This window comes from Mannheimia bovis (assembly GCF_014541205.1).
GTDB classification, from domain to species: Bacteria; Pseudomonadota; Gammaproteobacteria; order Enterobacterales; family Pasteurellaceae; genus Mannheimia; species Mannheimia bovis.
This window is the reverse complement of the sequence record NZ_CP061280.1, coordinates 1,437,156-1,489,116: the sequence shown is the minus strand read 5'-3', so window position 1 is coordinate 1,489,116 and position 51,961 is coordinate 1,437,156. Positions and strand designations below refer to the sequence as shown.

The window sequence follows — 51,961 nt, the reverse complement described above, 5'->3', positions numbered from 1 at the left end:
AAAGCTATCTGCAATTTCGGTATCATCACCACCATCAAGCAGTTGAGAGCCATCGTAGTTTGTTGATGAAACCGTTGCACTATCAGAACCATTATGTCCCTTTAATCCGCCAATCTTTGAAGTGCCAGCCCAAGTGAATGTATCGTTACCATCTTCACCTAGTAGCTTACCTGTAACTTGAGCATTGCCACTTACGGTGAGAGTATCGTCCCCTTGCTGCCCATTCACATCTCCGCCGACTGTTGCATTCTCTGTAACTGTAATGGTATCGCCTTTATCGTCTTCTCCACTATTATCTATACCGTTATCGCCACCAAATACAGACTCAGTAATTTTGGCATCACCATTAATTAAAAGAGTGTCTGCACCACCGGCTCCCTCAACCTTAACAAGGTGAGCCCCAGCAGTTACTGTAATCTCATCATCAGAAATACAGCCTAAACCATCGTAGAGTGATGTTGCAAAAGCACTGCCTACAGAGTGAGAACCGTTACCACAACTGCTGCGTAAATACCAGTCTTTTTCGTCAATACTTGTGGTATCGACTCCAGCTGGAATACCATTTATCTTTGTTGAAGAATGAGCAGTTAAACCTTGATAGAGGCGATAAATGAAACTGTGTTTATTCTCTAAACCAACCGTTAAACTATCAGCAGAGGTTTTATTATCACCAATCAGAGAGAAACTGCCCACACCTGACACACCCTCTTCTACGTCAACAACTTTGATACCTTTTTCAGTCAATGCACCAAATCCACCTACATTGGTGACATTAATAGCTGTTGTGCCTGAGGTATTCCCTTTTACTACTAATAGATCGGTCTCTGAGGAGTCATCGCTTAAAAGCGTATCAAGTTTTAACTTGCTATTAGTTCCAGCGTAATTACCGTCAATCGTTAATTTATCGGTTGCACTAGCCATTTTGTTACTAAGATTAATAGTACCTTCTTGGCTATTAACCTCTCCTTTACTACCATCTGCTAATATTGCTTTAAGCGTATAATTATTATCTTTGTCAGCATAAGCAGCATCAATTACTGCTTGGTTGGAAATATTCGCATTATCAAAAGTTGCTGTCGTTTCATCTCCTTTCTTATTTAAATTCCACGTGAATTTATTGGAAAGATTGATGTTTAAGTCAGCTGGAGTGATATTGTTTCTTGGCTTATTCGTATCCTTAGTCATCAGCCCCGTCATTTTACCTGCTTCTTGAGCATTTAATGTTAAGCTGGAATTACTTTCAGTTTCAATTAACCAGCCATTATCAGCTGCCGTTAGATTTGTGGCATCACCTGATAACGCTAATTCCGAACCTGTAATATAACGTTGATTTTTCACTAACGATGCATCTGCTGATGTCGTCGTGATCACTGCATTTTTTAATGCAATTTTTTGTCCTTCTCTGGCTTGGGCATCACTTGCAAGTGTATTCGTATAATCTTGGTTACTAAATAATAAAGCTGTATTCGCAGATTTAATTTCCGAGCTACTATTACCAAAGTTTGCTAGCAGTTGCGAATTATTCCCAAGCATACGTACCGCAACGGCGGTTGCTTCTGCGGTAGTATCTAATGTCATTTTACCCTTAGATTCAATAGTGCCTGCACCACTACCAATAGTACGGTTTTTACCGAGTTTAAGGGCGGAAGAATATTGCCCAGATTTACCAATAGTAATCTCTGAATCATTTAGAATTGCTTTATTATCTTGACCTGAGACATAAATTCCAAGTATATACTTCCCTGTTTCTGAAGTGCTACTATCATAGGCATTGATAGTAACTTTACCTGTTGATTCGAAGGTTGCTTTTGATCCTAAATTATCATCAGCACGAATCACACGAATACCAGCTAACTGATATGGTGCCACTCCTGGAATAGAAAAAGAGCCAAACAGGTTTGCAGTATCGTGCGTCGCTGTAGTATTAGTAATCTTAATATTGGCATCTTTTACACTGATTTTAGACTCTCCTTCTGCAACACGATCTTCTCCTGTAATAGCTGTCCCAACCAAGAAGCCATAGCTCTCAAGTGAACCACGACTACCAACAATTTCATTCGCAAAGGTAAGATCAGCATTGAGTGTATTTGCAGTGATACTAGAATTACTATGAGCTTGAGCACCAATAACTTTCACTCGTTTATTTGATTGAGGCGTAATTGTGACATCTAAAGTATCCGCCTGAATAGAAGAATTCCTCACCGCACTAAAACCCGAAGAATCAAATTCCTGATATCTATTGCTTTCAGCTGATAAATTATATTTCAGCTTGCCATCCCCACTTACAGTAACTTTGCCTCTATCTCGAGAGATTACTTGAGCTGTCCACCCTACTGTTGTGGTTCTTTCTTGACCCGTAATTTCACAAATAGCACTTGTATTAACACTACCTGTTGCAGACGCTGGGCATTCCGCCGCCTCTACTGAAGAAGAAAAAATCGCGATTATTGCTGCCAGCAAACTTACGCCAACGGCTGTTTTACCTGCACGACGAGTTAACTCTGAGCAAGCAACGTAACTTTGCGATGCTATATTCCATTTAGATTTAAAGATTCTATTCATATGGGATCCCTTAAGTGAAAGAAAAAAATAAGGCTTAATCTTGAGAGAACCAAGAACTAAGCCTTAATGTTGAATAAAATTATGCTGCGAAAAAAATAAAAATTCGTTATACCATATACAGGTGCGGTGCGTCATTATTAAATATACCTACAGTGAGTTCAATTATTACTTCAGTTGATTGAAAATGCCTATAGAATAATATAATGGATAAACTTATTCCAAATAACTTACTATTCTTTACATAGTTGTTGAGCCTTAAACAATTATTAAAACGAACAAAGCCCCGAAATACGGGGCTTTGAGATGATATTGAATATTATGAAACATCAGTTTTTTTATTCCCACTCAATTGTATCAATAATGCAAAATTAATTGATAAACAAAGAAAAAAATAGAACAAAAATATAAATACCGTCAAATATACCGCCTTTAAAATCTCTCCAGTAATATAGTTTTCTCACAAAATTAGTGTTTAATTTTTCATCATACAGAACAAAATAAATTGACAATGTACTTATTTAAGTACATAATACACACATAGCCGAAAGACATAGGGTCAGCGGTATTCTTTAGGAGAAACTAAAATGAAAACTTTAATTGAACAACGTAACGAATTAGAAGCTTTTTACCACATTGCTAATTACGATGGGAAACCTATAATAGGTAGCTTAATTTATGGAATTGATTGTTTGTTAGAAGGTCATACAAGAACGGTTGATGCTCATGATAGTAATAAAGAAGAATTAAAAGAGAGAATTAACCAATTTTACGAAAACTTAGAAAATTATTTATTTTCTAAAAATTAAAAGCCTCTTTCGAGGCTTTTTTACAAGGTTTAAATATGACAGGACTAGAATTGAAATTAGCTCGTGAATTATTGGGGCTGTCTCAATACGAAGCAGCCGAGCATATCGGCAAAGTACACCAGCGTAGCTGGGCTTTTTGGGAGGCTGGACGAACGCCTGTTAAGGCTGACGTTGCTGAGTTTATGAGAAAGTTAATACATCATCGTCACGAAGTTATCAAGCAGTTTTCTAATAGTAAAGCTGCAGGAGATTCTCAAAAAGTGGTAATTGTGTATTACAACACACCAGAACATTGTCAATCGTTTCTTGATTGGAAATTCAGTCAATCGCTGGCAAGAACGCTAGCCATTGACTTCGGAGCAGTGCTTGTAGATTTTGATAAAAAGTCATTTGATGAATTCTGCAAAGGATTCAATCTTAAAGATACACCAGCCACTCGCAGTGAATGGGCGGTGTATCAAAACTCAGCAAAAGAAAACGGCTAGAATTCTAGCCGTTTATTTCATATCTCCGTAAATTCCGATGGATATTGCTTTCTTTTTACCTCACTGTCATAAGCGGTCTTACAATGATTTTTGTCAAAGAATAAGCCATTCACAAACGCATACCAAAAACGCCAACGCTTTTTCGGGTTAGATTTTGATGCTCCTCGATAACAACGGCTAGAGAAAGTTTCATCCGCCGCACCGCCTGTTAAGGCGTTGAATAATTGGTCGATGGCGATTAAGACGTGGTAGCACCACGATTTGAATTTAGTCATTTTTTACTCCTCTTTGAATTAAATCCCAAACTTGCGTAACTGTCTCTAATACCGAAATTTGCTCATTGACTGTCCGAATAACTGCACCATTACTTTCCTTTTGCACAGATACAATACTACCTGTGTTAATAAGCACCGTATCACAACTGCCGTATTTGGTGAGTTTAATCATTGTCATCTATCCCTCCTTGCGGCAACTGATACACCGGCTTAATCGCCTGTATTTGCTCTAAACTTTCTGCCGCATTGAGGCGGTCTTCGTACGCCTGTCTTTGCCCTGCAACAATCGCTGCCACCGTTTGATACGCCATCGCCTTTTCATAGGCTTTTTGGCGTAACGTGTCGAGTGGTATGCCTCGCATTTGAGCAATCAAAGTAAGGGTTGGGGTTTGAGCGGTTGAGTCTTCAACCCACGCTTTTGCCTCTTTGGCTTGCTCTAACCACGTATCACGCTCAAATGAGGGCGTTTCGTCATATTTTGCCAAGTCATTCACAAACGCCTGTGCCTGTTGGTTGATTTCAGCTAATTTTGCAGATTTTTCGGCAGAAATGACCGCTTGTTGTTGGGATTTCGGTAATATCCATTTTTTGCCGTTCCATTCGTGATAAGGAGTAGGCTTTGCATCCACTATTACAGGTTTACCGTTTTGTTCAACAATCTGCTTACCACTTGCTTGACCTTCCAATAAGGCTAAATATTCAGTTTTAGTAAGTAGCGTTGCTCCCTCTGGAAGTTCACTGTCTTGTTCGAGCTGATAAAAGCCACCGTGTTTGTAATATATTCTCATTATTTCCATCTCCCAATGCCTAAAAATTGAATTCGACATAAACCTTGATTAGGATTGCCGTGTTCGTAGTAGTGATACAGTACTTTTGAATTGTTACTACTGCTTAATACATTTACACCACAATCGTGAGAATAATTAACAGATGTTGTGACACTCGTAAATATTTGAGGAGTTTCGGTAAAGCTGATCGCCCAAGTAAATTCTTTTTGTGTCCACACTTTTAAGTCATTCTCATCATACCAATAGGTTTGGTACATAGTGCCGTCAGGGTATTTGCGAATCTCAAAATTGCCGATTTTTTGGTAACTGAAATCCTCAATTAGTGCCATCGTACCGACTTTCTTCGGCACATAAATCACCGCCTCATTTGTGCCTACAGTATTGCGATAAATGAAAGAAGCAAAGTGAGATGCGTGGTCAGGATTGGTTTCAATGCGAAAGTATTTCCCTGAAAGATTATGCAAATTCACTCCGGACCAATCACTCGTGCGAATACTCAAATCGCCTCTCATCTCATCGCCGGATTTGCTGACTTTATTTGATAATCCTGCAAAGATTTCATCAAATTGTACCCTTAGTGGCTTCGGTACAAGTGTCGCATCATAAGCGTGGAGCATTGGAATATGCCAACGATATTCTCCTGATGCACCGTGATAATCACTTCGGCTGATTTCTACCCTCACATCCGGCTCGCAATAAAGACGGTATTTTGCACCGCCTCGCAGATAAACATACTCTTTACTTTCTTGATAGATTTGTCCTAAATTAAGCAAAGGTGATTGATTACAATGAATATATTCAAAATGCTTAACCAAACGCAAACCACTAGGATTCCAAGCTCCCCAACCAGAGGGCATCACCTCCCATTCACATCGCACGCCAAACCCTCCTTCGTGCAATCCCCAACCCGGACGACTTTCCTCATATAGTGCGTGATAGAGAGCGAAGCGATAGAGTTTGCGAGTTGATGGCATCTGCATTAACACAGGATACCATCTGTTTTGGTCTAGGCTTGTTAAGTCAATATTATGTTCAACCAGTGCATCTTCCTTGTTTAAGGCATCTATACGTTTCCAAGCCTGCCAAACAGTATCCAGCTTCCCTCGCACATACTTTTGATTGGTATAGTAGGTGGTATATTCTTGCTGAACACCGTAAGCGGATGGCGTAACTAATAACGTGCCTGCTTCTTGAATAGGATAGTTGCGGTTAAGCGTTGCACCTGCACTTACTCTTTGTCCATACAAGCCTGGCTTTGTTATGTGATTTAAGTCTGCCTCCATAACATCTGTTATATCAAAATCCAAAAAGCCATAATGATTAACGCTACTAGGACGACCTCTCACATCTGTCCAATCCGCACCGTCCAACCGCTTCCACGCCTGTGAATAATCATCACCATAACCACCTTTCGCCCAAACTTGTGAACCGGCGTGTGCAACATAAAGCAATGCTTTACCACCGTTTGTAGACATTGAAACACCAGCTCCCCACTTGTATGCAGTTGGTGGCAATCCCAGCAAATTGCCATCTGTTGTGCTAAAAACGGTATTCTCTTGCATTAATGCGGTAGCATTGCCGGCATAACCGGCTGATTTATTGACTTTATAGGCTATCCTGTCTAAATTGTCGACAGCAGTTTTAGCCTCAACGCCTTTGTCATAAGCGGTTTTAGCCGCGAAACTCGTCGCCACCGTATCCGCACTATTACTATCAACCGCATTTGATTTTTTGCTGTTAGGGATGTAGTTTCCTAGATTACGAGTAATGGCATCAATTAAGTCCTTGAGGGTTTTAATTGCCTTTGGTGTGGCTGCCATTGTTTCTAGCGTGCTATCCAATGCACTGCTTAATTGTGTAATGCCTGATTGAAATAATGTTGCACTTGTATTAATCGCTTTTAGTAGAGCTTTTGCATCCTCTTCCGTTATTGGGATATTTTTGTCATCGCATACCGATTTAATCTGGTTAAACAACCATTGGTCTTTTTCATCATTCAATTTTTGAACAATATTAAAATCTTCAACTGTTGGTGTATCATCTCCCAAGTGAGACCAGCCAGCCTCGTAGTTGGTTTGTGACATATCCGTTACATCACCGTTTTTAGCCCACTTGATAGATCTGAATAAATCCATTATTTTAAGTGCCATTTCCTACCTCTAATCTAAGTCAATAAAATTGACAGTAACAAAAACCCCTGCCGAAGCAGGGATTAATTTTTCTTTTACGCTATCAAGCGAATCTAAAATATCTTTTCGTTTTCTGGTAACATTAATAATAATCTCACAATTCCCCTCAATCACTTCAACTTTAGAGGCTAAGAACACTGCCTTACACGCTCTTATGATGTCCTCAACCGTACCATGCGAATTATTAGCTATGATCTTCCAATGTAGTAAACGACGATAACCGTGATCGCTCATATATTTGAAATTACCTGAACCAATAGATAGGCTATTTGAACGAATAACCGCTTGCGAAAATCCTAATGCTCGGCTTTGTCCAGTAAAGCCAAAGTAAAAAACACCATCTGAAGTTGTATAGGGACGTTCAATCCCCAAGATACTACCGATGCCATCTAACTGCTTACCTTTTGCAGTGTCCAAATGTCTTAAGGTTATCAATTGAGCTAACGAAGTTTGAATAGCGTTAAACGGTTCGAATAGAACTCGATACAACATTTCAATCTTTGGCTTTCGATTAAACTGGATCAGATTGTTTGAAATGGCTATTTCTGTATAGTTTTCCATTTTAAGATACCACTACAATTGATTTATCAAAGATAGCCTCCTCATCTGGTGCTATCTTAATATCTTGTTTACTATAAACAGGTTCGCTATCCGTTAAGGTGTTAGTTACACCGATTGATACATCTACACTATTTACGCCGTCAATCTTCACGCATTCCGCCATAATACGCTGTAAAATCACATCTGCCCCAACAGAAAGTGAATTTCCATAATTCATAATATTATTCGTGATGTTGACAATGTAACCTGATTTGGCTAATTCATTCTGATCGACAAAGGTTTGAGCAACAACTTTAATCCAAATATGCTTTTTCTTAGGTCTTGAAAACTTAACCACTTTATTGATATTTTGGCTGTCTGTAACTCGTATAGAGACATTACCGTGCGTGGGAATTCCAGCAGGTTTAAGAGCTAATATAGTTTCTGCAACTTCATTATCTAATCCACCTTTGACAATGCAATGGATACTGTTTGCAGGTGTGCCGTATTCATCAGGTGTTTTCTGATCGTTCTCATAGACTAGAGCTGAACTTACTCCTTTAACTTTCATCAGATTGGCATAAATACTTTCTGATGTACCAGCTCCTGTGTGATACACGCCTCGCGAATAACGAGCATAAAGCTCACTGTCAGTCTCTTCAAAACGACCTCTTGTGCCATCCGTTAAATTATTTACTAAATCAAGCCCTGTTACAGTAGAAACTATCTCTGAAACTTCTCCCTTTTCAGCATAATCAAGGCTTGCACCTTCTGTTAAACAATTATTCATTGTGCCTAACTTATCCAATTTAAGCCCTGAAACCAATTCAAGCTCAAAACTTTCAACCGTTGAGGCGGTAATTCGCATTTCTACGCCATTTGTAGATGTGCTGATGTAATTAATGTTTTTTAATATTTTACCAAGCTCCTCTATAGCGTAAGCAGCTGAAGAACGATTTGTCGTGTAGCGATAAGTGACGCCATCTATCATTAATGAAATAGTTTCGCCTGTATTGATTTTTGAGTTAGCAGGCGAAATTATCACATCGTACGCTTTAGACTTACTGATCGTGAACTCGCCATTGTTGAAATACAAAACTTGACTATCTAAATTGCGAACGGAAGCGTAATCTGGGATAACTGTCCCCTCTACACCATACCAAACCACATCAACCGATGATGGCTGCTCTTGTAATCTGGTAACCCCTGTAAAGGATACAGCACGATCTAAGTTAGACCCTGTTGCACTCATCGGATACATCTGAAGATAGACATTTTCCATTTCTTCCCAGATGGCTGAAAAACGCTCAGCTGTAATATTGGCAAGCACGCCTAAAACCGTGTCAGGCTCTAATGAAATGTCATTGCCAAAACCTGATTTCATTTCTGAATAGATTTCTTGCAGTTGTTCCGGCAATCTTTTTCGCATAAAACCACTGTTCACTACACCATAATTAGCCATTATCTCGCTCCTACTTCTACCACATCTCGCAAAACGCCTTCACCTGTTTCAACCGAAAATTTAATTTGTAATAGCCGCTCTGTTCTATTTATCAATGTATCAATGGATATAATCTTGTTTACACCATTAACAGATAAAATTTTTTTACGGAAAATGTTTTCTAACTTTGTTTTATCCGCAGGTTTTACCAATATTTGCTCTAAGTAAGGAATACCGATTGTTGTGTCCATAAACCACTCACCTAAAAAAGTAAGGAGCGTTATCTTTACCCGTTGTGCAACCAAATTTACACCGCTAACCAACACTAATTTACCCTCTTTAACCATTAAATCGTGTTGGCTATCTAACTTCAAATCAATCATTCAGGCTCTCCAGTTATACCATTGCCGCCTTGAACGCCGGTATGTTTATGTGTAGAAAGTTTCTTACCTTTACCGCTTACTTCGCCTGTTGCAGTAACATCTCCGTCACAATTAATGTTACCTGTTACTGCCAGATTACCTTCAATCGTATTTTGTGGAGCAATAATACGTGTACTTGGTGCATTAATAGTTATATCCCCACTAGAAGCAATTTTAATGGTTCCTGCTCCGTACATCACGCATAAATTTTCAGGATCAGCAGATGGACTTCTAGCATTAACGCTAGGCATTGCGAAAGCATCTGACAAATCGAACATTCTCGGATCGTTAGGACTATCATTTGAACCGCTCAACCAGTTTTCGATGGAGCGATGAGAAAATACTAATAACACACCATCATTCGGTTTCAAAGGTAAAGTAATCATTGCCTTACCACCGTCCGCAACCGGAAAGCAAATCGGTACATTTACAATTTGAGGTGCTGGCAATGTTTCGCCATTACTTAACCTCTTGGGAATAGACGGTTTAACAGTCGCTCGCATATTACTTGCTGAATAACTGATAATCGTCGCTGGGATTGCAACATTAATTTCAGCTAAAAAATCGTTGATATCTTCCATAATTTACCCAATAAAAAGCCGTAACACTTGCTACGACTTGCTTTTTAATTCTGCTTTACGCTTTTTCCGATGTTTCGCTGATTTAGCAGCTTTATTATCTTTGGCATCATCAATTATTCTTTCGACTAGATGCAATTCGGTTATCCAGTCGCTAGAATGGCTATCGCCAATATGTTTTACTGTTTCGACCCTAAACCAGCCTGTAGCTGATAAGCTCTCTAACTTAACCTTATCAGCTGGATTGACTTGCGGTAATAACAGGCTTTTCACATTCCAGCCATCTTGAGCTTGGTTTGATAGCGTTATTTTCTGTTTTTTGGATTTTTTCTCATCTTCGCCATCAGCGGCCTTTGCCCTTGCTGCCTCTCTGGTTCGCTCGGGAAAACCAATTAAACCACTATCTTTCGCTAGCACAACTCCTTGTCTTTTGGTGGCTTTGCCTTTGTTTACAATCTGTAATTCACCATTCTGAACAGACCATTCAAGCCCTGTGCCCGCTACAATTTTATCTAAAGCCTTCCTTGCAGCACCGTAAAAACTAAATCCATTCTCCCACTTTCGCTCGCTTAATGAATTATCTGCAATAAGCTTTAATCCCATTTTAGCAGCAATATCATTGAGAATAACCGTAGAATTAACATTTGCAGCATAGCCTAGCGTAACAGCGGTATCTCGAATTTCAACTAAGCCATCTAAAAAGTAAATTTCAGTTACCCAATCCGCCCCGTCGTGGTATGAATAAGCGGTTGCAATATCGCCACTTGCTAACAGTGTTGTGTTTTGCTCTTCGACATATCCGGCATAAAGCACACACCGCAAATCTTGCTTTTCAATCGCTTTACGAGTGCTTTCGGCTAAGTTATAAATCTTTATCGTGTTTTCGTTTGGCTCTGATTTAACATCCTTTTGAATATCAAATGAAAGGCGAATAGGCGGCTCAATGGCAATCGCATTTTTGTCTTGCCCTTTCTTTCCTATGAGTAATTTATAACTACGATTAAATCTAAAACTCATCATCAATCCCTACATAAATGAGAGAGGCTTTTTCATTCGCAAAATCCTCTCGCCCTACGCTTTCTAAATTATCCTCTCGCACAACAACTAATTCGCCTAAAGGCAAATCAGCAGTTCGCACAAAAGGCAACAAAGGACGATTGGGCAACATTCGCAAACAACTAACTAATTCGTCGTTGTACGCATTTTCTATCGATAACGTCCAAAATTCGCCTGTTGAGTTCCACGAGAAATGCAAGAAAAATACTTCATCGTCAAGCTCAACTTCTAATAGCGAATCATTATGGTTTGGTACATTGATTTCTATCATTTTTTACAACACTGCTTTAGTTAGCCAACCACCCACAATTGAAGCTGGTTTCTTATCAACCGCATTACCATTAACAGAATCTTGTGCTTTTTCAGCCTTAACTTTACTAATAGTTCCTTTCTTAGCACCTTTACCCGCTTTTGTTTTGGTTTTTCCTGCTTTGCCAGTTGCTTTCCCTTTGGTTTTTTCAGGCGGAATTTCTTCGGTCCTTAGTGTAACCTTGTTGATTTTTTTCAATTCAAGATTTACGCTAAATTGCTCGCCGTCCTCATTGTTTCGGCTAATTTCACAACTCTCAATCGCAAAATCTTCATACACATCAATCCCTGTTACAACCGTGATGAGTTCTCGCTTTTTGTGCAGCTCTCGCAAGGCTTCTTTTGCAGCAATCAGCTTAGCCTTGCCGGCTGCAATATTGAAAAGCGTTCCTGCTCCGGTAATCACGCCCTCAATAGAGAGCGTTTCACTTTCTTGTGTGATATGGTCGGAAATAACCGAACCATCCTCAATCGGATATTCGGTAATCTGACTACGCAAAGAGGTACTTTCGGTTAAAAGTGCGTCCAACTCAAGCACGCCTATCACGGTGCGTGTTCCAATCAATGACGAATACAGTAAATTTACTAAACTCATTGCATGCTCTACATATGAAAAAACCGTCATAAATGACGGTTTTATTGTTATTCAACAACATCTTTTAGAAGAATGTTAGCTCCACCATAACCTTCTTTATAATCAACATTATCAGAGTATCCGAATATAGCGCTTGAAGCCACGTTAGATAATAATAAATTATTAATACTATCTCCTGATTTTAAATCAAACACACTTGTAACATTAATTATCGGATGTCCATCCAGAAAAGCTGGCATAAATTTAAACTTAATATCTTTACCAGTATTATTGGTTATTGTTACTGCTATTTTTATGTTTAAGTTATTAAGATTATTTGATTTAGTAAAATCATCGTACCTTTTTCTTAATGCCTCAGAAGCAAAAGCAGACAATACAGAATATTTTGTTTCTTTGAATAGAAGATCATATTTTTCAACATCACCCTTACCAAAATACACAGGAACAGTAAAATGCGCATAAGATTTCATTTCTTTTGAAAAGCATTCTACGTATTCAGCTTTTGGAAATACTTGTGGAAATTTATCCTTAACCTCCTTTAATCGTTTTGATTCAATCCTTGAATCCTCGTTGCTATGACAACTTGATATTTCTAAATAAATATCTGATTTTCCCTCAGTCACAACATCTGAACTAGTTTCTTTCAGACCAACAGAAGCTAACATTTCTAGATCACAGCCTGATAAGATGAAAGGAACAATAAGCGCGAATAAGTTTTTCTTCATGGGGCACCTCTTTTGAATAAAATAGCACCATAAATATATTATACTCACCCTGCTTGTTCAATTCCTTTCATAAAAGAACCATTCCGACCTAAAGATGTTGCTGCATTTTTAACTGAATTTGCAACAGAGTTAGGGTTATTTGCGGCATTGACTACAATATTATTTGTTTGCATATTACTGTAACTGCGGCTACCTGTAGGCTGCTGTAGAGCAGCCAAATTGCCATTTGCGTTCACATTTATATTCTTATCCGAATCAGCACCGAAGAAATCAGCTATTTCACTAAAAAAGTCTTTTACGCCTTTTGGAATCATTGATTCTAATAAACCTGTCACTTTTTTAACGACACTATCCCACAAGTTGCCAAAAGTAGAAGTTACATTCGTCCATAAGCTAGTAATGCCATCAGTTAAAGCTTTCCACTTTTCATCGGCGGTCGTTTTAATACTCTCCCACATCTCCTCCGCTTTAGTTTTGATAATCTCCCAAGTCGCACCTGCAACCGCCTTGATCTCTTCCCAATAGATAACAATAAAGGCTAATGCTGCAATAATCACGGCAATAGCGGCTAAAATAGGATTAGCCGCCATAGCGGCAAACATTGCCTTAGCGATAGCCCAAATTGCGGTTACTGCAACTTTTGACATCCACAAAAAGGCTTTTGCGATCCACCCAACCATTGATGACACAAGCGGAATTTTAGAAACCAATAAAGCTAAAGCCGCAATGCCAACCCAACTAAAATTCTCTACCGCATTTCCAGCCTCACGGAATGCACCAGAAATATCGCCTCGAACTAAAGAACGCATACCTCTAACAATGGAACGGAAGAAATTAAGCATTCTTTTTACTGAGTCGATCACATACTGCAATGCGGCTTTAGCACCCTCACGCCAAGAGTTGAAATCAATTCGAAAATCTGAGCCAGTTAAAACTAAAAGATCGTTAAATAACCCTCTAATACTTAGCCATAACATTTCGGCACTTTTGCCGATTTCAACAAATTGTCGTTTCCAATCAGTGAAATCACCAAACAATCTACCCGCTAGGGTATCCCCCCCCTGTGTCCAAACATAGAAGTCCTCAATCAGCAAGCCAATAGTGGTAAATAAGGCTATCCACGGCAACATTGGAGCCATAGCCTTCCAAATAGCAGTCCCTAACGCTTTTACCCCACCTTTAGCGGTACGAAGAGCCATCATCAACTTACCACCAATCGCAGAGGCAGCAAGAATTAACACCAGCTTGATATTCTCTTCAATCCAAGAGGTTACACGAGCAAACATATTGCCTAATTGCAATACATCATTAACCGCAAAAGAGATAAACCGACCAAACGCATTCTTGAGTTTAGTCATACTGGTTGAAAAGGTTTTAGGCATTTCATCAAATTCTTGTTGAATTTTGTCTGCCTGTTTCAGCAATCCTTGAGCTAATTCTTTCGCTGTCAGCTTGCCTTGTTTACCCATCTCTTTAAGCTGACCGACACCAATACCGAAAGAGTTTGCGATTGCCTCCGCTAATCGTGGTGTTTGTTCAATAATTGAGTTTAATTCATCGCCTGATAATTTCCCTGCTGCCAACGCCTGACCTAACTGCAATAAACCTGCGGAGTTTGCTGTTTCATCGCCACCACCAATAGTGAGTGTTTGCCCGATAATTTCGGTGAGTTTTAGCGTATCTTTCGTCTGTAAGCCCAAGTCTTTTTGATTTCGTGCGACTTTCTGGAATAAATCCCCTGTGGCATTCATTGCCTGCCCTGTACGCTGCGAAATATTATAAATTTCGTCCATTGCGTACTTATGCTCTTCGGCATCTTTCGTAGCGAGTTTTATTCGACCCGATACGTTCGCCCACTCATCGGCAATTTGCATTACAGAGCCACCAGCAATAGCCCCGATATAGCCCAACGCCATATTTTTGACTGAGAGTAAACTGCCAGCTACCCCCTCGCCTGTATCTTGCGGTTTAGGCTTAGCTTCAGGCTTCAGCTTAGCTTGTCTAATGGCGTTAATGTTTCTCGCACGGCTAACGACAATTTTTTGTCGTTGCCATTCAGCTGTTAAGCCACGAACTTTCGCACGCACGCCATCAAGCCCGGTACTCATTCCAGCGAACATTCCACGACCATTTGACCGTACATTTTGTGAGAATTGCCCCATACTCGCTTTGGCTTTGTTCACTTTTTGTTGAAATTGTGCGATACCAGAATTGTCGTAGATAAAACGGAGCTTCGTTACTAACTCTCGAACAACTGAATTACTCATAAAACACCCATAAAAAAACCGCCTCGTTAAAGGCGGTTAAAAATCTATTTAATTACTTCCATTTCTCAGCTTGCTTTTCTTCCATTGCATCAATAGCATCTAGCAAGCGGTTTATTTTCAGTAACTCCCCCATATCTGTGATACCCGGTGTATTCAGCTCGGATAGCGTTACTTTTCCAGCTAAAAACGGCCGCCACGCAATCATTTCACGCTCGATCGTTTCAGAATATTTACCCACAGGGGGGATATCGCTTTTTACTCTCGCACCGATCCAAGACGGGTGAGATATTTCGTAAAAAAACTGCTAAAGTTTAGCTTTAAGATGAAAATGACTAATTCAACAAGATCACCCATTTCATCAAAGGCATAATCAAATTTATCTTTTGATAATTTACTATCATTGCCGTTGTTGAAATCATCACGCACGAAAGCTACATAGTCAGGCAGAATTAATTGGTTAGCTAATGCAATTAAACTTTTGCCGTCCAACTGTGAACTTAGGCTTTTTAATCCATCTAAAAATGCTTTTTCGCTTTCTTCGGCAGCTTTTTCGTCATCTTCTTTGTTCTTGCCGAAGCCATTCAATAGCTTACCGAATGAAGGTAAAAGCGTTTTCTGCAAATCGCCGAAAATTTCAAGCTGTCGCATAGCTGAAAACTTCTGAACAAAGAAAGTCGTATTGCCAATTTGAATTTCTTCACGTTCCATTATTCATTGCCTCCGACAAATAGCTTTCCGTCTGCGGTTTCGAACGTCCATTCACGAGAGCCTACTTCTTTGCCAAACTCTACGTTAGCCATTTTGGTAATCCACGCCGTACTTGCTGCGAACATCGTTCTACCTCGCAAATCTTTCACGGTAATAGGCACTGTGGCATTTTTCGTAGTTTTGTCTAGGTGATACAATCCGCTCAAATAGTCATTTGTATCTGAGGTTTGAAGCACGGTTAGCGTTACTTTCTTGCGAGGATCGGTACTCATTGATCGAGCTACTTCGCCATCAGCTCCTGCAACAGAACTCACACCATCGCCGATTTCTTCGATCTGAATGAATGTGCCATCTGCCAAGCCTGATGCAATATGTACGCCAATCAATACAGTTACTTGATCAGCGGAATAGGTTTTTAATGCCATTTAAATTTCTCCAATAAAAAGCGGCTAAATTTGCAAAAAATTTCACAAATTTAACCGCTTGTAAACTATACGATTTGTTACATTGAGTAACCTAAGCTGCCTTTGATTTCAGCTAGATGGATTGCACCAGCCAAGCGAGCTTTGAATTTCACATCCTGCAAAATACGGTTCGCTTTGTTGTTATCCGACACATTCGCTGATTTCGGCAATGACAAGATATAACTTGGGATTTCGTTCTTATCGTTGTCATACTCAAGCGGTGCGATACCGCCACGCTCAATTCCTAAATCTAATGCTTTACGCACAGATTGACCGATTAATTCAATCCCTTGATCGGTATAAGGAACTTTGCCGTAAGTATTAATCAAGGTAGAGGTTACATTGATCTGGATTTCTTGCACCAACCAATCACGGAAGCGGATAATATCAATCCATTCGCCACCTGCAACTTTACCGCCCTGCGTAATCGAGAAGCTATCATTGAAGTTTTCAAAAGAGCTTGCGTTTTTCTTTTTAAGTGCCGCAAATTCAGCTTCGGTCAACGGTGAATGTGAAACACCCGATAATTTTTTATTCGCCCACGTCTCTGCTCCCGGGTAGAAGGTGAAACAATAACTCATCCACGCTACTTCGGGATATTCCACATCAGCTTTATGCGAATAAATAACGGTAGAGCGGAAGAAATTCTTCGTTTTGAACTGGCTCGCTAAATCGCTCTCTTCGCCGGCATCAATAATACCTACCGCATTTGAGGCGGTAATAAATAGTTTTTGGTTTGCTTCCGCCCACGCTCCGGCAAGTAATACCTCATCTTCTACACGAGAGGTTAGGGCTAAGCCGTACCAATTGTTATTTTCTTTTGCACAAGCAGCTAACGCTTCCGCAACGGTTTCACTGTCTGCAATATTGCCGACATAAACTTGTGAAATATGCGTAACCTGTGAAAAAGCTGTTGCCACCGCAACATAAAGCGGATCGGTTGAACTCAACCCCATATCTAACAAGTCATTTGCATCAGTTAAAATCAATACTCGATTTGTTACTCTTGGCAGCTTATGTTTGCCTAAAATCAACAAATCACTAAAAGATTTACCTGCAATTGCCGTTGTCCCTAAATCAATAGTTACGTTGGCTAGGCGATCAATCTTTGCCATTTACTACTCCTGTAATTTGAGTTTGTTTTGTATCTTCGTCCGTAATTTCTACACGGTTGAAGTAATCAATTAAATCTGTTGTGGCGAGCTTATGCCTAATCGAAATTTCAGTGATTGCACGCTCTTCAAACTTTTGAGCTTCATTTAAGAATGGCTGGTTACTTAACGTGCCTTCTTTAACGATTACCACACCGGCATTAATCCATTTCAGCCTTTCGTTATAGCTTGCTAACTTAATTAAAAGCTCACGCATTCTATCTACTGCACCAACACCAAAACATTGAACCTCTAGCAGGCTTTCAACGTGCGTACTAATTACCTGCTCGCCTTGCGTATTTATCTTGCTGTAATGAAAATGGTCTGGTGTTTTATCCCACTTAACCTCATAAGTCATAAAAGGTTTGGTTGGCTGTTTACCGCTTTGATTGGCTCGAATGACCTCAACCTTAGCTAACTCACTCAACAGATTATGTATGGTTTTATTCAGGCTCATCGTTTACCCTAATCGCTTGATAGCGATAATGTTCTAATACGCCAGAATGATAGGTTGCCCGATTGACAATAACGTAAGGCTTTCCTTCAAAAATAACTTTATCGCCATTCATCAAGTTTTCACCTGCAACGTTTAGTAAATCTTGCGTATAGATTTTAATCGCACTTGAAATATGCCGACCTTGCAACTGCGGACTTAACTTATCCATTGCAAGCGGTTGAATGGTGGCAGAAAACGGCAAAATACTTTCATCACCCTCTATCCATTCGCCATTGACATATTGCCCCTCTGTGCGTACCACTTTTTCATATTCTTTACGAAATGAGGTAATCCCTAACATCACTCCACCTTATAACGAATTGAATCACGAAGCTGTTTTGTGTTTAGTAGCGGACGGCTTGAACCTTTCCACTTAATGGTTGCTGGGCTGTTAGGCTTCCAAGGATAAGTCATCAAGACATTTTTCATTTGGTCTTCATACCATTGCCCGATATTACCTAATGCTAAATCAACATCTCCGCCACGCTCGATAAAATCAACCACTTTTCTCAAACGTTCATAGGCTTCTTGGCTGTGTAGGGCGAAACATTGCCGAATAAAAGGGCGTGAGGGGATTTTATCCGTGCCGTATTCATTGAATATCGCCACATCAATCACACTCACGCCATTTTTATACTCAGCCTCTTCATCGCCCTGTATGCCCACTTTGATTTCTTTTCCACCTAATTTTTTAAGGCTGGTCATAATCTCAGCAAAACCTAAATCACGATCAACAACCGCCATAATTAAACCCTACTGTAATAGAGCCATTTACACGCACGCAAATATCATTCAGCTCTTGCCATTTCGCTAAAAACCTAGACGAATTGGCAAGATTGGCAGAATAAGTACGAGAAATATCCCCTTCACGTTCTGAAGTAACCCCATAAGGATTAGCTTTAGCTTCATTTCCTTGAGCTACAAGATAAGCCACATAATAAGCAACGGCTAAATCTTGTTTATCATTAGGCAAACACTCGGGGCGATAATGCTCAGCAAGCGTTAAAAGTTGTTTAATGCGTTCAGGCTCAACATCTCGCACATAATTCGGTGCAATGACTTGTAAAAAACCTAGAACGCTCATCTTACTTATCCTTCTTCTGCTCTTTTGGTGCTTCCACCTTAACTAAAACGCCACGATCAATTAAGCCGGCTAGACCACCGGCTTTATCATTGACTTCTTTGGTTTCGTTTGGAGCAATAAACACTCCCTCTACCACAATTAAACGTGGCTCAACGTTTTTAACCAACATCATTACACCTCCGCTTTAATCGCTGACAATGGATAACGCAAGAACACGCCGCCAGCACGAGCTAAACAGTTCACTACCAATTCAAGATTGCGTTCTTGTGCCGGGAACTGCTCAAAGTCTTTAGGCAATTCAAGTGAAAGATTGTCCTTGTTCTTTTCGTAGCAAATGACAAGGTTTTTATCGCCTCTTGCACCTGCTTTCTCCAGTTCCCAAATTCCCTCAATAGTTAAACCGGTGTATTTCTCTTTCAAGAATTGCAACACTGTCTTTCCGTTAGAGTCAGGTAATCGTTTTGATCCGATAGTTTGATAATCTGTTAAGCTCATCACCAAATGCGTTGGGTTGTGAACACCTTTTGATTGCATAATCACGGTATTAATGACGGTTTCAATCTCTTCAAGCACCTTTTCAGCCGTTGCTGCTTTCCAACCGCCAGCTAAAGAGACTTCTCCTAAGTTAGGGTGAGTAATAAAACCATTTAATCCGTATTCCGCATCTCCAACTAAAGCGATTTGATTTAACTTAGTTTCAATCGCACGGCGAGCTGCACGAGCTTTTGAGGTTGGTAAATCAGTACCCATTGCCGAAGCAGTACGCAATTCGCCTACGCTAAAGCCATAAGATGCACCGATATCTTTTACTTTTACCGCACGCTCTTTTGCTGCCACGTCCGCACGAGGTAAATCATCGGCATAGTTCGCAATCACTTTTGCCATACCGACGGTATCAAAGATGCGTTCCACAACCGTTTCTGCCCACTCAGGGGCTTCGCTTGAAATTGGCACTAAACGTAAACCGTTCATCTGTGGCATTTGTTCTTCATAAATCTTGGTGCGGACATATTCCAACTGGCGAGCAGTAAAAATACCTGCGTCTTGGTTAAATGCACCGGCAGCAGATAGCACTTTGTTGATTTCGCTTAATTCAGCTTGATCCACTTTAAATTCCATTGTTTTCTCCAATAAAAAAGCGGCTGAACCTTGCAAAAAATTTGCAAAACTCAACCGCTTGTTGAAATGTATTAAATTGTTAGATTTGCGGAGCGTGTAACTCGACTAACGCAATTTTTGATCCATCTTTTGTGGCAATTACACCACTTCGGAAAATGGCGTTTGTTAATGCTGTGCCAGCACTATCCGACACTTCGCCTGTTGCCACATCAAATTGAACTGCACCACGTTCTGTGATTGTTTCTTCGCCTTTTACCTTGCACCACGCTACACCTCGAGTTAATACGCTTACCGCATCAAATTTCGTGTACGTCGTGTTCATTGCCTTAGTATGAGTATGCAACGCAATACCTGCAGCTTTAGAGCCACCTAATTTTGCTTGATTTGGTTTAGTGCCAACCGTTACAACTGCACCAAACGGGATATCCGTTTCCGCCGCAAACGTTTCTACGGTATCAAATCGGCTATCGCTTTTCATACCTGCAAAAGCAACATCGTGGCGATCGTCATATATTTTTGCCATTATTTAGCTCCTTACTTGTTACGCTCTGCCATCATTTTTGCTCGACCTGTCAATTCTTGCTTGCCGTCTTGCTTCATTGTGGCTGTGGTTAATTGTTTACGTTGGTTAGCTTCGCTATCCGCACGCACTTCGGCTTCTGATACTGCTAAATCAAAAGCCGCCGAAATGTAATCATCAGATTTACCCTCAAGATTTAAGCTATCACCACGCACTGCTTTAATCACGGCTTTCTTTAGCTCAATATCTGAACTATCCGCTTTCACTTCAACTTTGTGCGTTTTAGCTACTGCTTCAAGTTCTAAGCGAGCTTTAGCCGATTGATAAGCATCTTGTTTAATCAGCTCTTTCTCGCTTTCAAGCTCTGCAATTTTTGCCTTTGCCGTATCTGCTTCCGCTTTTGCAGTTTCAGTTGCCTTTTCAGATTCGGCTTTATCTTGTTTTAATTTATTCATCTCAACAATCACTTCAGGGGCGGCTTGGTATTCAATACCGCTATCTAAGCGAATAGTTGAAAGTGTTACGCTTACGTTTTGAGTCACGTTCTCTTTCTCCGTTGTTTGAACCGCATCGGCGGAATCTAAATTCAAGCGAGCATTACCTGCACGCCCCTTTGTTACGATGGCTAAATGATTAGGCTTGATGTTACGTTGTATTACATCGTAAGGCTCGCCGTCCTCTGTAATACCGCTTGTTTCATCAAGTTCCACCTCATAGCCGACCGACAATTCTTTCTTCCCTTTAAGTACCGGCTCGATATTGTGAATAACAATATCTGCAACAAGATTTTTACCGTCTTGTCGCCCTGCCGAAAGCACCGAGCCAATCACTAAGTTTTTAGAACTGCCACCCGTTATTCTGCCGTGATGCTCATCGGTAATAGGTATCCCTTCAAACCCTTTAAGGCTATCCGCCTTAAAAACTTCTTCAGGCGGTCTATACTCTCGCCGTGTAGTGCCGTCAGGAAGCACATAAAGAAAAACCCCTGTCCTTGTAAGAACAGGGGTATCTCGAATAAACCCATTATCATCTCTAACAGCCTTGAGCGACTGTAGGTCATAACGCATTACCATATCAAACCACCAATAATCCCTCTATAAACAAAAAGCCCACAACATTTATGTTATGGGCTTTTCTTAACTCACTTATTATGTTCGGCTGATTTGTTCTAATTTATTAAACGCATCAACCATACTTTGCCGTAGAGACAAGATCTCGGACTTCGTCAGGTGTTTTACCTGAATTGAGGATAAATTTTGCTTCCCATTCCGTAAGTTTTGAGAAGTCGTAACCAAAGGCTTTGTTCCACCATTGTTCAATAACGCCATATTTACCTCGCAATTCTTTTAATGTTTCGTTGGATAGCCGTAATTGTACCGAATATTGCTTTCCAGTTAAAGCATAAGTTCCAACAACTTTACCACCAAGATTTTCTATATGACCTTTTAAACTAGCTAAAGTACCACCTTGAGTTTGCGTATCATCTAAAATAATGGCTTTTTTACCTTTTTTAAAATCTCCATCAAAAGCAGGAGAATTTGCCAATCTATGCCAACCATTTCCTCCTGTCCTTGAAACTTTCGTGGCTTGAACAATAGATAAATCAATTGGAATATTCAGTTTTTCTGATATAACTCTAGCAACAGCTAAAGGTATCATATTAATTCCCACAGCTTCTTCAGCGTGGACAGGCACAATAACCACATCATCAGTAGATTTAACTATTGCTTTTAATTTCTTAATAGCTTCATCAGTCACCAAATCATTAGCTAGCTTGTAAGCAGCTATAACATCCCCGCTTTTCGCACTCGCATAATCAGGGTGTCCTGTTGCTTCCCCTAATTTCCTATCAATTATTGTATCAGGAAAGTCATCTTCCCATTCGCTACGCATATTGTTTCTTTTTTTATCCGTTGTTGCTGGGATTATAGCACTTTTAGTAATACTTTCTGCATTATTATTCATTGTTGCAACAGTATTACCTTGATAAATTAACTCATCCAAATCAGGCAAAACCGCCTCCGCATAGCAACGGCAATTTATCGCTTCGCCCGGGTGTCCGTCATTAGGCGGATTATCCCAATCGAATTTCTCGCCTTCTCGTGAAACGTGTAATTTCCTTACCCGTTCATCTAAAGAGGTTCGCCAAATATAAGATTTAACCCCAATTTGCCTTTGCCTTAGCTGGGTAAGTTGTCCGTTTAACTTGCCGATTTGATCTCGTGCAATCAATCTAGCTCTTTTTCTGGTTGTCCCGGTTAATTCTTCAATCTCTTTCGCCACTTCCTCCCATCGCCTACCTTTCTGAACCGCATCAACAAATTTATAACGCAATTTCTCGTGTAATTGAACAGGTATAGACTTAATGAGATTAATATTCTGTAACTCAAACAATTTCAGCTGCTCAAGCAGCCATTGCTCAGAAGTGAATATATCCACACCATAGGCTTTTTTAAGTATTTGATGGAACTGCTTTTTGTTAAAGCGATTAGCTTCACCTAGCAAACCACTCACTAGCCGTTGAATTTCACTATCAGAGACGAAAAATAACATTGCGGAGAGTAGCTCAGTAAAAACTGCTTCCAGCCACTCATTTAATCCATCTTGCCTAATCAACAAGCGGTAGTTTTCTTGTTGTTTTTTGCAAAATTGATCAACCTCATTAATCACGTTATCTGTAATCGCCTCTAACGCCTTCACATATTCACGCTCGACCGCAACCGGGTAAAGCCAAACCTTAGGCTTCCTCTTGATGTTCTTAATTTTCATCTAACGCACCTTTTAAGCCTAATTCTTCTGAATATTGATTTCGCACTTCGTCTGCTGACATAGCCCCCATATCAACCAAATCAACAAACCGTTTCAACTTCGCATTCTCAGTTTCTACTTTGGTTTTCTCTACATTTGCCGTTTCTTGATCCGTAGGTGTTTTTAATGACGGGAATGTAATTTTCCAATCATTGTTTGCTTTGATGTGCTTTTGCTTAACGATAATCTCAAGTAACTTTTCAGCCACAGGTTTAATTTTGTTTTGCTGAATGCCTTCGCACAGGTCATACAACCCCTCAAAATCATTCTCGCCTGTTGCGTTCATCCCTTTTGCCGATTGCCCGAAAAGCACCGATACCGGAATAGAAACATCAGAGGCAATTGCAACTTTTAGTTCATCAAGTACATCTACCACGCCGCCTAAATCAGCATTAATAATGGAATAATCATCATCAGCATCAACGACTACCGCATTAAGCGAATTACGCCCCTGCTCTACAAAAGTAACACGCTGTCTGACGGAATTTTCCAAACCATTCGCAATCGCTGTAGCAAGCCCTTTCATTTTGTGAACTGGTTGTTGCTTACGCTTCAAGATTTCTTTTGCAAAAATCAGACTTTCTTCATAAAAGGCTATTTTTTGGAAAACATTTGCAACTGAACGCCCTTTCCAGTGAATGCCGTTTTTCAATCGCTCAGGCAATGGATCACCCGAAACAAACAACATTCTGCTTTCGTGAACCTCAATTTGAGCATTTAAAGCTGTAGAAATATGATAGCTTTCATACCGCCCGAAATTGGTTTTAGTCGGATCTAAATAACGCTTTGAGGTTGGCGAAATCTGATCCAACCCAAACGTCCTTAATTCGCTAATCTTTGTTACTCGGTCGATGTTTAACGGCTCATTTAAAAAACCGTCATCAGTAATCAGCACTAACGCCGAACCACCGAATAAACGAGACCAACGCACGGCATTTGCCATATTAGGCAAAAATGCCAATCGCTCTAACTCATAGAGCAAAACATCACCCTCATCACCTTCTAGCGTGATACCACGCGAAACCGATAAATCCGCAGGTAAATCAATCACCTTAGCCGACAGTCCGCCATTTTCATAGCGGGCTAAATCAATAATGTTATTTTCTTTACTACGGCGAAATTTATCATTTAGCCCTAAGGCATCAGAATAGCCGTCTTGATTAAAATTCATTTTAACTTCCTAATCCTAAATAACGGGCTAATACATCTTCTTTCGGAGCAAAACACATCACTAAAGCATCAGCCTTATTTGGGGATGGAATGCCACGTTTACGCATATCTTTCTTGCTCTCTACTCTAACTTTACCGTTATTATCGTGATCGACACGAGGACGGGATAATTCAGCTTTTAAGTAATCCAAACCTTGAATATCCGAACTCAAACTAATCATTTCATCAACAGGGTAAATATCGCCGAATTCAACCGCTCGCCACGTTTTATAAAACCTATCACGCAATAACCACCAAGCCTGTGCCTTAATATTAGCGAACATATCGCCGTTCGTTTTATCCTGTGTGTAAAACTCTTCAGGCTCAAATACCGAAGCTCCGGCATTAAAGCCGGTACACAATATTTTGCCTGTCTCCAGCCGTTTATACTCTGCCTTCACACCTGCACCCACACCGATACTGTCATAGATGATTTCATCAGCCTGCCACTTAATCGCATTGGTATGCGTTAATTGAGCGGAGCTTATTACATCTTCGCCATTCCATTCTTCAACTGCCAGTACTACAGAACCATAAGAAAAACAGTTAGCATTGCTGTCTGAACCATCATCAGCCACATCAAAACCTACACGCTTACGACCGCTTGCAGTAAAGTCTAGCTTAATGTGTGCATCAACTGCCGCTTCTATCCAAACAGGCTTAATAATTGCAAGATCGCTATCAGCTACCGGCTCACCCTCATAAACGTGCCGATACAAATCGAAATCACGCTCTTTCATTTGCTCCATATCTTCCAGTAATTCTTTGGGGAAATATGGATTATCTTGCCAATTTACCAAAACAGATTTGCAACGTTCAGGGGTGTTTACAATAAATCGTTGATAAGTGTCATCGAGAATATTTTTAGGATTGAAGCTCACAATGATTTGCGAGCCATCTTCACGAATAGTGGGGATAAGCACATCCCAACTATCTTTTGAAACATTTTCCCCCTCTTCGACCCACACAATATCAATGCCAGTCATTGATTTTATACTGGTTATATTTGTTTTAAGCCCTGCAAACGTAAAGCGAGAACCATTAAGTCCAATAATCTGTGTTTTCTGAACCTCAAAGAATGATTGCAGATTTAGCATCTCGATTTGGTCAGCCAACATCTGAATAACTGAATCAGAAATGGACTTCTGAATTTCACGACAACAAAGAATACGTAATGGCTTATGGTAAGCACGAATGATTAATGCTCTTGCAATGTTGAACGATTTCCCGGAGCCTCGCCCTCCATAAAAAATAATAAACCGCCAAATCTCTTGAAATAGCGGCTTAAACTTCAACGGAAATCTAATTGTTTTCTGGTTCATTTCCGAACTCGATATTAATTACAGTCGGCAGTGGGTTATCACCTGTCGTCACATCCACTCTGTCTTTAAACATTCCCAAATGCTTACCCAGTAATTCAAGTGCTTTATTCGCAGCGGCTGGTTCAAACTTAGTTTTAGCGATATCGAATCCGACTAATTTGCCAGATTCATTTTTTGCCACATCAGTTTCAACGACAACCTTTTTGCCTGTACTCATTGCAATCACTTCAAGCAATCCGTTTAGCACATCATCTTGTGTGATTTGAGTTCGCTCTGAGCGTTGATTTTTAGCTTGCTGGATTGCTTCTTGAATGTGAGGTTTTGTGAGGTTCTCATATCCCATTTCTTTTGCTGTATCTTCGCTATACCCAGCTCTAATCGCTGCTTGCGTTGCATTTAAGTCAATCAGGTATTCTTCAATAAATCGCTTTTGTTTATCGGTCAATTTACCCACGCCTTTAGACGTGGCTTTAACCTCGCCTTTTTTAGTCATTGGGTTAAATTCCTTATATTTGTACTATTTGGATTACATCACTTAGGTATTTTCTCGGGATTTCATCTAACCAACCCCAAAACCATAGCTAAATTATGTAACATTTACTTTTCATTAAAATAAAAAAGGAGCGGTTAAGCTCCTCTATAATCACTCTTCTATTGGCTTTTTCAGCAAAATCTTGAACATCAACGGCTCTGCATTAGGATTATTCATATTCACTAAATCGTGCATTGTGAACATAATCCAATCAGCTACATCTAAGAACCATTGCGGAATAAAATTAGCGGTAGCGATTACTGGAGCTTCGCTTTCTACATCGCCAATATAACAAGGTACGCCCCACAAACTGCCGTAATGCGTGTATCCTTCCGCAATTAACTGTTTTTTTGTTTTATATCCGAACATTTATTTGCTAACCTCTGTTTGCCATTGTCTGATACGGTCAATCTGGCTAGCACATAAATCACGCTCTCCGATAACTTTTATCAGATACTCAACCGTCTCGCCGTAGGTATTGCCGCTAAATTCTGTCCGCTCGCACGGCACAAGGTAAGCCGCAGGCGGATATAAATACTCAGTGTTTGTGATTGTTCTGCTGGTGCAGCCGCTTAATGCTATCAGCAACACCATTAGGCAAATCAGCCTTAGCACAACTGTCTTGTGCCAGTATTGATTTAATCTCATTTTGAACAATCTCCACTTTATTTCGCAGCTCATTTGCAATTTTTTGGCTTTTTTCGACCGCTTGTCGCTCTAGCTCTAGTGTGTCAGCTAGTCGTTGATTGGCTTTTTGTTGCTGTTCAATGGTTTGGGCTTGTGCGTGGCTCTCGGCTCTTAAGCTATCTATCATCTGAGACTGACCCCACAACCATACACCCAAGCCCAAAATCACAATGGCTATCGTGCCACTAATCCAGTTAAGCATAATGCTTTCTCCTTTTCACGGCGGATAACCAATCCGTTCAACACCTTACCACTGGCACGAATAAAGTCAGGTAGTCGATGACACATCTCCTCAAATTGTTTATTCACTGCGAGTTTATGGATGGTAGTCTGCACATATTGACCTTGTTTATTCCGATAAAATCTCAGGTTATAGCAACCCATATTAAATACAGCGGAAGTCATTGCCGAAAATTGGTTCTCGTTCATACTTTTACCGTTAAAATGGTGATTAAGACAACTCTCGGCAAGTTTTAAATCTTTCGCCCAGCGGTCAGCAATTTCTTTATCCGAATAAATACGATTTAGAACAATCTTCTCACCGCCAAATTCCGTTGAACCAATCCCAACCGTAATCACATCGGCAGGGCATTTATACGGATCACGTCTGCAACCCTCAGCATTACCGATAATCTCTAATCCTGCTTGATTGGTGCGAATCTCGGGGTGTTGGTACTGCACTAAACCAATAATGGCGGTAATACTGCAAACGATACCACCGCCATATTTAAGACTTTTACTCATCACTTAACCCCTTTCTCAATCTTGTCATTTTCGCTTGATGAAGCTCTTCTGCTCGCTCATCTTCACGCTTACGCCTACGCCATTCATAAAATCGCTGAAAAAGCCCTGCAATCGCGGTAACAATACCGATAGCGAGACTGAGCAACATCAAATTTTGCTGCTCGCCAAGCCAAGCCAGCCAAGTGCTAATACCCGACCAGATATAGCTTTGAGTTCCCATATCTCTCATTAACTACATACTCCACCCCTCTATTTCGGGGCAACAAAAAAGCCCCAAGCATTTCTGCTCAGGGCTGTAAAATTCTTTCAAGTTCATCACCTATGCAACGAACCACAACTTACCATAAATAATACACCTAACACTTAAGCTATGCAATACTTTTTAGCCAAATAAATACAAAAAGCCATAATTTATTAAAACTATGGGCTTTTTAGAGAATTTTAGCTTGCCGATATTGGATAACCAACATATAATAATTTTGTTTTCAGCAATCCTGCTGGAAACGAGCCGGTGACGACCTTTAATCTCACCGACTTTTTGGAGGGATAACAAATGCTTTACCGCATTATCCTAGTTATCATTCTCTTAGTAATTTGCTCCCCAGCGTACTAATTGAATGAAACTAAGTAGGGGGAGAAATTCTCCCTACTCTTCAAAACTTATATTAAGGATTTATTATGGCACTGTCAAGAACTGAAATTGTAAACCGTAGCAATGCTAAACGAGGAATTAAGCTCAAAGCCTTTAAATTACACGAAAGCACAATTGCTCAGATAGAACTATTAGCCAAACAGCTAGATATACCTCAAAACCAACTCATCAAGCTAGCAATTGAGAGGCTACAAGAACAAACGAACCTCACAACCAATTAACGCACCTTCAACAAATCGCTCAGCAAGGCGAAGTTCATTTTCAAATACCCCTCTGCTGAGCGATAACCTCTGCCAAACCTGCTTATTCTCTAACCCTACTGCATATTTATAAAACAGTACATCAAATTGTCGCTTGTCATTGGCTTGTAACTTCCGCATTTGCCGATCGACATTCTCAAGCGTATCATCATCTAAGCGTGCCAAATAACGCTGTTTTGTTCTCTCTTGTGGAGACTCACGCATAAATGCCTGCATTGTCGGATAGCCCTTGCAGTCGGTAAAACGCACATATCCACCCCATAAACTTAATACACCCTTTACATCAATTTGCATTACCCACCGCCTTAATTTTTAACACAACCATTCCCCCTTTCTTAAAACCTGCTGTAATTGTTCGCTTATCGACTAAAATTTGATTATCGTCTTCTTCAATTAAGCCACCGATTTTTAATGCGTCCCACAAGGCTTTTTCTAAATTATCCGGATCACGCTTGCGTTTATCAGGATAGTAAATCTGCAATACCGTTTGTACCGCTCCTTTAAACGGATCGAACATTTTGCAGATTTTCACCACCTCCGCCCTAAAGGCTTTCCCCTTATCTGAAATATAATGCCTACCGTTTCGGGTATGCTTCCAGTAATGGTTCACACTCGGCGGATAAGGCAACGCAATTTCAAGCCAATCACTCATAATTTCCCTTCTCTCCGTAAAATAGCCTGCGTTCTAAATACGCCCTCTGCGTGAGCCTGTCTCACATAATCCGCCTCTAAATTGCGTGTTCTGCGGTCGCATTCATCGTGACAAGATGAACAAGTCCAAGCCCCGAAAATATCATCAGGTTTCATTCCTACGCCATTTAAACCTGCCATTCGATAGTGTGCTAATACCACCGTTTCAGGATTATGATTACAAATATCCGGTAATCTTACTTGGCACTCTCTACCTTTCGCCTCTTTACGTAAATCAGCCATTCCAACCTTCTTTGTCTTTACGATCAAACCACTCAATGAATTTCAAAGCTCCTGCACAGAGGACTGAAACAACAATCACCAATAGAACTACATTAATCTCATTCATCATTAGCTTTTACCTCCAATAAAATCTCATCTCGGAGATACTGCTTGCCACAAGTTCTACCAGTACACTCAAAGTCATTACCATCTCTGTTTTTTAATACGGCATCGTTAAAATGTCGCCAATCTAATAAGTCCGCCCCACAATCAGGGCATTTGTAATTTTTAATTTCTTCTGCCATTTATTAATCCCCAATGGCTTGCATTACTGCAATGACAATACCAAGTAAAACCCATACAACCGTAAATACCAACCCAACCGTAAAACACCATAAAAACAGTCGCTTTAAAAAATCGGAAGTGTTAAAAATAACTACCAAAATAAACGTGAGTAGAGTTAATATTGACGGCAGCCCTAATGCGATAAAGTAACTAGTCCAATTCATTTAGAGACTCCCTTTGTCTTTTTCTCAACTCTTGAGCCTGCATATAAAAAGCCTGTTATAAATAGAAATGTAGCTAAGAATGGATAGCCGAAATAAACTAATACAAGAGAATAAGTTAAATTAGTGCAAAAGGCTTGGTAAAACCTGCTATTTGAAATAACAAAACTAGATTTTGCAAAAATAGCCGTAAATGAAAGAGCGGACATAACCCAAAAGAACCAAATAAACGCTTTAATTACCTGCTCGTTTAAATAAAAGTTTGCAAGAACAAACAACCCTAAAATTACAATGTTTGAAATTAAGTTTTTTACACTAAATGATTTGATTTCCATTTTGATTTCTCCTATTTTAATTCCCCCGATTTCGAGGGAATTAATAAACACACACTAAATTGGGTTAAAATCGCATTTAAAATCTTCAACGATTTTTTGATAATTCCAATTGCCAGTTTCAATCAGACAACTTACTGCAACAAATAATCCTATGGGATAACTCAACAAATAACTTACATATCTAGCAGGTAGAGCCATTAACACAATAAGCACTGCTATACATTTAAATGGCACGCTAAGCAAAACTCTCACTTTCTTTTTCATATTAATTTCCTTAATTAGCTAAACTAAAAAAACGCATACAACCGATTGATAATGTTCTCATCTCTCGTGTTGTTAAAAATATGCTTAATTGCTGCGTTGATTAACGCTTTGTAAACCTGCTCAAATTCGTCTTGTTCCATATTGGCATAGGATAGGCTTTTCGCTTCAATTCGCACCTGCCCTTTCAAATTCCACGTTTGGGTATAAAACCCAGCTAATACGGTTAAATGCTTGCGGAACGTATCAAACTGAGCACTGGCATCTTGATATTCCCAATCGGTATGGCAGCCGCTCCAGACATCAAAACAGAAATTAAAAAACGCAAACACCTTGCGATGAAATGCTGGGTTACGCTGGCGTTTGATTTCGATTTCGTATTGCTCGCCATTCTGAAACGATTTCAACCGCTCCGCCTCATCATCATTAAGCGGTGCAAGTACACCACCTGCGAGCTTAGTCATTTGGTATTTAGCCATTCGCTTTCTCCACCTCTTCCTTGCTAAAGTAGCCACAAGATTTCGTGAGGTTTAACGAGCAATCCTTGCTTACACTTGGGAATTGCCCTGTATAGTGTCCATTACAACGATACGGCTCATCTAAATGCCAACCCCATTCGTCATTAATGCTTAAATCTTCAAGCTCTCCGTTGCATTTAGGGCATTTAAATTCCATCTAAACCGTCCCAATCTTCATTATTTTTCTTCTGCATTTGATAAATCCTTAATACCAAATAACCCACAAGATGGTGTGTATCCACTTGTTGTAGATATTAAAATGCCATCTTTATAGTTACCCTTACTCCATTTTCTACCAAAGCATCTAAAGCGATCTTTAGCTCCTTTACTTCGACTTTTACGCTCGGTAACCAAGCCACCACATTTGGGGCAATTAACATCAGCAAACATAACCACCAACCTTTTTAATAAAATCCAAACTCACAGAACGTTGTACAAAATCATCCATTGTCGGGTCGAACACGACAACCATTTGTCCCTTACTATTGCCTTTGATTTCGTTCCCTGTGATAGGGTGGATAAATGCAATTCTGCCGCCGATAATATCAATCACTTCATTTGCCACGTTGTGAATATGGTTTTGATACCACTGCGTTGATTTATCGTTATTCAGCAACATCACCACTAAGTGACCGTTATCTCGTAAGTGTTTAGCCTGTTTGATAAATGGCGTAACGTCTGAGTAAGGGGGATTGACGAAAATATTGGCTCGCACTAAGCCTTTTTCCTGCAGCCTGCGATCTAAATCTTCCGCTAAAAAGTCGTGATGAATTTGACAACCCGATTGATTTGGGCTTACTCCAATAAATGAGCTGAATAAATAATTTTCTTCCGTCGCACAACCATCAACGTTGATTTTGTAGCGGCGATAAAGCCATAATTCGATGTAGCCGGGCGTTTGCCAAGTGTCTTTATCAAAATCCGTCATTGCATTGCTCCATAACGCTTGCTTGTTGATGTTTTACTTTCTTTCGGTTGCTGGAAGTACTCCCACGCCATAGCTTGATCGCACTCAATAAATTGCCCTTGTTTAAACTGCATATAAACTGTGCCGTTACTGCCAAATCTGTTTTTAGTTACAATCCATTCCGTATAAGGTGCTGGTTCTCCATCCTTGTTACGTTGGTTATGTACCATAATTATTTGACTTGCATCTTGCTCAAGGCTTCCGCTATCTCGTAAATCCGCATTACTTGGACGACTACCGTCTGCATTACGGTTTAGCTGAGCGAGCAAAATCATCGGAACGTGATTGTTTTTGCAAAATGTTTTAAACCGCTCCATACTTTCACCGATTTGATAGGTTCGATTTACTCGCCCATCTAATGCACCGTGTCGAACTAAGCCGATATAATCGATAATCACAGCACTCACCTTACCCTGTTCTTGTATGTGATTTTCAGCAATCCCGACAATTTCATCTGCGGTTAATCCGCTTTTGTCCACAATAAACAGTTTTTGATTTTGCAATGGCTTAAGTGCCATTCCCATCTTTCCAAAATCTTCATCGTTCATCATTTCAGGATTGCGAAGTTTTACCGAATTCACACCGCTTGCACTCGCAATTAATCTATCCATAATTTGCTCTTTGCTCATCTCCAGCGAGAAAAATAAAACCGAGCCTTTGTTTGCAATAATGTTTTTGGTAAATGTGATGGCAGTTTCCGTTTTACCATTACCGGCACGACCAGCAACAATGCAAATATCCGTGTCGTTAATGCCACCTAGTTTTTCATCTAACGCCTCAATCCCCGTGAACAACAACCGCTCTTTAAAACTTGGTTTCGCTCGCTCTTGGAACAGCTCCATATAGCCATCAACCAAATCAGGCATATTAAATGGCTTGACTTTACCGCCACGTTTTAGCAGTTTGCTTAGATGTGTTAAGCCTGTTGAAGTAATGCTATCTAACTGCTCATCTCGTGCATTTTGCAGTTCGCTTGCCACACCCAAAAAGATTTTTTGAGCCTCTCTGCGTTGGTGATACTGGCGAACTTTTTCAGCGTATCCATCTAGGTTAGCCCAGCTAATCGTGTTTTTCATAATCTCGCCTAACGTAGCGAAATCTTGTCCGTAATCTGCATTGAGCAACAACATATCAATCACATTATCTTTCAATGCCTGCTTGCGAATTGCCTCATAAATTGCTCCAAGTTGGAACGTGGCGAACATTTCAGGCTCTAACCAACTCAACACATCTCTTGCTTTCGAGTTAAGCTGAGATTTTAGCAATGAGCCAATCAGCAAGTATTCAACTTCATAGGTGATAGTATTTAAATTTTGGCTCATAGAGAATCTTCCCAAGTGTTGTAAAAGGTTTTGGAGCGAATGATGTAGCCAAAGTTTGCTACCCAGCCTGAGCCATCAAGCCCACCGAAATAAAATCGGTCTTTGCGATTACTTGCCTGCTGCACGAAATCATTGAAATAGTCCGCAAAATGTTTTGGCGTATAGCCACCAAACTCTTTCCGCAAGATTTTTGCTAACGTGTGAACCGAACGCTTTCGCTCATCACTCATCGCTCTAATTTTTGGAATAGGGGTATTTTCCACAGCTCGATTAAATTCTTCCATCACACCTTGATAATCGACTGGCTCAGATTTCGTTTTTTTCGGCAAAGAAATTTCGGATTGTTGTACAGAATTTACGTTAGTAAATTCATTATTTATTTTTTCTTTTGTAATAGTTTCTTTTGTGGTTGTACATTCATTGGATTTTTGTTGTACATTCATTGGATTTTTTACTTGTTTTTGTACAACCTTTTTACTTTGTACATTCATTGGATTTTGCTTTTTTTGCCATTCCGAAATGTACAAATTCAAGCCAATTTTTCTACCATCTTTGACTAAAACACACATTTTAATCAGCTCATTTTTTATACGACTTGCTTCTTTATCATCACAAAGTCTAGATATTTCTGCTAACTGTTCATTACAAATCCAATCCATCTCCTTGTGCCAAGAAAATGTTTTCCTGATAACCCCAAGAACTAATTTGATCTGAGGTTTAGTTAAGTCAGTTTCCAAAATAGCATCTAACAACTCATTCGGAATTTGTGTATAACCATCATCAACACTCACTTTCTTAGCCTCTGATTGTTTGGGGTGCAGTTTTAAAATTGGGTTAATTTGCTTCGGTTGTGCATTCACTTTTCAGCTCCTTATAAATTTGTTGTGAACGGATTTCAATTTCGGCTACGGATAAACCGCTTTCAATCAGATTTTTTAACCGTTTTCGATATTCAAACTCTTGCCATAAGGAGCTTTTTTGTGTATCATTACGCTGATTTTTCAAAAGGTAACTCCTTGTAAACTACCACCGTTCCAGCGGTGGTTTTTTATTTGCCTAAATACTTACCAGCGAGCAGTTTTAATGCTGCTAATTCCTCTTTATCTGCAAGCTCAATACCTAAGTAATCAACAATTACCGCCACCATTTCCACGTTATCGGCAAATGTGCGGCTAAATTGTGATTCGCTCAGTCCGATTGCTCTTGCTAGTTCCTTATGCGTAACCGTTGCAGATTTACGATGTATCAAATCCACAATCGCTCTTGCATTTTTCGTTAATTCATTGCGTGGCATTGTGTGCCTCTTGGGGTAAATTAGTTGCCAACAGGGAAAACGTCATCAATACGTACGTTTGCTCCTAAAGAATTCAATCCTTCAACTATTTTTTGAGCAACATAAACAGATGGCGTACGGTTTCCAGTTTCATAGTTAGCAATTCGAGGTTGTCCCCAACCAATCTGGACAGCTAACTGAGCTTGACTTACACCAAGTCGGTTTCGAATTTCGGCTATTTTATTCATTAAAAATTTCTCTTTGTGATTAACCTTCAATAATTAAATCACATATTGAACTAAATGTAAATTTCATTTTGTGATTTATGAAAATATAACAGAGCGTATTAAAATAAAGAGAAATTAATATGGGAGAGAGTTATGACAACCTTAGGTAACAGAATTAAGGCTTATAGAGAGCAATTAGGCATCAGTCAGCAAGAAGTCGCTGAACGATGTACATCAATAGATAATCGAGATAAGAATAATAAATGGGGGCAATCTCGTATTGCGAATTATGAGAGAGACAACCGAACTCCTGACCTAGATGATATTGAAATTATCAGTAGAGTTCTTGGTGTTTCTCCCGAAACTCTTGCTTTTGATACGAATGTTCAAATTGTTAAGCCTCAAAAATCCAACTCATACCCCCTAATTAGCTCTATTCAAGCTGGCCTATGGACTGAAACGTTTGATTATAAAGGCTCTATGGGATATGACTATATCGATACAGAGATTGATGCTGGGCCAGATGCGTTCTTTCTGCGTATTTCAGGATTATCAATGGAGCCTAAATTTAGTGAGGGCGATCTTGTGTTAATTGATATTCGCAAACGCCCACATCCGGGTGATTATGTAGCAGCGGTTAATGGCACAGGTGAGGCCACTTTAAAACGTTATCGGGAATTAGGCGAATGGTCAGAATCTGGCAATCCTCATTTTGAGCTAATACCACTTAACCCAGATTTTCCAACACTCAGCTCAATGAAACAAGATATTCGTATTATTGGAGTGGCGGTTGAGCATAGGAGCTATTTGTAAATGCACCAAAGCCAACAGTTGAATTTTATTGGGTAACCTTAGTTTGAGAAGAGGTCTATATGAAGAGAGCGAAGTTCTTCCTACAACATTGGTTAAGAATGGTAAGAAAAAGAACACATCGTAATATATTATCAAGAAAAAAACACAAAAAACCACGTTTTAGAAATCAAATATCCGCTAAAGGAATGACAGTTATTGCTCCCAAAGTGTTATCCTTAAGTCTAAAACACCATAAAGTTTTTGTGTATTTTAAAAACGCACTTGAAAGGCTATGCTCTGAAGCTGCACGATCTTCTAAAAAGATAAAAATTAATTTTAGAGAAACCGAAGTATTATCACCTGATGCTTGTGCAACATTAGTAGCCACAATCGATACGATTAGAACATTATACCCTAACTTAAAATTTAGCATAATTCGCCCTAAAAATAAGCCTAATGATTACAGAATACAAAACAGAATGAAATATGATGTAGATGCTGTCTTTTGTCATATAGGGCTTTATAAACTATTAGGATTTAATTATACTAGTCATTCATCAAAGAAAAACGTTGTATGTTGGCATTATATCCGAGGTGATGAAGCTGATGGTTCTATTACTAAACCTCTCAAAGATGAATTGGAAAATATGGGAATTTCCACCTCTGGTTTATATAGAACGTGGATTGAAGGAATATCTAATGCTGTTGAACACGCTTATGATATAAGAATACCAACAAAACGCTCTTTCCCACTTAAACGTTGGTGGATGCTGCTTGCTGTTTTGAATGATGAAATGTCAATTTTTGTTTGCGACTTAGGACACGGTATCCCAAATACACTAGAATATACTCAAGATGAACACTTCTTAGCAAAGTTATGGAAAGAAGTATTAAGGCTTACAACCAAACCCACTAATGATTGCCTATATATCAAAGCGGCTGCAGCAATAAAAGAATCAAGAACCGAACTTGATTATAGAGGAAAAGGTTCAACTGACATAAAATCCTTGATCAAGGAAAATAAAGGTAGCACTTTATTTATACATTCAAACAAAGGAACGTATACATTCTCCCATAATGGTAATGAACGTTGTTATGAAAATCAATTGTCGATAAATGGTACAATCATTCAGTGGAATATCCCACTTAATAAGGCATAATTTATGGAAACTATTTACATAAAAAAATTTAGTGAATTTCCCGGTCCACGCTATCGCCATTTAGGTAAAGCAAGTGGTGAAGAATTTAGAGAAGACATCTTACTACCAAAACTCTCTCAAACATCGGATTGGATTATCAATCTTGATGGTGTTGCAGGGTATGGTTCTTCATTCTTAGAAGAAGTTTTTGGCGGATGTATTCGTTCTAGTGTCGAGCCAAATATCATGCGAAGAATTGTTGATAATTTAGTTTCTGAGGATGATCCAGACTTAATTCTTGAAATAAGAAATTATGTAGAAGAGGCTATCGAACGTAAGGCTAATAGCAATGCAACTCTCTGATATTATTGCAAGCATTTCGCTATTAGTTTCTGTGGTAGGTATCCCAATCAGCTACTGTTTAGGTGGACGAAATGCTAAACATAGTACATATAATGCCGCAATAGATGAGTTAGAAAATCTTTGTCAGAAGATACTCAATGAATCACTAATAATCCACAAAGAAATGGATTATAGTGAAACTAACTATCATCGAATGATTGCTAATCATAAGTTACTTCAAGCCAAATGCTCAAAAATCAATGTCTTAGTGCCGCAAGATTACCCGAGAAATCAATTACGAGAAATAAAGCAAATTATTACGGACCAACTTTTTTCAGAAGAATCTAACCAAAGAGATACGGCTATTCGGAACTTAATTTACAAACTAACGCCACTTATTGAATTTTATCCTAAGAAATTCCTTTAACACAAACCGTCTTTATGGCGGTTTTTCTTTTACCTCTCATCTGCAAAATTTTCCCCAAAAACGACCGCTTGCACCCCACGATTGTTTATTTATTAAGCAATCAAACAACCTTTCTAAAAATAAATTCTCTTTAAAATCAAAAAATTAATCACAAAATGAAATTAATTTAACAACATTGATTTCATTATGTGTTGATTTATTAATTTCAATTTGTGATAATACACCCATCAAAACGAGCTAAGCTCGATGTTCTTTAAAAATTTAATCAAAAACACATCACGGCAAGCGGACTATTAGCAATGCAATGACATTGGAGAGACAGAACCAATCTTTGCACAAATCGGTAAAACGTATGCGGTAAATGAGCTTACAGATAAGTTGTGAAACTCTCTAAGCTACTCAAACTGAAAGAATAGTATGGTAGCTGTAGCGAATTTATCGGTGATGTGAGAACCAGCGGAAACGTTAAGCACCGGCAGTGAATCGGGAAGCACAAACGCTGGTTCAATTCCAAAGCATATTTGAAAAAGTGTGTTTTGGAATATTTAACCAGAGGTAGATTATGAAAAGTAAAAATTATGAAATCGCCAAATTAGCCCTTTTGAATGATCAAATGGGGAATATTAAAGATTTGGAAGTGAGTTTTAAAGAGGAAAGCCTGTCTGATGAAGATAAATACCATATCAAACAGGCCGTGTTAGAACACTCAAGAAACCACAGTGGAAAAGGCACATTAGACCTTGCCAAAGAGCTAAAAGAAGCGTTTATTTTGATAAATTCTTAATTTCTAATGAGGTAATTAAATGAAAATACTAGAAGTTATTGGACGGAATCTAGCTTGGCTTTCTCTTCAATTAATTCAGCGTAATTCTCCTGAAGAACAGCCACATTCTTCATCATTTCTAGTGTTGCCTTCGGTTCAAACACTAAACGAAACTTATTCAAGTTCTCAGTCTGTTCCATCATATAAGGATAAAAATCTAAAACCAATTGTCCTGTATTGGGGTTTAAAGTGCAAGTCATTGGATGAGTTACGGTAATGGGGAAAATAAGCTCTTTTTCCATAATGTTTTCCTCTAATAAAATTGTAGTCGCAAAAATATTATATTCCTCAATGTAGTCGCATACAAGAGGACTTGCTCGGTTGGCTCACAAGTATAAAAAGAGCCACCATCTCTAACAACTTTCAACAGAGAGTTAGCCAAATAACCACCTTTAGTTTTAATGTTTTCTAAAGAGCCATTAGGCAGCGAAACGAATGGTAGATAGAGAGTTGTTAGAGATGGTTCGCCATCACTCCCTTAATGTGATTGAAGTAAACCCTGCCGTTGGGGTTAATCAACGGTAACCATTCAAAACCGCTTTACGCAATCCTTATGACGTGAGAGTGAGAAAAGTTGAAATCTACCGTGTAAAGCGGTTCTGAATGGCTAGTTGTGTAACTGCTACAACTTAAAAAGAGCGGTTAATTATAAAGACATAATTACTCCATAGACCTTCCCCGCCTCGTGCGGGGCTTTTTTACCCCAAAGGACAATCCTATGAACAAAATGAAACAACTTGCCCCATTTGTCTTGCTAATTTTGATATTAGGCATTGTCGGACGAATGGACTATGACGACCACGTACAGCTTGAGCGTTACAAATGTGAGCGTAACCAAGGTATGTGGAAAGTGGAAGATAACGGTAATCAATATTGTGGTGGTAAAAATGGCTAAAACAGAATTTATCGGCTCGGCAGAAGTGGCAAAGTTATTAGATATGTCAGCAACAAATCTCTATGGTTGGATAAGTGGCGACCGAAGAAAGCGGCGACCGTTCTTTCCGAAATCCCAAATGGCAAGACGACCAAATAGCAAAGACAGAAGATTGGTTCATCAGTGGAAGAAAAGTGAGGTTTTGAAATTTATCAAGGAGGCGAAAGAAAAGCCTTATTACCTACTTTCGGAACATCAATACGAAGAACTGAAAGCAGAAAGTCGCCAAAAAGACGAACTGCCGCCATCTGCCTTTAATGCTTTTCATAAGCAGATGTATCAACTCAAACAAAAACGAATGGAGGCTGTAAATGGTTAGAACCGCAATATCCGCCTTTCTGTTTATGCTTGCACTAACACTGTTAATGCAATGCAGTGACGGCGAAGAGTTAATTCCAACTGGTGAATGTAAACCAGAGAAATGTGAGTTTAAAACGGAGAACGTGTGATGATAGGCTATAGAGATTACACAGATGCATCACTTCAACCAAAAGAAGACCCTAATGAAGAGGCTTTTATTCTGACTGAAGAAAAAATCATAGATGTGCTAGAAAATAACGGATTTGAAACCGTTGCCACTATCCTAGCCGGATCTGATGGCTGGGTTAAGGCGATTAACGCTTATATAGACGAGCAGAACCAACGTAAAAATGAAATTTAGAGGGTAAGAAAATGACAAATCAAAATCAACAAGTAGCAAAACAACAAGACAAATTCCCCATTAAAACCCTGTTTGAAAGCCCAAATGTAAAACAAAAACTACAAGAGCTTTTAAACAAAAACGCTGCCACATTTACAACAAGCGTACTGCAAATTGTGAATAGCAATTCAATGCTCCGCAATGCCGAGCCAATGAGTGTGTTTAACGCTGCTTGTATGGCTGCTACGCTTAACTTGCCATTACAAAACGGCTTAGGTTTTGCCTACATTGTGCCGTACCAAAACCGCAAAGAGAAAAAGACCGAAGCTCAATTCCAACTCGGCTACAAAGGCTTAATTCAACTTGCACAACGTAGCGGACAGTTTAAGCGATTGGTTGCCGTCCCTGTCTATGAGAAACAACTGCTTGCTGAAGATCCAATTAACGGCTATGAGTTTGACTGGAAACAAAAACCGGCTAAAGACGAAAAACCGATTGGCTACTACGCTTATTTCAAATTGGTGAATGAATTTACTGCTGAAATCTATATGACTACGCAAGAAGTCCACGACCACGCCAACCGATATTCCCAAACCTACCGCAAAGGCTACGGCGTATGGCACGATAACTTTGAGGCAATGGCACTCAAAACTGTGATGAAGCTCTTGCTTTCCAAACAAGCCCCGTTATCGGTCGAAATGCAACAGGCGGTCTTGGCAGATCAAGCGGTCGTAAAAGACGTAGAAAATGCAGAATTTAGCTATCCGGACAACGAAATCCAAGAGGCTGAATTTACCGAACTCAAAGTCAGTGATGAGGTGTTTGAGAAATGCAAACAAACCATCATCAACAAAGAAAGCGCCTTACAAGATATGTGCGACAACGGCTATGAATTCAACAAGGAACAATATGCGGAGTTGGAGAAACTAGAAAATGAGCAACAATCAAATGTATAAATTCAAGCCGCGATGCTCAATGCTACACTTGCTAATGAGTGAGCCACGCACCAAAGCAGATAAGGAAGCAGGTAAGATTTCAGATACCGCCAAAGCTACGGTGCGTGAAATGGCAAAGTTTGACTTGTTCGGCTATCAGTCTTTTGATGGCAATAAATATACTGCCAAAGGAAACCAACTAGAAGAACAAGCCATTAAGTTAAGCGGTTTTACTCGTGGTTTAGTGTTAAAGAAAAACTCCGAACGCAGAGACAATGGTTTCATTAATGGCGAATGTGATGTTTATGTGCCAAGTCGAAAACTCATCATCGACACAAAATGCAGTTGGGATATTGGCACACATCCATTCTTCAAAGATGAAGCTCAAGCGAAAGCTGAAAAAGCAGGTTATGACATCCAAATGCAGGGCTATATGTGGTTGTGGGGCTGCGAACAAGCAGAAATTGATTTTGTGTTATTTCCCACGCCATTTGACCTTATCGGCACATACGAAGACCCGAATAAACTGGTGGATTTAGTCGAGCAAATCCCACAAGAAAAACGCCTTACTACCGTCACAATCAAACGTGATGATAGCGTAATTGAGAAAATCAAAGAGCGGGTTGCAGCAGCAGGGCGTTATTATGATGAACTAATACAGGAGATGATGTGATGATAGTCACACAAATTATTACCGTTACACCAGAAATGGCAAAAGAATGGTTAGAAAAGCATAACAATCAAAACCGCTCTTTGAATATTGAGCGAGCAAAAGTTTATAGAGATATTATTCTATCCAATAATTGGGTTGTGACACATCAGGGTATTGCTTTTTCTGACGATGGCAATCTTATAGATGGGCAGCATAGATTAAAGGGTATTGAGCTTTCTGGTGTTGCTGTAGAAGTAATGGTAACGAAAGGTTTACAATTCTGTGATACTAAAGCCATTGATAATGGTCGAGTTCGCAGTATGCAAGATCAGTTAAGAATTGCAGGATATTCAGAACTGTCCACAATGGGAGCGGCGATATTAAAAATACTTGCAGATAAAGGAAATGCAAACCCACCTAACATTTTCAGATATGAAGACTATTTTTTGAGAAATAGAAAAACAGTCTTATTTGGGCAGAGATTAGGGAAAACAGCCAAGAAAAGCATAACATCTGCCCCAATTCTTGCTGCGTTAGCTATTTGTTCCTTGTATTACGGTGAAGAAGATGTTGAACGATTTATGAATATGCTTGTAACCGGAATTATGCCGGACGATAGAAAAGCTGGTGATGTAACCGCTATTAAGTTCAGAGAACATTTGCTTTCTTCTAGTTCTAGTAGTGGTTCTCACGGTAATAGTGAACGAAAAAAACTAATGAAAAAGACAATGCGAGCCTTTAAAAACTATGCCGAAGGCAAAGTAATCAAGCAAATCAAACAACCCGAAGAATTTGACTTTAAAATTCCTGACTAACTCACCGCCCCGAAAGGGGCTTTTTAGTAGGTAAAAACTATGACAAACCAAACTCAACAAAAGAAATACGAACTCCTCCAAGACGACACAATCAACCACCACGGTAGAAAACTCTACCGCATCAAAGCCTTAATCTCCTTTGGCTTAGTAGTAGCCGGTGAGATTGGTGGATACATAGAGAAAGAGAACAACCTAGATCAATCAGGCAGTGCTTGGGTGTTCGGCAATGCTCAGGTGTTCGGCAGTGCTTGGGTGTTCGGCAGTGCTTGGGTAAGATCTTATGCCGTCATATCCGAAAGAAAAATGATTTTCTGGGTAAGCAATGTCGGTACTGAGAATGGTACGTTGACTGTATTTAATGGCAAAGACGGATTAATTGTTACTCGTGGTTGTTTTGTCGGAACAGTTGAAGAATTTTTAGAAAAATCTGCAAAAGTACACGATGAGAAAACGAAGCGGGAGTATCAGCTACTAATTGATGTAGCAAAAAGCAGAATTTTAGGAGAAGCGACTTAATCAGTCGCTTTTTTATTGGAGTTTTTATGAAGAAACCCCGTAAGAAAAAATACAATCCCAAGAAACTCGATTTTTGGGCTACTCGAGTAGTAGAAACCGGCACAATGCGAATCCAAGCACAAGGGTTAGGCAAAGAAGGCAAAGTATGGGTATTCCATAATAAACCTGTGCCTAGCGGTGAATGGCTTGCTCCGCATCGCTTAACGGATTACCGCCTCACCTTTCTCACACCGCACAAATGGACGGTTGTGGCAGGTGTGGCTTGCCGTAATCAGCTGGGACAGAATTATTTTAGCACTTCTCAACAAAGTGCGAATAACGAATTTATCTATCACGACCCGCAAATCCAGCAATGGATTTACGAGTTTGTAGCGGAGCAAATCAATGACGTAAACAAGGAGCATATTTTAAGCTCCTTTTTTATTGCTATCCCCTACCAAACCGAATTAGCAGAAAGCGATATAGACAAGTTGTTGCATTGGCTGAATATCTTTGATCCAAAAAATATTAAAACCTATTACGAAATGTTGCAGATTAAGGCAGAGGCAGAAAGTGTGATCAAAGATATTCCACTTGAAGATTTTGTGCCAAAACAGACCGCTTGCACCTTACGCAAGCATAATATCTCTGACCTAATTACTCTATTCTGGCAAGAGGAAGAATACCTCAAGCAATTAAAAGGCATTGGCGAAAAGCGGTATCAGCATATTTGCGAGGGATTAAAATCTCTTGCCAGAAAGCACCCTAGCTTTAGGGAATTAGCCTGGGATAGTCATAGGGGCGATATGTGCCGGGAATTTATCCTAGCAGATGCCGCCAATAGTGAAAAAATTTATCAACATTACTTGGAGAGTAAAAAGAAATGAACCTAAATCCGTTTTACCATTGGGGGAAATATCGTTCACAGGAGATGGCAATAAAATTCATCTCTTTGAAATTTGACGAACTCTCTTGCGAAAACCATCGATTAAAGGAACAAGTAAAACATCTTGAAACACAAAATAACACCTTGCTTAGACGTAATGAAGAACTTATTACAGATAAACAACACCTGCTCCAGCAGATAGATGAATTACACGAGCAAGAGCTAAAGCCAATTATTGTTAAACATAGCCATAAACACAAAAAGAGAGGTAGGTCTAAGCAATGATAAACATTAAACCACACCACCTAGAAAAGCTGCTTATCGAAAGCGTTCGCTACTGCTTAGGTCGAAGCAATTATGCCGTGAACGAATGTAGCGATGTTATCCGTCTGTAGTAGCGATGTTATCCGTCTGTATTGGAAAGATATTGGAGAAGGAACGAAAGATGTTATTAGGCGAGACATTCGCAACAGGATTGACCTCCATACAGATAATGCAACCGACAATTTAAATAATTACCACGAACTATTAACCAACGGAAATTCATACTTAGGACACGAATGTGATGCCTTTACTTGGATTGAATTGTTAAATTGGATTGATGAACAGGATAAACAGAATGCAACAACTAATTAAAAACATTGAACAATGGGCGGAAGATCGCAACCTAATCAACGGCTCAACCCCACAAAAGCAAACACTGAAACTAATGGAAGAGTTTGGCGAACTCTGTAGAGGAATTGCCCGAAATAATCCCGAAATGATAAAAGATGCAATCGGGGATTGTTTTGTCATTCTAGTAATTCTGAATAAGCAGAAAAATTGGGATATTAACTTTGATGATTATCAAGATAAAATGGTTGCTCGTTTTATCCGCAGCGACATCTTTGAAAAAGACGGATTAAGCTCAGTTGAAATAACCCATATTGTTGCAACAATCATTCCTGCTCTTTATGCTAAAGCAATGCCCCCTATTTATAATGATGAACGTTATGCTATATGGTCTTTATTGGTTGCTTTTAGTGATATTGCTAATATATATGACTTTAGCTTGAGTGATTGTATTGAGCACGCCTACGACCAAATCAAAGACCGCAAAGGCAAAATGATTGATGGCGTGTTTGTAAAAGAAGAAGATTTATAGAACCTTACGCAACAAAAACCGAAACAGTCTGCATAAAGGCTTCCAGCCACTCTTCTAGCGTTTCGGTTTCTTCTTCGTTGGCGTTGATGATTTTCAATCGGTCATCGACCTTTGATAGAATGCACTCAATGCCACATCCATTGATGAAATCTGAATTTTGGTTGATCAGCCATTGCTTGAAAAGCTCTTTCATAGTTTCCTCCGTTGTTTTTGGATAGGTTACTACGAAAGCGTTTTACTGTCAGATTGGATAGTTATTTTTTCGATGTAGATCGCAAAAATAGATATTGGTATTTGACACCACCGCCATTTTCGGCAACAAAAAAGAGTATTAACTTCCTTCTTGATATAACTCACCATCTAATCTTGCATTACGAATTTCTTGCAATTTAAAGCAAAAATCACGGGCTTGCTCTTTTGTTTCAAAAAGCCCTAGCATAGCCCAGCTTGCATTCGTATTTTCATGAAAGGCGGTGCGGTTATATTGAATATGCTCTTCAAGTGTTTCAATTGTTAAGGCTTCGCCTTGCTCTCTATTCCAACCAACTACAAACATAAGGCACTCCTATGAAAAAAATCATTATTTTGACTAAAAACGATTTTACCGATCCGCAAACTGCTGATCAATGCATATTTAAAGCTAGCCTAAAAAATGAATCCATATCTCAAATTGAACAAGAATTTGATGTGATTGTTTATGAGGGGAAAACAATTAGAAATCGGTTTGGCAATACCTCTGATAAGCCTGACTTAAATAAACTGCTGGATTAATTTGACACCGCCCCCTATTCGGATTAAGATAACCGCACTACTAAAACAAGTCGGTTATCAAACGCTCCGATTAAAAAGCGGTTTTTTTATGCCTAAAATTTAAATGTGAAAAATCTCACATTTCAGTGATCGGGTCGAGAGAGCCTAATAAAATACCTTCGGGAAATAAGCTCCGCCAGCTTGTTTTGGTAGTTGAAGCCCGATCAACCCTACTAAGGTTGGTCGAATACTAACTGAAAAACAAGGGGCATAAAATGTCAAATCTACAAATCTTCTCAAATTCAATTCGTCAAATTGACAACCTTTACTCTTTAACTGATCTGCATAAAGCTAGTGGCGGAAATGAAAAACATAAGCCCGTTTTATTTTTGCGTTTAGATCAAACCAAAGATCTTATTTCAGAAATTGAAAATGACAAAGTACAGATCTGTACTTTGGCTGTTAAAACCGTTCGAGGCGGTACAAATCCAAGTACATACGCCTGTAAAGAAATCGTGATTGCCTATGCTGCGTGGATCAGCCCACAGTTTCATTTAGTGGTATTGCGAGCGTTCCTTAACCAGTTGGAAAATTTACAAAAAAACACCGAAATTCGACCGCTTGCACCACCGCCAAAGAAATACACTTTCGACTTTACCGAAGATGAACTACAAAGCCTAACGTGGTCTTGGTTCGCTTTCGTGCGTGGTATTCACACTTTCCGCTATATCTACCCGATGTTCCAAAAACTCGGTTCAAATATCGCACCTGAAATCTACGGACAAGGTTTTGAGTATAGCCACACCGCACAATCGGCTCATAAAATTATCGAGCGTATTACCAAAGACTTTGACATTGACCCAATGACAAATTGGCGAGTGTTGAAACACGTTCGAGGTTTTGACCCGGCATTTAAAAAGCCAACGTTCTAATCACAAAAAATCAAAAAAACCTACCGCTTGTGAAATATCAAGCGGCGGATTTCCACACCCCAATTTTGAGGATTAGACGATGAAATACGCAAAAATCATTCTATTTTTAACCGCTTTCGTGGTGGTTGCCGACTACTTAGAGTTACGCAACGACTGCGATGGCAAACAATGCACCGCACCAATAAGAGGAAATTAAAATGAAATTTGAAAAAATACCTGATTTTTTGATGAACCAACTAGAAGAGGCAATTCAGGAATTTAAAGCTAAATATATTTATTCAAACAAAGATATCAGGATTGCAATAGGTGAATGGTCAGCAAATGATGAAGGATTCTTTTTTATCCCAATTTATATCGATGAGCAACCGCTATTAAAATTCTGGGCATATAACGATAGTGATACAGGTAATTGGGATGTTAGCCCAAGCGACCATTCATTCTCGTGTGTATCAGAATATACCAGTTATTATCTTGGGGTTGATGGCTCAGATATAGAAGCTCTATGTCTTGGTATGGCAACAGAGATTGAAAAATTAAGAAATGAAATTGAACAGTTAAAGAGTAAATGAACTGTTCAATGAACAAATGAACATTTAACAGACCAACCGCTTGTACTGCAAGCGGTTATTTTTTGGAGAGAAAATGCAAAAATTCACCTACGGCTCGATCTGTTCTGGCATTGAAGCCGCAAGTGTAGCGTGGTGCGACATTGGCACGCCTTTATGGTTCAGCGAGATTGAACCGTTTCCGTGTGCTGTACTAGCTCACCGTTTCCCCAATGTACCGAACTTGGGTGATATGACCGCTCTACCTGAAAAAATCTTAAATGGCGAAATTCCCGCTCCTGATGTGCTAGTCGGTGGCACTCCTTGCCAAGCATTCAGCGTGGCGGGCAAGCGGGAAAGCTTAGACGATGATAGAGGGAATTTAACCCTTGCACTTATTCACATTTTAGAGGCAATCGATTATGTCAGACAAGAAAACGGACAACCACCCTGCATTCTCGTGTGGGAAAACGTACCCGGTGTGCTATCCACCAAGGACAACGCATTCGGACACTTTCTGGCTGGACTGGTTCAGGAATGTGAGCCATTGCAGCCAACAGGGAACAGATGGACAGACGCTGGTTATGTGCATTCAAAGAGAACTGTCGGCTGGCGAATCCTCGATGCTCAATACTTCGGTGTCCCCCAACGACGCAAAAGAGTGTTCCTTGTGGCAAGTGCTGGAGCAAGAAGTGTCGCCGAAATACTCATTGAGCAAAAAAGCGTGCGAGGGAATATTGAGACGAGCGGAATCGAGAGGGAAAGCCTTACCGGATTTATTGAAAGCAGCTTTGGAACGTATCTCCAATCAGACAAAGGAGGGACAGTTAGAGCATCAGGCGGAGCGTTGAGTGGTGGGAGTGAGACACTCATCGTCCACGGAACTCAAGATCCGATTATCAGCCGAGATATAGCACACTGTTTAGGGCGTAATGGCGGACAGGAGAATATCTTGTTTGAAGTTAAAGGTGCAGAAGCTATCAGAATTAGCGAAGTGCAGGATAAAACGCCAACCCTAAAAGCAAGAATGGGAACAGGTGGAAATAATATCCCTTGCATCTGCTGGAACGGAGATATTACGCCTAAAACCGCAATGGATAAATCCCTCACATTGAGGGCTAGTCAAGGCGGAGAAGGTATAGGCATTGCAACTTCGACTACCGTCCGTAAACTCACTCCAAAAGAGTGTGAGAGATTACAGGGGTTTCCAGATGATTTCACAAAAATCCCCTACCGTGGTAAATCTACCGAAGATTGCCCCGATAGCCCACGCTATAAAGCCATTGGCAATAGTATGGCTGTACCTTGTATGCATTGGATAGGACTACGGCTCAATAATTATTTAGTTTAATCCCTCTAAACGAGGGATTTTTATTTTAGGAGAGAAAATGGAACACATCAACCCAAACGCCATTCTTGGCAAGAAAACAGTAAAAGAACTTACCAGCTTAAGCGATAGTACAATTTACCGCTTGGAGAAAAGCGGCAAATTTCCCAAGCGGCAAAATATATCTTATAACCGTGTCGGCTGGTTGGCAAGTGAAGTACTTGAATGGACAAAGAACCGCATTACAGGTTCTCGCCTTTGATCCAACTATCTACCATATCTGCCCACCGTTGCATCATATCTCTTCTCTGCTCCGAGTACTCAGCTTTATTGTATACTGCTCTTACCCCCTGTTGCTCGTGAGCAAGAGATTTCTCTATCCAATCACTATTAAAACCTTCTTCGTGTAACAATGTTGAGGCAGTTCGCCTCAAATCGTGAACAGTGAAGTCATCAATTAATGACTTTTCTTTATTAATCTCATTAATGCAATTTCTTATAACTCTGTTCAATGAACTCCGTGCTATAGGTTGTTTTCGGTTAGTTCTGCCAGGCAATAAGTAATCTGAGCCTTCCGAATAAATCTGGAAGGCAACAATTAAATCTAAAGCCTGTTCAGATAAATAGACATTATGCGGTCTCCGTGCTTTCATTCTTCCTGCAGGAATAGTCCATACTTTATTTTTAAAATCAACCTCATCCCAAGTAGCACCAATTAACTCGCCTTTACGAACCATCGTCAGAAGGATAAATTTCAGAGCTTTCTTTAACGCAAAGTCTGATTGCATATTCTCTAATGTGTTAAAAAATATGTTAATTTCTTTTGGTGTTAGCGATCTCTCCCTCGCCTTAAACACAGCAATAGATGAATTTGAAATTTCATCTGCTGGGTTTTCTCCTTTATAACCTCTTAACTTAGCAAACCGATAAATATTTGATATTAAATCACGAACAAGAATAGCCGTTGAAGGTGCATTTCGCTGCTCCTTAATTTTCTCACAATGCTTACGGATTTCTTCCGTTGTGATTTCCGTCAAAAGACGATTGCCGAAAACCACCTTAATATCCCTATCATAAGTGGCAATACGTAATGCTCTTGTACTATCCGCCAAATCTACCTCTTTCAAGTACCGCTCAGCAAACGTTGAAAACCGCTCAGAATTACGGATTTTATCCTTGTCTGCCTTTTTGGATATGGCTGGAGATATTCCCTCGCTTACCAACTTTCTAGCGTGCATCAGTTTCTCTCTAGCTTCAGCTAAATTAATTCCGTCAGCCCCATATTTTCCAATGGTTAATGTTTCTTTTCGCCCATTTATGCGATAATCATAGCGAAAGCTGATAGTGCCTTTAGGTGTTACTGCGACATAAAGTCCGTCCCGATCAGCCACTTTATACAACTTGTCTTTCCCTTTTAAAGCCTTGATTTTAGTATCTGTAAGCATAATACCGTCTCCTATTTTGTCGGTATTTTGCCTAATTTTAGGAAAGCATTCAATCCATACCGTCTTATTTACCGTGAAAAATTAGAACTAATATGAATAACTATGAATAGATATGAATAGATAAAAGCCCAATATTCCTAGAAAATATGGGGCTTTTGAATAGATATGATTAGCTATGAAATGAAATGTTATTACTCCCACTCAATCGTTGCAGGTGGTTTTCCTGAAACGTCATACACCACACGGGAAATACCATTGACTTCGTTGATAATACGGTTGGAGATTTTACCGAGTAAATCGTACGGTAAATGTGCCCAGTGTGCGGTCATAAAGTCAATGGTTTCAACCGCACGTAAGCTCACCACCCAGTCGTATTTACGTCCGTCCCCCATTACACCCACTGATTTTACCGGTAGGAATACGGTAAAGGCTTGGCTGACTTTGTAGTACCAACCGGAGTTGTATAACTCTTCAATGAAAATCGCATCGGCTTTACGCAATAAATCGCAGTATTCTTTTTTGATTTCACCTAACACACGCACGCCTAAGCCCGGACCTGGGAATGGGTGGCGGTTAAGCATTTCAGCCGGTAAGCCAAGTGCCAAGCCAATTTTACGCACTTCGTCTTTAAACAATTCACGCAATGGTTCAACTAAGCCTAATTTCATATAATCTGGCAAGCCACCCACGTTGTGGTGCGATTTAATCACGTGTGCTTTACCTGTTTTACTTGCGGCAGATTCGATTACATCAGGGTAGATTGTGCCTTGAGCCAACCATTTTACTGAGGTTAATTTTTTCGATTCATCATCGAAAACATCCACGAATACTTTACCGATAGTTTTACGTTTTGCTTCCGGCTCATCAATGCCTTTTAACGCATCTAAGAAACGCTCTTCTGCATTAACACGAGTAATATTTAAACCGAATTTATCGCCAAACATTTCCATTACTTGATCGCCTTCGTTTAAACGAAGCAAGCCGTTATCTACGAATACGCAATGTAAGTTTTTGCCGATAGCACGGTGTAATAATAATGCGGTAACAGAAGAATCTACCCCGCCTGATAAGCCTAAAATCACTTCATCATCGCCAACCTGCTCTTTAATGCGAGCAACAGCATCTTCGATGATGTTTTCGGGTGTCCAATTACGTTCACAGCCACAAATGCCTACCACAAAGTTGGTTAAAAGTTCTAAACCGCTTTTCGTGTGCGTCACTTCAGGGTGGAACTGTACACCGTAGAAACGGCGGCTTTCGTCCGACATTGCCGCAATCGGGCAAGTTGGTGTCACCCCTGTTACTTGGAAACCCGCTGGTAAACGCGTTACTTTATCGCCATGACTCATCCAAACATCTAATTTTGGCTCGCTAGCGGTTAAATTATCGTTTAATTTTGCAAATAGATTGTCTGCAGATTTTAATTCAACTGAAGCATAACCAAACTCACGGTGATCGGAGGTTTCAGTTAAACCGCCTAATTGCATTGCCATCGTCTGCATACCGTAGCAAACACCTAATACCGGCACGCCTGCATTAAATACATATTCAGGTGCACGAGGACTATTTTCTTCGGTGGTACTTTCAGGACCGCCTGAAAGGATAATTCCTGTTGGGTTAAATTCACGGATCTGCTCTTCCGTTACGTCCCATGCCCAAAGCTCGCAATACACGCCAATTTCACGCACACGGCGGGCAATCAGCTGAGTATATTGTGAACCGAAGTCTAAAATTAAAATTTTATGATTGTGAATGTTGTTCATTGGTTTTCTCTTTATTTAATTTCTAATCTTATAAGGCTCTTTAGATACAAGCGGTCAAAT

82 protein-coding genes (2 of these 82 only partly in view) are annotated in these 51,961 nt (G+C 39.7%); 26 read left to right on the top strand and 56 right to left on the bottom strand.

Features of this window, described 5'->3' with window-relative positions; translation table 11 throughout:
- Positions 1–2,562, bottom strand: partial view of an autotransporter outer membrane beta-barrel domain-containing protein gene (locus tag ICJ55_RS07430; RefSeq protein ID WP_188156230.1) — the 5' portion only. 1,905 nt of this gene lie to the left of the window's left edge; only the first 2,562 of its 4,467 coding nucleotides appear in the window; the start codon lies at positions 2,560–2,562; its stop codon lies beyond the left edge, outside the window.
- Between the two features lie 584 nt (positions 2,563–3,146).
- Here ICJ55_RS07430 and ICJ55_RS07425 point away from each other — a divergent pair.
- Both ICJ55_RS07425 and ICJ55_RS07420 read left to right on the top strand, forming a co-directional pair.
- Positions 3,147–3,368: a hypothetical protein gene (locus tag ICJ55_RS07425; protein WP_188156229.1), complete on the top strand. Its 222-nt coding sequence runs from the start codon at positions 3,147–3,149 to the stop codon at positions 3,366–3,368.
- Positions 3,369–3,403: 35 nt separating this feature from the next.
- Entirely contained in the window at positions 3,404–3,853 is a 450-nt protein-coding gene (locus tag ICJ55_RS07420; protein ID WP_188156228.1) for an Aca2/YdiL-like domain-containing protein, read from the top strand.
- 17 nt (positions 3,854–3,870) lie between these two features.
- Here ICJ55_RS07420 and ICJ55_RS07415 read toward each other — a convergent pair whose 3' ends face one another.
- From ICJ55_RS07415 to ICJ55_RS07250, 34 genes are all read right to left on the bottom strand, one after another.
- Positions 3,871–4,128 carry a hypothetical protein gene (locus ICJ55_RS07415; RefSeq protein ID WP_188156227.1) on the bottom strand — a complete coding sequence of 86 codons (258 nt, stop codon included), beginning with the start codon at positions 4,126–4,128 and terminating at the stop codon, positions 3,871–3,873.
- Positions 4,121–4,306: a hypothetical protein gene (locus ICJ55_RS07410; protein WP_188156226.1), complete on the bottom strand. Its 186-nt coding sequence runs from the start codon at positions 4,304–4,306 to the stop codon at positions 4,121–4,123. The genes ICJ55_RS07415 and ICJ55_RS07410 overlap by 8 nt, the downstream gene beginning before the upstream one ends.
- Positions 4,293–4,916, bottom strand: coding sequence for a hypothetical protein (locus tag ICJ55_RS07405; protein WP_244141771.1), 624 nt, complete (start codon positions 4,914–4,916; stop codon positions 4,293–4,295). The genes ICJ55_RS07410 and ICJ55_RS07405 overlap by 14 nt, the downstream gene beginning before the upstream one ends.
- Positions 4,916–7,066: a pyocin knob domain-containing protein gene (locus tag ICJ55_RS10725; protein ID WP_244141770.1), complete on the bottom strand. Its 2,151-nt coding sequence runs from the start codon at positions 7,064–7,066 to the stop codon at positions 4,916–4,918. Before ICJ55_RS10725 ends, ICJ55_RS07405 begins: the two co-directional genes overlap by 1 nt.
- Positions 7,067–7,075: 9 nt before the next feature.
- A complete protein-coding gene (locus ICJ55_RS07390) occupies positions 7,076–7,666 on the bottom strand; it encodes a baseplate wedge 1 family protein (protein ID WP_188156225.1) in 591 nt (196 codons plus the stop codon).
- Between the two features lies 1 nt (position 7,667).
- Positions 7,668–9,107 carry a DUF276 domain-containing protein gene (locus ICJ55_RS07385; RefSeq protein WP_188156224.1) on the bottom strand — a complete coding sequence of 480 codons (1,440 nt, stop codon included), beginning with the start codon at positions 9,105–9,107 and terminating at the stop codon, positions 7,668–7,670.
- On the bottom strand, positions 9,107–9,469 hold the full coding sequence (locus ICJ55_RS07380; RefSeq protein WP_188156223.1) for a contractile injection system sheath initiator: 363 nt from the start codon (positions 9,467–9,469) through the stop codon (positions 9,107–9,109). The genes ICJ55_RS07385 and ICJ55_RS07380 overlap by 1 nt, the downstream gene beginning before the upstream one ends.
- On the bottom strand, positions 9,466–10,089 hold the full coding sequence (locus ICJ55_RS07375; RefSeq protein WP_188156222.1) for a Gp138 family membrane-puncturing spike protein: 624 nt from the start codon (positions 10,087–10,089) through the stop codon (positions 9,466–9,468). Before ICJ55_RS07375 ends, ICJ55_RS07380 begins: the two co-directional genes overlap by 4 nt.
- 30 nt (positions 10,090–10,119) lie before the next feature.
- On the bottom strand, positions 10,120–11,106 hold the full coding sequence (locus ICJ55_RS07370; RefSeq protein ID WP_244141768.1) for a phage protein: 987 nt from the start codon (positions 11,104–11,106) through the stop codon (positions 10,120–10,122).
- Positions 11,093–11,413 (bottom strand): phage baseplate plug family protein, encoded by a 321-nt coding sequence (locus ICJ55_RS07365; protein WP_188156221.1) that lies wholly within the window; start codon positions 11,411–11,413, stop codon positions 11,093–11,095. The genes ICJ55_RS07370 and ICJ55_RS07365 overlap by 14 nt, the downstream gene beginning before the upstream one ends.
- Positions 11,414–11,416: 3 nt before the next feature.
- Positions 11,417–12,046 carry a phage baseplate protein gene (locus ICJ55_RS07360; protein ID WP_244141767.1) on the bottom strand — a complete coding sequence of 210 codons (630 nt, stop codon included), beginning with the start codon at positions 12,044–12,046 and terminating at the stop codon, positions 11,417–11,419.
- A gap of 47 nt (positions 12,047–12,093) precedes the next feature.
- A complete protein-coding gene (locus tag ICJ55_RS07355; RefSeq protein WP_126374697.1) occupies positions 12,094–12,771 on the bottom strand; it encodes a DUF7424 family protein in 678 nt (225 codons plus the stop codon).
- Between the two features lie 44 nt (positions 12,772–12,815).
- Entirely contained in the window at positions 12,816–15,038 is a 2,223-nt protein-coding gene (locus tag ICJ55_RS07350; protein WP_188156220.1) for a tape measure protein, read from the bottom strand.
- A 52-nt stretch (positions 15,039–15,090) separates the two neighbouring features.
- The gene (locus ICJ55_RS07345; RefSeq protein WP_188157737.1) at positions 15,091–15,276 is read right to left on the bottom strand and encodes a hypothetical protein; all 186 of its coding nucleotides are present in this window, start codon (positions 15,274–15,276) and stop codon (positions 15,091–15,093) included.
- Positions 15,277–15,293: 17 nt separating this feature from the next.
- A complete protein-coding gene (locus tag ICJ55_RS07340; RefSeq protein WP_188156219.1) occupies positions 15,294–15,746 on the bottom strand; it encodes a phage tail assembly chaperone in 453 nt (150 codons plus the stop codon).
- Positions 15,746–16,171, bottom strand: coding sequence for a phage structural protein (locus ICJ55_RS07335; protein ID WP_188156218.1), 426 nt, complete (start codon positions 16,169–16,171; stop codon positions 15,746–15,748). The genes ICJ55_RS07340 and ICJ55_RS07335 overlap by 1 nt, the downstream gene beginning before the upstream one ends.
- Positions 16,172–16,248: 77 nt before the next feature.
- Positions 16,249–17,325: a DUF3383 family protein gene (locus tag ICJ55_RS07330; protein ID WP_188156217.1), complete on the bottom strand. Its 1,077-nt coding sequence runs from the start codon at positions 17,323–17,325 to the stop codon at positions 16,249–16,251.
- A complete protein-coding gene (locus ICJ55_RS07325; RefSeq protein ID WP_188156216.1) occupies positions 17,312–17,818 on the bottom strand; it encodes a phage neck terminator protein in 507 nt (168 codons plus the stop codon). The genes ICJ55_RS07330 and ICJ55_RS07325 overlap by 14 nt, the downstream gene beginning before the upstream one ends.
- Positions 17,805–18,158, bottom strand: coding sequence for a hypothetical protein (locus ICJ55_RS07320; protein ID WP_188156215.1), 354 nt, complete (start codon positions 18,156–18,158; stop codon positions 17,805–17,807). The genes ICJ55_RS07325 and ICJ55_RS07320 overlap by 14 nt, the downstream gene beginning before the upstream one ends.
- Positions 18,158–18,601, bottom strand: coding sequence for a phage virion morphogenesis protein (locus tag ICJ55_RS07315; protein ID WP_244141766.1), 444 nt, complete (start codon positions 18,599–18,601; stop codon positions 18,158–18,160). The genes ICJ55_RS07320 and ICJ55_RS07315 overlap by 1 nt, the downstream gene beginning before the upstream one ends.
- Positions 18,588–18,941, bottom strand: a complete 354-nt coding sequence (locus ICJ55_RS07310; protein ID WP_188156214.1) for a DUF4054 domain-containing protein — start codon at positions 18,939–18,941, stop codon at positions 18,588–18,590. The genes ICJ55_RS07315 and ICJ55_RS07310 overlap by 14 nt, the downstream gene beginning before the upstream one ends.
- Before the next feature lies 1 nt (position 18,942).
- On the bottom strand, positions 18,943–19,113 hold the full coding sequence (locus ICJ55_RS07305; RefSeq protein ID WP_188157736.1) for a hypothetical protein: 171 nt from the start codon (positions 19,111–19,113) through the stop codon (positions 18,943–18,945).
- Positions 19,113–20,060, bottom strand: coding sequence for a DUF2184 domain-containing protein (locus tag ICJ55_RS07300; protein WP_188156213.1), 948 nt, complete (start codon positions 20,058–20,060; stop codon positions 19,113–19,115). The genes ICJ55_RS07305 and ICJ55_RS07300 overlap by 1 nt, the downstream gene beginning before the upstream one ends.
- 79 nt (positions 20,061–20,139) lie before the next feature.
- Positions 20,140–20,583, bottom strand: a complete 444-nt coding sequence (locus ICJ55_RS07295; protein ID WP_188156212.1) for a structural cement protein Gp24 — start codon at positions 20,581–20,583, stop codon at positions 20,140–20,142.
- An 11-nt stretch (positions 20,584–20,594) separates the two neighbouring features.
- Positions 20,595–21,653 carry a DUF2213 domain-containing protein gene (locus tag ICJ55_RS07290; protein WP_188156211.1) on the bottom strand — a complete coding sequence of 353 codons (1,059 nt, stop codon included), beginning with the start codon at positions 21,651–21,653 and terminating at the stop codon, positions 20,595–20,597.
- 112 nt (positions 21,654–21,765) lie between these two features.
- Positions 21,766–23,349: a phage head morphogenesis protein gene (locus ICJ55_RS07285; RefSeq protein ID WP_244141765.1), complete on the bottom strand. Its 1,584-nt coding sequence runs from the start codon at positions 23,347–23,349 to the stop codon at positions 21,766–21,768.
- Complete coding sequence (locus ICJ55_RS07280; protein ID WP_188156210.1) at positions 23,339–24,559, bottom strand: phage portal protein; 1,221 nt, start codon at positions 24,557–24,559, stop codon at positions 23,339–23,341. The genes ICJ55_RS07285 and ICJ55_RS07280 overlap by 11 nt, the downstream gene beginning before the upstream one ends.
- A gap of 1 nt (position 24,560) precedes the next feature.
- Positions 24,561–25,919: a PBSX family phage terminase large subunit gene (locus ICJ55_RS07275; protein WP_188156209.1), complete on the bottom strand. Its 1,359-nt coding sequence runs from the start codon at positions 25,917–25,919 to the stop codon at positions 24,561–24,563.
- Entirely contained in the window at positions 25,900–26,412 is a 513-nt protein-coding gene (locus tag ICJ55_RS07270) for a terminase small subunit (RefSeq protein WP_188156208.1), read from the bottom strand. Before ICJ55_RS07270 ends, ICJ55_RS07275 begins: the two co-directional genes overlap by 20 nt.
- Before the next feature lie 150 nt (positions 26,413–26,562).
- Positions 26,563–26,820 (bottom strand): hypothetical protein, encoded by a 258-nt coding sequence (locus ICJ55_RS07265; protein ID WP_188156207.1) that lies wholly within the window; start codon positions 26,818–26,820, stop codon positions 26,563–26,565.
- Positions 26,821–27,045, bottom strand: a complete 225-nt coding sequence (lysC, locus tag ICJ55_RS10755; protein WP_425168879.1) for an Rz1-like lysis system protein LysC — start codon at positions 27,043–27,045, stop codon at positions 26,821–26,823.
- On the bottom strand, positions 26,990–27,340 hold the full coding sequence (locus tag ICJ55_RS07260) for a DUF2570 domain-containing protein (RefSeq protein WP_188156206.1): 351 nt from the start codon (positions 27,338–27,340) through the stop codon (positions 26,990–26,992). The genes lysC and ICJ55_RS07260 overlap by 56 nt, the downstream gene beginning before the upstream one ends.
- Positions 27,313–27,882, bottom strand: a complete 570-nt coding sequence (locus ICJ55_RS07255) for a lysozyme (RefSeq protein ID WP_188156205.1) — start codon at positions 27,880–27,882, stop codon at positions 27,313–27,315. Before ICJ55_RS07255 ends, ICJ55_RS07260 begins: the two co-directional genes overlap by 28 nt.
- Positions 27,875–28,111, bottom strand: a complete 237-nt coding sequence (locus ICJ55_RS07250) for a hypothetical protein (protein WP_188156204.1) — start codon at positions 28,109–28,111, stop codon at positions 27,875–27,877. Before ICJ55_RS07250 ends, ICJ55_RS07255 begins: the two co-directional genes overlap by 8 nt.
- 449 nt (positions 28,112–28,560) lie before the next feature.
- Here ICJ55_RS07250 and ICJ55_RS07245 point away from each other — a divergent pair, with 449 nt between their 5' ends.
- Positions 28,561–28,755: a hypothetical protein gene (locus tag ICJ55_RS07245; RefSeq protein ID WP_188156203.1), complete on the top strand. Its 195-nt coding sequence runs from the start codon at positions 28,561–28,563 to the stop codon at positions 28,753–28,755.
- Here ICJ55_RS07245 and ICJ55_RS07240 read toward each other — a convergent pair.
- From ICJ55_RS07240 to ICJ55_RS07225, 4 genes are all read right to left on the bottom strand, one after another.
- Positions 28,723–29,088, bottom strand: a complete 366-nt coding sequence (locus tag ICJ55_RS07240; protein WP_188156202.1) for an antiterminator Q family protein — start codon at positions 29,086–29,088, stop codon at positions 28,723–28,725. The two genes, ICJ55_RS07245 and ICJ55_RS07240, sit on opposite strands and share 33 nt — an antisense overlap.
- The gene (locus tag ICJ55_RS07235; RefSeq protein ID WP_021280055.1) at positions 29,078–29,446 is read right to left on the bottom strand and encodes a RusA family crossover junction endodeoxyribonuclease; all 369 of its coding nucleotides are present in this window, start codon (positions 29,444–29,446) and stop codon (positions 29,078–29,080) included. The genes ICJ55_RS07240 and ICJ55_RS07235 overlap by 11 nt, the downstream gene beginning before the upstream one ends.
- Positions 29,443–29,727, bottom strand: a complete 285-nt coding sequence (locus tag ICJ55_RS07230) for a DUF1364 domain-containing protein (protein ID WP_188156201.1) — start codon at positions 29,725–29,727, stop codon at positions 29,443–29,445. Before ICJ55_RS07230 ends, ICJ55_RS07235 begins: the two co-directional genes overlap by 4 nt.
- Before the next feature lie 98 nt (positions 29,728–29,825).
- The gene (locus ICJ55_RS07225; RefSeq protein ID WP_188156200.1) at positions 29,826–30,011 is read right to left on the bottom strand and encodes a hypothetical protein; all 186 of its coding nucleotides are present in this window, start codon (positions 30,009–30,011) and stop codon (positions 29,826–29,828) included.
- 13 nt (positions 30,012–30,024) lie between these two features.
- Between ICJ55_RS07225 and ICJ55_RS07220 the strand changes: the two genes are divergently transcribed.
- A complete protein-coding gene (locus ICJ55_RS07220) occupies positions 30,025–30,201 on the top strand; it encodes a hypothetical protein (RefSeq protein WP_188156199.1) in 177 nt (58 codons plus the stop codon).
- A gap of 10 nt (positions 30,202–30,211) precedes the next feature.
- Here the strand turns inward: ICJ55_RS07220 and ICJ55_RS07215 are convergent, their stop codons facing one another.
- From ICJ55_RS07215 to ICJ55_RS07165, 11 genes are read right to left on the bottom strand one after another with little or no spacing between them, the layout of a single operon-like run.
- Positions 30,212–30,547 carry a hypothetical protein gene (locus ICJ55_RS07215; protein WP_188156198.1) on the bottom strand — a complete coding sequence of 112 codons (336 nt, stop codon included), beginning with the start codon at positions 30,545–30,547 and terminating at the stop codon, positions 30,212–30,214.
- Positions 30,548–30,601: 54 nt separating this feature from the next.
- Entirely contained in the window at positions 30,602–30,811 is a 210-nt protein-coding gene (locus ICJ55_RS07210; RefSeq protein ID WP_188156197.1) for a hypothetical protein, read from the bottom strand.
- 23 nt (positions 30,812–30,834) lie between these two features.
- The gene (locus ICJ55_RS07205; protein ID WP_188156196.1) at positions 30,835–31,287 is read right to left on the bottom strand and encodes a DUF1367 family protein; all 453 of its coding nucleotides are present in this window, start codon (positions 31,285–31,287) and stop codon (positions 30,835–30,837) included.
- Positions 31,280–31,483 carry a hypothetical protein gene (locus tag ICJ55_RS07200; RefSeq protein ID WP_188156195.1) on the bottom strand — a complete coding sequence of 68 codons (204 nt, stop codon included), beginning with the start codon at positions 31,481–31,483 and terminating at the stop codon, positions 31,280–31,282. The genes ICJ55_RS07205 and ICJ55_RS07200 overlap by 8 nt, the downstream gene beginning before the upstream one ends.
- A gap of 20 nt (positions 31,484–31,503) precedes the next feature.
- Complete coding sequence (locus tag ICJ55_RS07195; RefSeq protein ID WP_188156194.1) at positions 31,504–31,716, bottom strand: hypothetical protein; 213 nt, start codon at positions 31,714–31,716, stop codon at positions 31,504–31,506.
- The gene (locus ICJ55_RS07190) at positions 31,706–32,254 is read right to left on the bottom strand and encodes a DNA N-6-adenine-methyltransferase (RefSeq protein WP_188156193.1); all 549 of its coding nucleotides are present in this window, start codon (positions 32,252–32,254) and stop codon (positions 31,706–31,708) included. The genes ICJ55_RS07195 and ICJ55_RS07190 overlap by 11 nt, the downstream gene beginning before the upstream one ends.
- Positions 32,251–33,615 carry a replicative DNA helicase gene (locus ICJ55_RS07185; RefSeq protein WP_188156192.1) on the bottom strand — a complete coding sequence of 455 codons (1,365 nt, stop codon included), beginning with the start codon at positions 33,613–33,615 and terminating at the stop codon, positions 32,251–32,253. Before ICJ55_RS07185 ends, ICJ55_RS07190 begins: the two co-directional genes overlap by 4 nt.
- On the bottom strand, positions 33,612–34,475 hold the full coding sequence (locus tag ICJ55_RS07180) for a replication protein (RefSeq protein ID WP_188156191.1): 864 nt from the start codon (positions 34,473–34,475) through the stop codon (positions 33,612–33,614). Before ICJ55_RS07180 ends, ICJ55_RS07185 begins: the two co-directional genes overlap by 4 nt.
- A complete protein-coding gene (locus tag ICJ55_RS07175; protein WP_188156190.1) occupies positions 34,450–34,620 on the bottom strand; it encodes a hypothetical protein in 171 nt (56 codons plus the stop codon). The genes ICJ55_RS07180 and ICJ55_RS07175 overlap by 26 nt, the downstream gene beginning before the upstream one ends.
- Before the next feature lie 43 nt (positions 34,621–34,663).
- Positions 34,664–34,909, bottom strand: coding sequence for a CII family transcriptional regulator (locus ICJ55_RS07170; protein WP_176810074.1), 246 nt, complete (start codon positions 34,907–34,909; stop codon positions 34,664–34,666).
- A gap of 20 nt (positions 34,910–34,929) precedes the next feature.
- Positions 34,930–35,136 (bottom strand): helix-turn-helix transcriptional regulator, encoded by a 207-nt coding sequence (locus tag ICJ55_RS07165; RefSeq protein ID WP_188157699.1) that lies wholly within the window; start codon positions 35,134–35,136, stop codon positions 34,930–34,932.
- Positions 35,137–35,268: 132 nt separating this feature from the next.
- Here ICJ55_RS07165 and ICJ55_RS07160 point away from each other — a divergent pair, with 132 nt between their 5' ends.
- The 5 genes from ICJ55_RS07160 to ICJ55_RS07140 all read left to right on the top strand — a co-directional run bounded on the left by ICJ55_RS07160 (position 35,269) and on the right by ICJ55_RS07140 (position 38,599).
- Positions 35,269–35,928: a helix-turn-helix domain-containing protein gene (locus tag ICJ55_RS07160; protein WP_188156189.1), complete on the top strand. Its 660-nt coding sequence runs from the start codon at positions 35,269–35,271 to the stop codon at positions 35,926–35,928.
- Positions 35,929–36,026: 98 nt separating this feature from the next.
- Entirely contained in the window at positions 36,027–37,067 is a 1,041-nt protein-coding gene (locus ICJ55_RS07155) for a hypothetical protein (RefSeq protein ID WP_244141763.1), read from the top strand.
- Between the two features lie 3 nt (positions 37,068–37,070).
- On the top strand, positions 37,071–37,409 hold the full coding sequence (locus ICJ55_RS07150; protein WP_188156187.1) for an STAS-like domain-containing protein: 339 nt from the start codon (positions 37,071–37,073) through the stop codon (positions 37,407–37,409).
- Positions 37,396–37,815 carry a hypothetical protein gene (locus ICJ55_RS07145; protein WP_188156186.1) on the top strand — a complete coding sequence of 140 codons (420 nt, stop codon included), beginning with the start codon at positions 37,396–37,398 and terminating at the stop codon, positions 37,813–37,815. Before ICJ55_RS07150 ends, ICJ55_RS07145 begins: the two co-directional genes overlap by 14 nt.
- A gap of 562 nt (positions 37,816–38,377) precedes the next feature.
- Positions 38,378–38,599: a hypothetical protein gene (locus tag ICJ55_RS07140; RefSeq protein ID WP_188156185.1), complete on the top strand. Its 222-nt coding sequence runs from the start codon at positions 38,378–38,380 to the stop codon at positions 38,597–38,599.
- A gap of 35 nt (positions 38,600–38,634) precedes the next feature.
- Here the strand turns inward: ICJ55_RS07140 and ICJ55_RS07135 are convergent, their stop codons facing one another.
- Complete coding sequence (locus ICJ55_RS07135; RefSeq protein WP_188156184.1) at positions 38,635–38,880, bottom strand: hypothetical protein; 246 nt, start codon at positions 38,878–38,880, stop codon at positions 38,635–38,637.
- Between the two features lie 476 nt (positions 38,881–39,356).
- Between ICJ55_RS07135 and ICJ55_RS07130 the strand changes: the two genes are divergently transcribed.
- The 12 genes from ICJ55_RS07130 to ICJ55_RS07075 all read left to right on the top strand — a co-directional run bounded on the left by ICJ55_RS07130 (position 39,357) and on the right by ICJ55_RS07075 (position 45,139).
- Positions 39,357–39,533, top strand: a complete 177-nt coding sequence (locus ICJ55_RS07130; protein WP_188156183.1) for a hypothetical protein — start codon at positions 39,357–39,359, stop codon at positions 39,531–39,533.
- Positions 39,526–39,891, top strand: coding sequence for a hypothetical protein (locus ICJ55_RS07125; protein ID WP_188156182.1), 366 nt, complete (start codon positions 39,526–39,528; stop codon positions 39,889–39,891). The genes ICJ55_RS07130 and ICJ55_RS07125 overlap by 8 nt, the downstream gene beginning before the upstream one ends.
- Positions 39,884–40,021: a hypothetical protein gene (locus ICJ55_RS07120; protein WP_188156181.1), complete on the top strand. Its 138-nt coding sequence runs from the start codon at positions 39,884–39,886 to the stop codon at positions 40,019–40,021. Before ICJ55_RS07125 ends, ICJ55_RS07120 begins: the two co-directional genes overlap by 8 nt.
- Positions 40,021–40,233: a hypothetical protein gene (locus ICJ55_RS07115; protein ID WP_188156180.1), complete on the top strand. Its 213-nt coding sequence runs from the start codon at positions 40,021–40,023 to the stop codon at positions 40,231–40,233. The genes ICJ55_RS07120 and ICJ55_RS07115 overlap by 1 nt, the downstream gene beginning before the upstream one ends.
- Positions 40,234–40,244: 11 nt before the next feature.
- On the top strand, positions 40,245–41,168 hold the full coding sequence (locus tag ICJ55_RS07110; RefSeq protein WP_188156179.1) for a recombinase RecT: 924 nt from the start codon (positions 40,245–40,247) through the stop codon (positions 41,166–41,168).
- The gene (locus tag ICJ55_RS07105; protein ID WP_244141762.1) at positions 41,146–41,820 is read left to right on the top strand and encodes a translocation protein TolB precursor; all 675 of its coding nucleotides are present in this window, start codon (positions 41,146–41,148) and stop codon (positions 41,818–41,820) included. Before ICJ55_RS07110 ends, ICJ55_RS07105 begins: the two co-directional genes overlap by 23 nt.
- Positions 41,820–42,614, top strand: a complete 795-nt coding sequence (locus tag ICJ55_RS07100) for a hypothetical protein (RefSeq protein ID WP_025217133.1) — start codon at positions 41,820–41,822, stop codon at positions 42,612–42,614. Before ICJ55_RS07105 ends, ICJ55_RS07100 begins: the two co-directional genes overlap by 1 nt.
- Before the next feature lie 39 nt (positions 42,615–42,653).
- Positions 42,654–43,130, top strand: coding sequence for a hypothetical protein (locus ICJ55_RS07095; protein WP_188156178.1), 477 nt, complete (start codon positions 42,654–42,656; stop codon positions 43,128–43,130).
- 26 nt (positions 43,131–43,156) lie between these two features.
- Entirely contained in the window at positions 43,157–43,996 is an 840-nt protein-coding gene (locus tag ICJ55_RS07090; protein WP_188156177.1) for a hypothetical protein, read from the top strand.
- Positions 43,993–44,280, top strand: a complete 288-nt coding sequence (locus ICJ55_RS07085; RefSeq protein ID WP_188156176.1) for a hypothetical protein — start codon at positions 43,993–43,995, stop codon at positions 44,278–44,280. Before ICJ55_RS07090 ends, ICJ55_RS07085 begins: the two co-directional genes overlap by 4 nt.
- Positions 44,281–44,373: 93 nt before the next feature.
- A complete protein-coding gene (locus ICJ55_RS07080) occupies positions 44,374–44,631 on the top strand; it encodes a hypothetical protein (RefSeq protein WP_188156175.1) in 258 nt (85 codons plus the stop codon).
- A complete protein-coding gene (locus ICJ55_RS07075) occupies positions 44,615–45,139 on the top strand; it encodes a MazG-like family protein (protein WP_188156174.1) in 525 nt (174 codons plus the stop codon). Before ICJ55_RS07080 ends, ICJ55_RS07075 begins: the two co-directional genes overlap by 17 nt.
- Positions 45,140–45,143: 4 nt before the next feature.
- On the opposite strand, the gene ICJ55_RS07070 is transcribed toward ICJ55_RS07075, so the two are convergent.
- Together ICJ55_RS07070 and ICJ55_RS07065 are read right to left on the bottom strand one after the other, a co-directional pair.
- Entirely contained in the window at positions 45,144–45,332 is a 189-nt protein-coding gene (locus tag ICJ55_RS07070) for a hypothetical protein (RefSeq protein WP_188156173.1), read from the bottom strand.
- Between the two features lie 138 nt (positions 45,333–45,470).
- Positions 45,471–45,695 (bottom strand): hypothetical protein, encoded by a 225-nt coding sequence (locus ICJ55_RS07065; RefSeq protein WP_188156172.1) that lies wholly within the window; start codon positions 45,693–45,695, stop codon positions 45,471–45,473.
- A gap of 11 nt (positions 45,696–45,706) precedes the next feature.
- On the opposite strand from ICJ55_RS07065, the gene ICJ55_RS07060 reads away from it, so the two are divergent.
- The 5 genes from ICJ55_RS07060 (at position 45,707) to ICJ55_RS07040 (ending at position 48,955) form a co-directional block, all read left to right on the top strand.
- The gene (locus ICJ55_RS07060) at positions 45,707–45,910 is read left to right on the top strand and encodes a hypothetical protein (protein WP_188156171.1); all 204 of its coding nucleotides are present in this window, start codon (positions 45,707–45,709) and stop codon (positions 45,908–45,910) included.
- 254 nt (positions 45,911–46,164) lie between these two features.
- The gene (locus ICJ55_RS07055) at positions 46,165–46,821 is read left to right on the top strand and encodes a P22AR C-terminal domain-containing protein (RefSeq protein WP_188156170.1); all 657 of its coding nucleotides are present in this window, start codon (positions 46,165–46,167) and stop codon (positions 46,819–46,821) included.
- A 197-nt stretch (positions 46,822–47,018) separates the two neighbouring features.
- Entirely contained in the window at positions 47,019–47,390 is a 372-nt protein-coding gene (locus ICJ55_RS07050; RefSeq protein ID WP_188156169.1) for a hypothetical protein, read from the top strand.
- 73 nt (positions 47,391–47,463) lie between these two features.
- Positions 47,464–48,717, top strand: a complete 1,254-nt coding sequence (locus ICJ55_RS07045; protein ID WP_188156168.1) for a DNA cytosine methyltransferase — start codon at positions 47,464–47,466, stop codon at positions 48,715–48,717.
- A 37-nt stretch (positions 48,718–48,754) separates the two neighbouring features.
- Positions 48,755–48,955 (top strand): helix-turn-helix transcriptional regulator, encoded by a 201-nt coding sequence (locus tag ICJ55_RS07040; RefSeq protein ID WP_188156167.1) that lies wholly within the window; start codon positions 48,755–48,757, stop codon positions 48,953–48,955.
- Here ICJ55_RS07040 and ICJ55_RS07035 read toward each other — a convergent pair.
- The 3 genes from ICJ55_RS07035 to ICJ55_RS07025 all read right to left on the bottom strand — a co-directional run.
- Positions 48,936–50,138, bottom strand: a complete 1,203-nt coding sequence (locus tag ICJ55_RS07035; RefSeq protein ID WP_188156166.1) for a tyrosine-type recombinase/integrase — start codon at positions 50,136–50,138, stop codon at positions 48,936–48,938. The genes ICJ55_RS07040 and ICJ55_RS07035 overlap by 20 nt on opposite strands.
- A 191-nt stretch (positions 50,139–50,329) precedes the next feature.
- Positions 50,330–51,901, bottom strand: coding sequence for a glutamine-hydrolyzing GMP synthase (gene guaA, locus ICJ55_RS07030; RefSeq protein WP_188156165.1), 1,572 nt, complete (start codon positions 51,899–51,901; stop codon positions 50,330–50,332).
- Positions 51,902–51,955: 54 nt separating this feature from the next.
- Positions 51,956–51,961, bottom strand: partial view of an HAD family hydrolase gene (locus ICJ55_RS07025; protein ID WP_188156164.1) — the final stretch only. 663 nt of this gene lie beyond the right edge of the window; the window shows 6 of its 669 coding nt (coding positions 664–669); the start codon falls outside the window, past its right edge — the gene reads right to left on this strand; the stop codon is at positions 51,956–51,958.

Bases quoted from the DNA above. Each gene is read 5' to 3' on its own strand.
- ICJ55_RS07425 (WP_188156229.1), top strand. From the start codon at position 3,147: ATGAAAACTTTAATTGAACAACGTAACGAATTAGAAGCTTTTTACCAC.
- ICJ55_RS07420 (WP_188156228.1), top strand. From the start codon at position 3,404: ATGACAGGACTAGAATTGAAATTAGCTCGTGAATTATTGGGGCTGTCT.
- ICJ55_RS07415 (WP_188156227.1), bottom strand. From the start codon at position 4,128: ATGACTAAATTCAAATCGTGGTGCTACCACGTCTTAATCGCCATCGAC.
- ICJ55_RS07410 (WP_188156226.1), bottom strand. From the start codon at position 4,306: ATGACAATGATTAAACTCACCAAATACGGCAGTTGTGATACGGTGCTT.
- ICJ55_RS07405 (WP_244141771.1), bottom strand. From the start codon at position 4,916: ATGAGAATATATTACAAACACGGTGGCTTTTATCAGCTCGAACAAGAC.
- ICJ55_RS10725 (WP_244141770.1), bottom strand. From the start codon at position 7,066: ATGGCACTTAAAATAATGGATTTATTCAGATCTATCAAGTGGGCTAAA.
- ICJ55_RS07390 (WP_188156225.1), bottom strand. From the start codon at position 7,666: ATGGAAAACTATACAGAAATAGCCATTTCAAACAATCTGATCCAGTTT.
- ICJ55_RS07385 (WP_188156224.1), bottom strand. From the start codon at position 9,107: ATGGCTAATTATGGTGTAGTGAACAGTGGTTTTATGCGAAAAAGATTG.
- ICJ55_RS07380 (WP_188156223.1), bottom strand. From the start codon at position 9,469: ATGATTGATTTGAAGTTAGATAGCCAACACGATTTAATGGTTAAAGAG.
- ICJ55_RS07375 (WP_188156222.1), bottom strand. From the start codon at position 10,089: ATGGAAGATATCAACGATTTTTTAGCTGAAATTAATGTTGCAATCCCA.
- ICJ55_RS07370 (WP_244141768.1), bottom strand. From the start codon at position 11,106: ATGATGAGTTTTAGATTTAATCGTAGTTATAAATTACTCATAGGAAAG.
- ICJ55_RS07365 (WP_188156221.1), bottom strand. From the start codon at position 11,413: ATGATAGAAATCAATGTACCAAACCATAATGATTCGCTATTAGAAGTT.
- ICJ55_RS07360 (WP_244141767.1), bottom strand. From the start codon at position 12,046: ATGAGTTTAGTAAATTTACTGTATTCGTCATTGATTGGAACACGCACC.
- ICJ55_RS07355 (WP_126374697.1), bottom strand. From the start codon at position 12,771: ATGAAGAAAAACTTATTCGCGCTTATTGTTCCTTTCATCTTATCAGGC.
- ICJ55_RS07350 (WP_188156220.1), bottom strand. From the start codon at position 15,038: ATGAGTAATTCAGTTGTTCGAGAGTTAGTAACGAAGCTCCGTTTTATC.
- ICJ55_RS07340 (WP_188156219.1), bottom strand. From the start codon at position 15,746: ATGGAACGTGAAGAAATTCAAATTGGCAATACGACTTTCTTTGTTCAG.
- ICJ55_RS07335 (WP_188156218.1), bottom strand. From the start codon at position 16,171: ATGGCATTAAAAACCTATTCCGCTGATCAAGTAACTGTATTGATTGGC.
- ICJ55_RS07330 (WP_188156217.1), bottom strand. From the start codon at position 17,325: ATGGCAAAGATTGATCGCCTAGCCAACGTAACTATTGATTTAGGGACA.
- ICJ55_RS07325 (WP_188156216.1), bottom strand. From the start codon at position 17,818: ATGAGCCTGAATAAAACCATACATAATCTGTTGAGTGAGTTAGCTAAG.
- ICJ55_RS07320 (WP_188156215.1), bottom strand. From the start codon at position 18,158: ATGTTAGGGATTACCTCATTTCGTAAAGAATATGAAAAAGTGGTACGC.
- ICJ55_RS07315 (WP_244141766.1), bottom strand. From the start codon at position 18,601: ATGGCGGTTGTTGATCGTGATTTAGGTTTTGCTGAGATTATGACCAGC.
- ICJ55_RS07310 (WP_188156214.1), bottom strand. From the start codon at position 18,941: ATGAGCGTTCTAGGTTTTTTACAAGTCATTGCACCGAATTATGTGCGA.
- ICJ55_RS07305 (WP_188157736.1), bottom strand. From the start codon at position 19,113: ATGATGTTGGTTAAAAACGTTGAGCCACGTTTAATTGTGGTAGAGGGA.
- ICJ55_RS07300 (WP_188156213.1), bottom strand. From the start codon at position 20,060: ATGGAATTTAAAGTGGATCAAGCTGAATTAAGCGAAATCAACAAAGTG.
- ICJ55_RS07295 (WP_188156212.1), bottom strand. From the start codon at position 20,583: ATGGCAAAAATATATGACGATCGCCACGATGTTGCTTTTGCAGGTATG.
- ICJ55_RS07290 (WP_188156211.1), bottom strand. From the start codon at position 21,653: ATGGTAATGCGTTATGACCTACAGTCGCTCAAGGCTGTTAGAGATGAT.
- ICJ55_RS07285 (WP_244141765.1), bottom strand. From the start codon at position 23,349: ATGAAAATTAAGAACATCAAGAGGAAGCCTAAGGTTTGGCTTTACCCG.
- ICJ55_RS07280 (WP_188156210.1), bottom strand. From the start codon at position 24,559: ATGAATTTTAATCAAGACGGCTATTCTGATGCCTTAGGGCTAAATGAT.
- ICJ55_RS07275 (WP_188156209.1), bottom strand. From the start codon at position 25,919: ATGAACCAGAAAACAATTAGATTTCCGTTGAAGTTTAAGCCGCTATTT.
- ICJ55_RS07270 (WP_188156208.1), bottom strand. From the start codon at position 26,412: ATGACTAAAAAAGGCGAGGTTAAAGCCACGTCTAAAGGCGTGGGTAAA.
- ICJ55_RS07265 (WP_188156207.1), bottom strand. From the start codon at position 26,820: ATGTTCGGATATAAAACAAAAAAACAGTTAATTGCGGAAGGATACACG.
- lysC (WP_425168879.1), bottom strand. From the start codon at position 27,045: ATGGTGTTGCTGATAGCATTAAGCGGCTGCACCAGCAGAACAATCACA.
- ICJ55_RS07260 (WP_188156206.1), bottom strand. From the start codon at position 27,340: ATGCTTAACTGGATTAGTGGCACGATAGCCATTGTGATTTTGGGCTTG.
- ICJ55_RS07255 (WP_188156205.1), bottom strand. From the start codon at position 27,882: ATGAGTAAAAGTCTTAAATATGGCGGTGGTATCGTTTGCAGTATTACC.
- ICJ55_RS07250 (WP_188156204.1), bottom strand. From the start codon at position 28,111: ATGAGAGATATGGGAACTCAAAGCTATATCTGGTCGGGTATTAGCACT.
- ICJ55_RS07245 (WP_188156203.1), top strand. From the start codon at position 28,561: ATGGCACTGTCAAGAACTGAAATTGTAAACCGTAGCAATGCTAAACGA.
- ICJ55_RS07240 (WP_188156202.1), bottom strand. From the start codon at position 29,088: ATGCAAATTGATGTAAAGGGTGTATTAAGTTTATGGGGTGGATATGTG.
- ICJ55_RS07235 (WP_021280055.1), bottom strand. From the start codon at position 29,446: ATGAGTGATTGGCTTGAAATTGCGTTGCCTTATCCGCCGAGTGTGAAC.
- ICJ55_RS07230 (WP_188156201.1), bottom strand. From the start codon at position 29,727: ATGGCTGATTTACGTAAAGAGGCGAAAGGTAGAGAGTGCCAAGTAAGA.
- ICJ55_RS07225 (WP_188156200.1), bottom strand. From the start codon at position 30,011: ATGGCAGAAGAAATTAAAAATTACAAATGCCCTGATTGTGGGGCGGAC.
- ICJ55_RS07220 (WP_188156199.1), top strand. From the start codon at position 30,025: ATGGCTTGCATTACTGCAATGACAATACCAAGTAAAACCCATACAACC.
- ICJ55_RS07215 (WP_188156198.1), bottom strand. From the start codon at position 30,547: ATGGAAATCAAATCATTTAGTGTAAAAAACTTAATTTCAAACATTGTA.
- ICJ55_RS07210 (WP_188156197.1), bottom strand. From the start codon at position 30,811: ATGAAAAAGAAAGTGAGAGTTTTGCTTAGCGTGCCATTTAAATGTATA.
- ICJ55_RS07205 (WP_188156196.1), bottom strand. From the start codon at position 31,287: ATGGCTAAATACCAAATGACTAAGCTCGCAGGTGGTGTACTTGCACCG.
- ICJ55_RS07200 (WP_188156195.1), bottom strand. From the start codon at position 31,483: ATGGAATTTAAATGCCCTAAATGCAACGGAGAGCTTGAAGATTTAAGC.
- ICJ55_RS07195 (WP_188156194.1), bottom strand. From the start codon at position 31,716: ATGTTTGCTGATGTTAATTGCCCCAAATGTGGTGGCTTGGTTACCGAG.
- ICJ55_RS07190 (WP_188156193.1), bottom strand. From the start codon at position 32,254: ATGACGGATTTTGATAAAGACACTTGGCAAACGCCCGGCTACATCGAA.
- ICJ55_RS07185 (WP_188156192.1), bottom strand. From the start codon at position 33,615: ATGAGCCAAAATTTAAATACTATCACCTATGAAGTTGAATACTTGCTG.
- ICJ55_RS07170 (WP_176810074.1), bottom strand. From the start codon at position 34,909: ATGCCACGCAATGAATTAACGAAAAATGCAAGAGCGATTGTGGATTTG.
- ICJ55_RS07165 (WP_188157699.1), bottom strand. From the start codon at position 35,136: ATGAATAAAATAGCCGAAATTCGAAACCGACTTGGTGTAAGTCAAGCT.
- ICJ55_RS07160 (WP_188156189.1), top strand. From the start codon at position 35,269: ATGACAACCTTAGGTAACAGAATTAAGGCTTATAGAGAGCAATTAGGC.
- ICJ55_RS07155 (WP_244141763.1), top strand. From the start codon at position 36,027: ATGGTAAGAAAAAGAACACATCGTAATATATTATCAAGAAAAAAACAC.
- ICJ55_RS07150 (WP_188156187.1), top strand. From the start codon at position 37,071: ATGGAAACTATTTACATAAAAAAATTTAGTGAATTTCCCGGTCCACGC.
- ICJ55_RS07145 (WP_188156186.1), top strand. From the start codon at position 37,396: ATGCAACTCTCTGATATTATTGCAAGCATTTCGCTATTAGTTTCTGTG.
- ICJ55_RS07140 (WP_188156185.1), top strand. From the start codon at position 38,378: ATGAAAAGTAAAAATTATGAAATCGCCAAATTAGCCCTTTTGAATGAT.
- ICJ55_RS07135 (WP_188156184.1), bottom strand. From the start codon at position 38,880: ATGGAAAAAGAGCTTATTTTCCCCATTACCGTAACTCATCCAATGACT.
- ICJ55_RS07130 (WP_188156183.1), top strand. From the start codon at position 39,357: ATGAACAAAATGAAACAACTTGCCCCATTTGTCTTGCTAATTTTGATA.
- ICJ55_RS07125 (WP_188156182.1), top strand. From the start codon at position 39,526: ATGGCTAAAACAGAATTTATCGGCTCGGCAGAAGTGGCAAAGTTATTA.
- ICJ55_RS07120 (WP_188156181.1), top strand. From the start codon at position 39,884: ATGGTTAGAACCGCAATATCCGCCTTTCTGTTTATGCTTGCACTAACA.
- ICJ55_RS07115 (WP_188156180.1), top strand. From the start codon at position 40,021: ATGATAGGCTATAGAGATTACACAGATGCATCACTTCAACCAAAAGAA.
- ICJ55_RS07110 (WP_188156179.1), top strand. From the start codon at position 40,245: ATGACAAATCAAAATCAACAAGTAGCAAAACAACAAGACAAATTCCCC.
- ICJ55_RS07105 (WP_244141762.1), top strand. From the start codon at position 41,146: ATGAGCAACAATCAAATGTATAAATTCAAGCCGCGATGCTCAATGCTA.
- ICJ55_RS07100 (WP_025217133.1), top strand. From the start codon at position 41,820: ATGATAGTCACACAAATTATTACCGTTACACCAGAAATGGCAAAAGAA.
- ICJ55_RS07095 (WP_188156178.1), top strand. From the start codon at position 42,654: ATGACAAACCAAACTCAACAAAAGAAATACGAACTCCTCCAAGACGAC.
- ICJ55_RS07090 (WP_188156177.1), top strand. From the start codon at position 43,157: ATGAAGAAACCCCGTAAGAAAAAATACAATCCCAAGAAACTCGATTTT.
- ICJ55_RS07085 (WP_188156176.1), top strand. From the start codon at position 43,993: ATGAACCTAAATCCGTTTTACCATTGGGGGAAATATCGTTCACAGGAG.
- ICJ55_RS07080 (WP_188156175.1), top strand. From the start codon at position 44,374: ATGTTATCCGTCTGTAGTAGCGATGTTATCCGTCTGTATTGGAAAGAT.
- ICJ55_RS07075 (WP_188156174.1), top strand. From the start codon at position 44,615: ATGCAACAACTAATTAAAAACATTGAACAATGGGCGGAAGATCGCAAC.
- ICJ55_RS07070 (WP_188156173.1), bottom strand. From the start codon at position 45,332: ATGAAAGAGCTTTTCAAGCAATGGCTGATCAACCAAAATTCAGATTTC.
- ICJ55_RS07065 (WP_188156172.1), bottom strand. From the start codon at position 45,695: ATGTTTGTAGTTGGTTGGAATAGAGAGCAAGGCGAAGCCTTAACAATT.
- ICJ55_RS07060 (WP_188156171.1), top strand. From the start codon at position 45,707: ATGAAAAAAATCATTATTTTGACTAAAAACGATTTTACCGATCCGCAA.
- ICJ55_RS07055 (WP_188156170.1), top strand. From the start codon at position 46,165: ATGTCAAATCTACAAATCTTCTCAAATTCAATTCGTCAAATTGACAAC.
- ICJ55_RS07050 (WP_188156169.1), top strand. From the start codon at position 47,019: ATGAAATTTGAAAAAATACCTGATTTTTTGATGAACCAACTAGAAGAG.
- ICJ55_RS07045 (WP_188156168.1), top strand. From the start codon at position 47,464: ATGCAAAAATTCACCTACGGCTCGATCTGTTCTGGCATTGAAGCCGCA.
- ICJ55_RS07040 (WP_188156167.1), top strand. From the start codon at position 48,755: ATGGAACACATCAACCCAAACGCCATTCTTGGCAAGAAAACAGTAAAA.
- ICJ55_RS07035 (WP_188156166.1), bottom strand. From the start codon at position 50,138: ATGCTTACAGATACTAAAATCAAGGCTTTAAAAGGGAAAGACAAGTTG.
- guaA (WP_188156165.1), bottom strand. From the start codon at position 51,901: ATGAACAACATTCACAATCATAAAATTTTAATTTTAGACTTCGGTTCA.